This window comes from Ignavibacteria bacterium (assembly GCA_016707005.1).
Taxonomy (GTDB): Bacteria; Bacteroidota; Ignavibacteria; order Kapaibacteriales; family Kapaibacteriaceae; genus UBA10438.
The window spans coordinates 57,672-115,342 of sequence record JADJIQ010000002.1 but is presented as its reverse complement, the minus strand read 5'-3'; the positions used below and the strand labels follow the sequence as shown (position 1 = coordinate 115,342).

The window sequence follows — 57,671 nt, the reverse complement described above, 5'->3', positions numbered from 1 at the left end:
ACGGAAGCCCCCGTATATTCGTTGCATGACAGAGGCAGGTACTTTTTCCCCGGTTTCGGCCCGTTCGGCCCTGCACCTGGCGTCGCTACTCGATCTCTCCACACGAGCGGCCGAATACGACTCTGCGGAGCCGATCCTCAATGCAGCACTTCTGAGTGTGATGGGACGCCTTAAGGTCCTGCGTGCCTGTGTGCTTCGTCCGCACAATGGACAGTACGAATCCGTTATTACAAAGGGAGTTCCGGCGATCTCGCTACCGCTCTTTGAACTTTCTGAGCCTACATTCGCCGAGGATGTGGAGAGTGCGGAGCCCCTTACAGCCGCCGGGATCCATTGGCTCATTCCGCTGAATCACCAGGGGGATGTGACTGCCGTGTTATGTCTTGGAAAAACGCTCGATTCCGTCGAAGGCGACCCTGATGTGCGGACGTATGTGGACCTTATGAGGTCCATCCTCTCCATTGCCGTCCATAACGTTGAAACCATGTTGTCACTGCGACATTCAACGATCGAAGTGGAACGTGGTGCCCTGCTCGTTCGCTCATTGTATGAATTCGCTCGTGATTTCACTGGTACAAAGGACAGTAAGGCCATCCTCCGGCTCTTGTCGTTGCGATTGATGGGTCAGCTCATGACCACCAACTTTGCCATCATCCTTGACGACAACTTTGGGATGGAGCAGGTGATCATCAACCGAAAAGAGTCAATGCCGTTGCAGGATCTGCATCCCGACGTGCTCTCGTTGAAACAACCGCAGCTCACCTCTGCAATGTCCGATGATGATCCGTTAAAGGGGCTCTTTGAACGCCTCGATGTTGGTATGGCTGTTCCGATGGTTCTGCGAGGTAATCCCGTTGGTGTCTTGGCCGTCTGCCGGAAACTCAACGCCAAGGAGTATACACACGAAGAACTGCAGTTTCTTGAAGCCGCGGCTACGATCGTTATCACAGCTCTCGATAATGAGCGATTGGATAAGGATCGTGCGGAACGTCAGCGACTTGAGAACGAGCTCGACATTGCTGCTGACATTCAAGCAGGGTTGTTGCCGTTGCAATTGCCGCCAACACCCGGACTCGATGTAGCTGCAGACACACGTTCAAGCAGGCAGATCGGCGGCGACTATTACGACGTGATCCGGCTCGACGAACAACAGACATTACTGGCCATCGCTGATGTAGCTGGCAAGGGCGTTCCCGCGGCCTTGCTCATGGCTAACGTGCAAGCAGCGTTGAATGTGCTGGCAAGACTTCGTCTTCCGCTCACACAGATCGTTGAACACGTTAACAGACTTGTGTATGAGAATACACCTCCGGAAGTCTTCGTCACGTTATTCCTTGCTGTGATCGATACAGCCACGGGCACACTTGAGTACGTCAATGCCGGACACAATCCACCCATCCTGCTGCGCGGTGATGACGTGGTGCTGTTGCAAGACGGCGGAGTACTCACCGGTGTTATCCTCGACCCACCTCCTTACCGCCTCGGCGTTGGTGGTGTACGCTCCGGTGACGTACTTGTGTTATACACTGATGGCGTAACCGAGACATTCAACAAGGTAGGTCTGGAATACGGCATTGAATCGCTTGTTGAATGTATTCGCACAAACCGCGAATCAACGCCGTCTTCGATCCTCCAAGCGATCCAGTTCGCTATCCACGCATTCAGCGATGGAGCCCACCTCACAGATGACACATCACTAGTTGTAGTAAAGGTCCAATGATCTCCCTCGATACCTCCATCCGCGAGGCCGCGCGCCTCAATAATGTGCCAGTAGGGGAGGCCGTAGAACCTTTCGCACGGGTCCCGTATGAAACGGAACTCGCTGTTAAACGTGTTGGCTTAGAAAAGTTCATGACGGGACTAAAGGTCCCTTCTTCGGTCATCGATCCCATCGTGCCCGCACCGATGCCTCGTGGGTATCGCACCACCTCCCGTAGACGTGTAGAGTTTGGTAGGGGGCAGGTACGACTCCTTCATGGCGATGGTAGTGATGCCTATGGCGCAAGCCCCTTAGAACCGATCTCCCATGCAGAGATCTATGTAACGGTGGAGAAGCTGCTTGACGGGCTCACGCCGATGGTCTCCGGCGCAGTGAACCATGTGATCCTTCGCGGGACCTATGAAGAATTCGTTCTGATCATCAACGTTCGCGGACTTGATGCACGCATCGTGCGCTCACTGCGAACGCTTGCTGAACGTGTTGCAAAGGCACACCCAACCGTAAAACACGCGTGGATCTACCACGATCCCAAAGGAAGCCGGTACTACCTCGATCTGGAACGTCCAGCATCCGGTGTTGGTGCGAAGAAACTCTTTGGTGCTTCGGCGTGGATGCAGACCATCGGAGAGATCACGTATCAAGTGGGTGTGTTCTCCTTTACGCAAGTGAACCTCGCAATGACGGAGCGACTCGTTGAGACCGTTCGGCAACATGCCGGCGTAACAGAAAACGACACGCTGTATGACCTCTATTGCGGCTATGGACTCTTTGGTGCGGCCTTTGCGAAGAACGTCAGTCGCGTCATTGCTGTTGACGGTGATGAGAGTACGGTTGACAATGCACGGTATACCATTCGTCGTGCGGGTGGACAAGTGACAGCCATTCGCGAGGTCCTGCGAAGCGGTGAGGATATCGACACCGTTGTGCATGCCATTCAAAAGATGTCGCGCAAGGATCCGGCTGTTGGACCGAACATTGTGATCCTCGACCCGCCTCGTGCCGGCACAGCAGAAGGTGTGATCGCAGCCATCTCAAATGGACTTCAACCGCGTGCCGTTGTAGAGATCTTCTGCGGTCCGGATGAGATCTACCGCAGCAACAGAGAATGGCGTCAAGCCGGCTACGGTGTACAACGCATCACCCCCGTGGATCTCTTCCCGGGAACGATGAACATGGAGTTCGTTGTGTCCTACGGTAAGGGCTTTACCGCCGAGCTTCCTGAGCCCAGCCAAAGACCTCGACGTAGCGTCGAGCGGTGGTCACGATAGAGTTGTCCTGCGCCATGGCATTCCGTCTCATGTGTGACCAATGCGGTTCGCGCTTGTAGAGTCGCAATGCCGTTTCCAACGCCTGCTGCAACGCTTCTCCCGTATACCGGTGGAATCGTATGCCCGTCCCTGTGAAGGTGATCGGGTCATAGTCCTGTACGGTATCTGCCAAGCCCCCTACAGATCGTACGATGGGGACCGTTCCATACGCCAGGGCGAACATCTGCGTCAAGCCACACGGTTCGAACTTCGATGGCATGAGGTAGAAGTCTGAGCCGGCCTGGATCATGTGGGAAAGGGGCTCATTGTATCCCGTGCCCACGCGGACATGATCCGGATAGCGATAGGCGAGGTTCTTGAGGAGGTCTTCGTACTTGGCTTCACCGCTGCCAAGGATGACCAGTCGGAATCGGTCATTGGCAACAAAGGACTCAATGCAGGCTGCCAGGATCGAGACTCCCTTCTGCTCTGTGAGTCGGGTGACCATGCCCACCACGGGCAGATCGCGTTTCATTTCCGATGCCGAGATCCCCACCTCTTTCAGCAGGGCCTTCTTGTTGATGTCCTTCTTCTTGAGAGAGCTGGCATCATACGGCACGGCGATATGTTCATCGTGAAGGGGGCTCCATGTTCCGGCATCGATGCCGTTGAGAACGCCGATCAGATCTGCCCCGCGCGATTGCAATGCCCCCTGCAAACCCATGCCTTCTGGGGTCCAACGGATCTCCTGTGCATAGGTCGGACTCACTGTTGTGATCTTATCGGCGAACAGGATCCCGGCCTTCATGGCATTGAAGATCCCATCCTGCTCGTACCAGCTGCCGGTGTAGAATTCCGAGGCAGGGAAGCCGCAGAACTCCATGGCTCGTTGCGGATCGTACATGCCCTGATAGGCCATGTTGTGAATGGTGAACACGCCGGCTGTGTGACGGAAGAACTCGTCGTTATGGTAGTGCACCTTGAGCATCGGCATGCAGGGTGCCGTGTGGTAGTCGTGTGCATGGACAACATCCGGACGGAAGTCCAGCGCCCGTGCTACCTCAAAGATGGCTCTGCTGAGAAAGATGAAGCGTCGGTCATTGTCCTCAAAGCCCTCATGATATCCATAGATCCCGGGCCGGTCATAGTAGTCACTCGAACGCAGGAAATACACAGGGATGGTCGTACCGGGCAAGGTTCCGTGCCAGACCTCGGCATACTCGGTCCAGGTGCCGAACGGCACGTCCACCAGCATGTCCGTCTTAACGATGCCGAACTTCTCCGTATCGATCGTGCCGTAGAGGGGAAGGATCACAACCACGTTGTGTCCGTCCTCTGCCCAGGCCTTTGGAAGGGCGCCGGCCATGTCTGCCAGCCCGCCAACCTTTGCGAACGGTGTTACTTCTGCAGTGGCTACAAGGATGTTCATGGGCTGAGGAATGGTGCGTAGACAGGATGGCAAATATACGTGTCCATCGTGGGGAAGGCCGTTTGAGCCTGTTCTGCGTTCTCCACAGATGTGTATAACCCGAACATGGTTGATCCACTTCCGCTCATTGATGCGTAGATGGCTTGATTGTCAATGAGAGTGCGCTTGATGTCTGCTAATACTGGGTGTTGGACGAAGACACTTCGCTCAAAGTCATTTACGAAGTGATCTTGCATAAGCTGTTGATTGTTAATAGACATGCGGAGTTTGTCCACTAAATCACTTCCCGGTTTTCCACTCGTAATCCCCAATGTGGAATACGCATGAGCAGTGTTAACATGGAGTCCGGGACAGACCAACAGAACGGTCCATGGAATCGAGAGATCGAGAGGAGTGATGTGTTCGCCCCTTCCCTCGACCAAGGCAACACCGGCATGCAGGAAGAACGGCACATCGGAGCCCAGTTGTTCAGCAAGGGGCTTTAAGCTGTGTCGCAGGGCATCGGTTAGGTCGTGACCGTTGACCAATGCCATGGCGATGAGAGCAGCGGCGGCATCACTAGAGCCCCCTCCCAAACCGCCACCTGTCGGGATGCGTTTGTGGACGGTTATCTTTGCGGCTCGATCTTCATTGGGAAACGCTGTCGAGTAGAGTCGACAAGCGCGACTGACGAGATTTTCGTCGGGCAGATCCGTAACAGGAGGCTCGCAGATCACCTCAAGCGCATCAGAAGCGGTTACCTCAAGCGTATCATGCAGGTCAATGCCGATGAAGATCGATCGAATGTCGTGGAAGCCATCCGGACGCTTGCGGAGGACCTCAAGTCCGAGGTTGATCTTAGCGCAGGCGCGCAGGACAAAGGAATTCATGGGGATGGTTGCGTTGAAGGAACATGCGAAGTTATGACAGGTACATCGTCACAGATCACATATTCGAATGAGCTGGCACGGAAAGGGATCCACCTAGCGTCGATGCTCATTCCCATCATCTACCTACAGGTTGAACACTGGACAGGGATCGGCATCCTTGTGAGTATGACGGCCGTCTCGATTCTGATTGACTCGTTGATGCACTTCCACGAGCCCACAAGAAGAGTGATGCTCGACGCTGTAGGCTCCTTGATGCGTACACATGAGTTGCGTAGAGATCGGTTCCACCTCACCGGCGCGTCGTGGGTGCTCATCGCCGCAACATCATCCTTCTTGGTCTTCCCATCGATCATCGGCGTTACGGCGTTCACCGTACTCATCGTTAGCGACACCTTTGCCGCTCTGATCGGTCGTAGATATGGGGCTCGCCCCTTCATCGACAAGAGTGTAGTTGGCACCATCACCTTCATCATCACCGCGATGATCGTGGTAGTGGTTTACGGGTTGATCTTTTCGCTTCCGTGGACATTCTATGCCGTCGGTCTTGTGTCGAGCATTGCCAGCGGAGTTGCGGAGGCTGCGTCTACTCGTCTGCACCTCGACGATAATATTTCCACGCCCTTCAGCTTTGCCATCACCATGTGGGTACTCGGAGCGATCCTCGTAGCTACCGGCCTTCCAAATTTCATTCACGCCCTTCCCTGATCTGGTCACACGTATGCGGTCCTCCACTAAATGGTTTCTTGCGATCCTCCTTGGTATCTCCGTGGGCATCGCTGCCTTCTTCATCTGGTATCGTACGCAGTCCATGTCCGTAGAAGGATTCTACGTTGAGACCGACGGATTCACCGATTCCCGAGGCGATGAGATCGCTTCAGTCCATTTTGTGAAAGTTGAAGCCTACGATTCATTGAAGATCCTCCGTGTTGCCGAAGAGATCACACGCACAACGATCGAATCGAATACACTCGACGCATCAAAGAAGCGCCGGTTCCTATTCCATTTCTATGTGGGAAGCGATACAACGGCACTCTCGCCCGAAATGATCGACGAACTTGCCTATACCAACCCCTCGATCGAAGACCCAAGCACCACGCTGCATGTTATACCAAGTGGCTATGTGATCTCCGCCACATTCGCCCCCACAATGCTTCAGCCCCAAGCTGTGGAATCACGCCGCACACAGTTCTATATGCCGAAGCCGGGGATACGCGCGCAGAGTGTGAAATAATGAACAGCGAACGGAGAACAGCGAACAGAAAACAGCGAACAGCGAACAGCGAACAGAGAACAGAGAACAGCGAACAGCGAACGCTGAGTCACGTTTTGGCAGTGAGGATGCACGTGATAGTAAGAACTTGTTCTAACTATCAGGAGCGCATCAATGTCAGGAGTAGATCCGCTTAAACAGCGGTCTTTTGATTTGGCCCTTGGCGGGCTTCGGTTTTCGATGGATTTCAAAAGACGCAGCAAGGAATTCGATATCGGGAATCAGATCTGTAGATGTGCCACTGCTCCCGGTGCACTGATAGCTGAGGCAAAGGACTCCGAAAGTCGTGCCGATATGCGGCATAAGTTTGGAATCGCACTCAAGGAGTGCAGGGAACTTCGATATTGGCTTGATCTACTGATAACCTCGGGCCTAGTTATTCAATCAGAAGTCAGCGAGATTGAAGAATCACTTAACGAGGTCACAGCTATCCTCGTCGCCTCGCGAAAGACACTCTCAACTCCATGATAGAGGGTTCTCTGTTCTCTGTTCGCTGTTCGCTGTTCTCTGTTCACTTCCTAAACTGCGAATCCTTCCACTCGGCAAACAGGTGTTTGACCTTGTTGCGTTGGTATTTGCCGGTTGAGGTTACGGGGAGGGCATCGGTGAAGATCACCACCTTTGGTGATTTGTGGAAGGGGAGATTGGCTCTGCAGAAGGCGATGATGGAGGCTGTATCAGCTGTTGGGTCAGAGGCGATGACGAGGGCGCCTACTTCTTCTCCGTACATGTTGTTTTCGAAGCCGACGCAGATGCCGGCCTTCACTCCAGGTGCTCGATTGATCACTTCGTCGATCTCCAAGGGGGCGAGGTTTACGCCGCCACGAATGATGAGTTCCTTGAGTCGACCGGTGATGAAGTAAAACAGGCGCCCCTTCTCATCGGGAAGACAAAAACCTTCATCGCCCGATCGGAACCATCCGTGGGCAAAGGCTTCTGCATTGGCTGTATCATTGGCGTCATAACCGCGCATCACGTTGGTGCCGCGGATAACTATCTCGCCACGCTCACCGCGCGCAATGGAGTTGCCCGATGCGTCGTGAATGTCCATTTCGTTGCAGGGGAGAGCAACACCGATGGAAGGGAATCCGTGATCCTGCATCCATGAGCGATGTTCATGATCGGTGAGGTCAACAGGCAGGAAGCAGGAGTAACACGTTGTTTCCGACAGACCGTAGCCGTGAACGATGCGGATGCCATAGGTGGATTCAAATCTGTCAGCCAGTTCACAGGTTAGGGGGCCGGCACCACAGATGATATGACGGAAACTCGACTGTGGTACGGCACTTCCGTCGGCACCTGCTTCAAGGAGTAAGGCCAGAAGCGTTGGTACCACACTCACAACATTCACGTCTTCGTTCACGATAGAGGAGAAGAAACGATGGGGTGAGAACTTGCGATGGAGTACCACTGATGCTCCGGCAATGAACGGGGCAACATGTGTTACGATGGTTCCATTCACATGATGAATGGGAAGCACACACATCATGCGCTGATCGCTGGTGATGCCATGCCATGATGAGATGTCCGTGCCATCAGCAAAGAGATTCTGCTGCATGAGGACAACACCCTTGGGGTTTCCTGTTGTTCCGCTTGTGTAGACGATGAGACAGTCATCCCACCGCATATCAAGCGTGGCATCTGGCCATGGATAGGGTTCACATGCACGGACCGTAGCATAGAACGCAGGATCCGTTGTATCGGTATCCACATCGATGATCGCGATGTCAGAATCTCCACAAGCAGTTAATACGCGTGATCGATATTCACTTCTGCACAGCACGACCTTGGTGCCGCAGTTTTGTACGATGTAGGAAAGTCGCCCTTCATCTTCGGTCATGTTCAGTGGCACAGCACATGCGCCCATGAGCCAACAAGCGAAATAGGCCAGCACCGTGTCGGGATGATTATGTCCGGCGAGCGCTACCCGATCGCCCCTTCTCACACCATGATCCTGAAGGTGGGTGGCCATCCGTCGTGCGACGTCGATGAAAACGCTGTACGACCACGATGAACGGTTGCCGCGCTCATCCACATAGATCAACCACGTCTTCTCCAAATAGGCGGCATCGTGATGACGCATCAGATCGCCCCAACTCAGGAAGGACTGAGGTACATCGGAAGCCTTGATGCCATGAGCAGAACGGGCGGGATGGTCGGAAGGCATGATCATGCGGAAGGGGCGAGGGTGGAAGAGGGGATCGGACCGTAATTTGTCGGACAGCCCGAAAAATAACCCCGATGATGCACAAAGGCGGAATGATGATCGATCTGAGAAGTGATACGCTAACAGTTCCCGATGACGGAATGCGTCAAGCCATGGCCAGTGCCTCGGTGGGTGACGATGTGTATTCGGAAGATCCCACGGTCCTGGAACTCCAGGATCGCGTAGCGTCGATGTTCGGCAAGGAAGCCGCCTTGTTCGTCCCAAGCGGTACACAGGGCAATCAGATCTGCATCGCTCTCCATGCGACTACCGGTGAAGAAGTGATCGCCGAACGCAATGCCCACATCTTCCATTACGAGAACGCAGCAACAAGCGTTATCGCTCGTGCGCAGATCCATGCACTGGATTCTGATGCCGGTTCGATGGTCTTGGAAGATGTCCTTGGTGCGATCCGACCAGCCGCGTATTACTACCCCCGCACCGCTCTCATCGCCGTGGAGAACACCCACAATCGTCACGGCGGAACTGTCCTATCAATGAGCTACCTCCGCAACCTCCGCCTAGTCGCAAATCGATCTGGATTGCCGGTGCATTGTGACGGAGCCCGCATATGGAATGCCATGACCGCTACAGGAACGTCGGCGGCGGAGTATGGAGAGCTCTTCGACACCATGAGTGTATGTCTCAGTAAGGGGCTTGGTGCTCCCATCGGCTCGCTCATCCTCGGCTCGGGAGAGATGATCGAACGCGCACGTCGGTGGCGCAAGATGTTGGGCGGCGGAATGCGTCAGGTTGGCGTGTTGGCAGCGGCCGGACTCTACGCACTGGACACCAACCTCCCGAAACTTGCGGCAGACCACCAGCGCGCCAAAGCCTTTGCCGAAGAAATCGCCGCTATCGATGGCGTTGATATTGAGCTCGAGAGAGTGCAGACCAACGTGGTGGCCTTCCGGGTGCCGGCATTGACCGATGCGGAGTTTATAGCTGCCTGTTTTGAGAAGGGGCTTCGCATTGCACCCATCAAGCCCGGGACTATGCGTGCCGTGTTCTATCATCAGGTGAGTGATGCCGACCGCGCGGAGGCAGCGGGCATCGTTCGCAGTGTACTCAACAGGAACTGAGACTACCAGCCCCCTTCGCTATCTTTGCAACTACGTCAACCGTGGATCATCATGCCAACCTCAGACAAAGTAGAAGCAACCGTCGATCATGGACCCGTGACCATTGAAGGTCATGGCACGTTCCACCATCGTCTCCATAGCCGCGTCCGCTCATACGATGTGGACCGTCAGGGCATCGTCCATAACGCCATCTACTTGTATTGGCTCGAGGCTGCACGCATCGAGTACTTCCGTGATATCGGTGTACCCATCGATCGTGCATCGTTCGTAACCAAGCATCGTTTTGTAGTTGCAAAGACATCAATCGAATATGCGGCCGCAGCACAATTCGATGATCCGTACACGGTCTTCACCCGAGTATCCTTCGTCAAGAACTCGTCCTTCGGATTCGAACACGTGATCTGTCACGAAAACGGAACCATCCTTGCCGTTGCCAGCAGCGTGCTGGTCCATCTCAACCCGGCCAGCCATAAACCCGATCGCATCCCGGATTCCTACCGGACGCTGATCAGTGAGTTTGAGCTATGAGGGACGTAAGATGGGACTCTAGCACTCTAACAATCTAGCACTCTAACAATCTAGCACTCTAACTAGTATTCCAACGTAAGCAACGCCCTGTACGACTCGTACCCTGCATCATATGGATGTGAAACGAGGATCTGTGCAGAGCCCTTAACGATGCGAGCCCCTTCTACTTCATAGAAGGCTAGGCGTATCTGTCTGCCCTGATCATCGGAGGCCCATTTGTATGGGGACCACGTATTGTTAACGGTGAAGTATTCTCCGGATATCCACGATGCAGGCGTTTGGCACATAGTCCATCCACCATCGCAGATCTTGTTATCCGTGGAGAAGCAGAATGTGCGGACAAACGGTGATTGATCGATGTTCGGACGTATCGTGTCCGGCAAGGAGAATTCTAGACGTGGAATGGTCATGCGATACGGAACAGTGTTGCGTTCGATCCATATCGTGTTCAGAAACGCCGTGTCTGTGACGATAGCCTCGTATGCACTATCACCGAAGTAGTAGTACACGGAGAGCCGTGTTGGATGCACCGCTCCGTCAACATAGGACTTGTTGCGGTCCACGTCGAGTTCTACCGGAGATTTACAGGCGTACGAGAAGAGCGCCGTTGCCATGATCAACACGGCAGCGAGCTGCTTACCGCCACGCGCCGAGATCAATGCTGAGGCCATAGGAGAGTCCCCACTTCGTGGATGTGAACCACGAATTCTGGAAGGTGTAGAAGAGTGCTGAACCGTCGAGACCAACAGTGAATCTCACCGGGCCGATCGGCTGATACGCAAGGCCGATGGTACCGCGTCCGATAGGTCCTTGAGAGAATGCGGCACCTACGGTAGCCATTGCAAATGGTTGAAGGCCGGGTAGGATCTCAAAGTTGATCGAAGAGAATTGATAGGTGGCTCCCATCCAGAAGAGGACAGGTGTCTGTGTCCATTCTGCTTGACGGTATCCATCGAATCCGTTGAATGTTTGCACGAATGACTCCGTGCCCATTTCAACACCAATTCGATGTTGTTCGCTCAACGGAATGGTCAAGGAGAAGGCTGTGTTCGGCAGAAGGGTTGACGTAACACTTTCCGGTGTTGGTTCCGAAGCATCGAGTCCGCTCGCAAGTGTTCTGAACCCAAATGACAATGGCAGCGTGCTTGTACGCGGTGAGACACGATCGGAACTAAGCAGTCCCTGTGATGCAGCCGAGCCATATGGAGCTTCTGTATAGATATCCCGTGCAACGATCGACCGTGATGCAGAGAGCGGATCCACAGACGGTGATGAACCGATCATCATCGCAGGGTCGGCGGCCGTTGTCTGAGCGGCTTCATCGATTTGAACCTCCGGAGCCGCAGTTGCCAGAACCGGTGCAGCAGGTTGCTCAACGGGGACGATGACGCGACGGATGTAGACGGTGTCCACGCGTGCGATGACAGGCTCCGGTTGTTGTTGTGGCGCACCCGTGATGACCGGTTGTTGTAGTGATGGAGGAACAGCTCCGCCCCCTGAGGCAAGATTGGAACCCTTATCTGCAGGCGTGGTGGACATCACCGAGAACATCACCAAGGCGCCGGCTACGAGTCCGCCAGCTGTGTACACCAGTGATTGCAAACCTTCCCACCACGGAGCAGAGGCACTGACAGCGGCTGCCCCTGCACCGCCGATGACGGCACCGGCAGGAGTAAGACCGGCTGCGGCTAAGATGCCTGTCTCAACCGATGGAGAAGGGAAGAGTTGATCGCGATGGACCGCGCCCCTGATCGAAAGGATGTCCTTCATCTCCGTACGGAGTTCAGGGTTTCCGGCAAGAGCGTCAAAGAGCCTCTGCTCGTCCGGAAGCTCCAGCTCTCCATCCATAAAGGCATAGAGTGCTTCGTCGGGTGTCAGTGGATTCATGGTTCCGTCAGTCATAAGTGTCACGCTTTTGAATTCAAGTCTGCCAGATAGGGGGCTAACACGTCTCGAAGTTTCTTCTTGGCTCTGAAGATCCGCACCTTCACAACATCGAGGGATTCGCCGATGATCTCGGAGATCTCGTTGTAGGAAAGACCGTTGTATTCGCGGAGTACGAATGCTTCACGGTAATCTTCGGGCAAGAGTTCGAGCGACGTTTGAATGAGTTGCAAGAGCTCTTTCTGTTCATATGGTACATCGTGATACGTCAGGTGGAAGTCTTCGACTTCTACATACTGGCGTTTCGACCGAGCACGGTGGGACAGACAGAGATTGCGGGCGATCGTCATCAGGTAGGCAGGGAAGTTCTCAAGCTCCCGTCCTTGACGTCCTGATTCAAAAAGCTTCACAAACGTCTCCTGAAGAAGATCTTCGGCGGTCTGGTTGTCGCCAAGGATCTTTCTGCAGTACGTGTAGATACGTTGGGAATACCGACGGTACAGCAACGACAACGCCGCCTGGGCCGCAGAATCATCCTGCGCCAGCCGTGCATACAGCTCAAGATCCGGTGTTTCGTCCACCGGAGCCCTCCGCTGATGATGCGATGTCCCCGTCGCCATGTGTCAGCCTTCTCAACGTGCTACAGATGCATTGACGCCCCACTGCCGGACCTGTTACAGCTGGTAGGGTGTTATTTGACCGTAATTTAGCCCCATGGCATCACCTGAACGACGCGCTGCCGGACTTTTCATGATCCGAGCAGATGCAGCCCACTGGGCAGACCACGACTATCGTGAACGGATCTATCGTCTCATCGACCGCGGAGTAGGGGGCGTTGGGGTCTTCCTCGGCGGACTGGAAGAAACGGCTTCGATGATCGAAGATCTGCAACGTAGAGGCGGCCGCCGCCTCATTATCGCCGCCGATTACGAACACGGACTGCCGATGCGTCTCGACGGCGGGATCGCCTTTCCACGAGCAATGGCTCTGGGGCGGACGCTTCCGGGTATCACCGAACACGTTGCCGCTTGTATCGCCATTGAGGCCTCGGCCATCGGGGTGCATTGGAATTGGGCTCCGGTTGCCGACATAAACTCGGATCCAAACAACCCGATCATCAACACTCGCTCCTTTGGTGAAACGGCAGAGGTCGTGGCTGCCCATGCGGCCGCATATGTTCGCGGTACACAGTCGCGGGGCGTGATGGCCTGTGCGAAACATGCACCCGGACACGGAGACACCCGCGTGGATTCACACGTAGCGATGCCTACCATCGACGTATCGGTGGACGTTGCGCGGTTGCGTGAGTTCATCCCGTTTCGGGCCTGCATTGATGCTGGTGTTCGTTCTGTGATGGTTGCTCACATCGTTGTACCATTTCTCGACGGAACACTTCCGGCATCGTTGTCTCATGAAGTGGTCACCGGACTCATCCGAAATGAATGGGGTTTTACGGGGCTCATCACAACGGACGCCATGGATATGAAGGCCATCGACGATACGTGGTCGAGCGCGGAAGCGTCGCTTCTTGCGATCAAGGCCGGTGTAGACGTAGTACTCATGCCATCGAATCCCAATGCGGCTATCGATGCCGTTCTCGAAGCCATAACAACCGGCGCTATCTCCGAAGAACAACTTTCTGCCTCCGAAGCACGCTGGGATGATGCCCGCGCCTACGTAGGGCTGCGCTCACGCACGGCCGGTTCCTATGCGTCACGTGAACGAGTTGTGGTTGACCAGTCAACACATGCCATGATCGCACTCAAGGCAGCAGACGCTGCACTGCGTCTGGAGGGGAATCTAGACCTCTTGCCGATCACGCAATACACCCAGGCAGCGGTCTTTGCCGTGATCGATGAGGCCGAAGCCGATGCGGCAACCACGTGGTTCCAATCCCTTGCGCAGGCAACGGAGTTGAACGTGGATTTCGGATATATCGACGGGTCCATCTCCGATCAGGATCTTGAAGCACTGCAGTCAGGGATCACCGAAGCAGAATGTGTGGTGTTTGCCTTTTTCGGGAAAGCAGTGGCGTTTCGCGGACGGCTTGCTGGTATGGAGCGCATACCCGATGTGATGAAGCGTCTGGCAGGGGAACGTCCTATCGTGGTTGTTGCCTGCGGAAGCCCGTACGGTATTGAGGAACTCCCCGCAGATCTTCAACTCTACACGTATTCCGATACGCTGCCGTCTCTGGCAGCCAGTGTGATGCGACTCATCGGCCGAGTGGTCAGTGAGAATTAGCGTATTTTTGACCAGCTTTTTTGATCGCAATTCGAATTGCGACCACTTCGTTCGGAATCTGTCTTGACCACGATCCTTCTTACCGGCGGTGCCGGATTCATCGGTAGTAACCTCGTGCGAATGATCGCGAAAAGCGGTCGATATCGCGTTGTGGTCCTTGACGCGTTGACGTATGCCGGCAACCTTGAGAATCTCGAAGGGGTGATCGACGATTCGTCTGTGAGCTTTGTGCATGGCTCGATCAATGATGCTGAGCTTGTACACTCAACGATGGAACAGTACGAAGTTGACGCGGTGATGCATCTGGCGGCCGAGTCCCATGTGGACCGATCGATCGTCTCGGCAGCCCCCTTCATCGAAACAAATGTGACGGGTACGCTCATCCTGCTCGAAGCAGCTCGTACATTCGGAGTGAGACGCTTTCTGCATGTCTCCACGGATGAAGTCTACGGAACACTGGGTCCGGATGACGCCCCCTTCACAGAACACTCACCCCTCGATCCTACATCGCCGTATGCGGCATCGAAGGCCTCCAGCGATCTGCTTGTGATGTCCTTTGTACGCACGCATGGTTTGGATGCTGTTATCACGCGGTGTTCGAACAACTACGGCCCATATCAGTTCCCTGAGAAGTTCATACCCTTGATGACGCTCAATGCCATGGAGCAACGTCCACTTCCGGTCTACGGGGACGGACGCCAGGTACGAGACTGGCTCCACGTTGATGACCATTGTACGGGGCTCCTTCTTGCCCTTGAACGTGGACGTCAGGGAGAGGTCTACAACTTCGGCGGCTTTGGAGAGCGAGCGAACATCGATGTGGTGCACGAGATCCTGCGTCATACCAAGAGCGATCATGCATTGATCGAACACGTCACGGACCGCAAGGCCCATGACAGACGGTATGCTATCGATGCAACAAAGGCGCAGATGGAATTGGGTTGGAAGCCGGAGTGGACATTTGACGACGGACTCGAAGCAACTGTAGCATGGTACATGCAGCATCAAACATGGTGCGACCATGTTCGGAGCGGCGAGTACCGCACCTACTACCAAGAGCATTATCACCGAACACTGTAAGGAATTTCCATGGCGCTCCGCCGTGCAGGTAATCCGAGTACAACCATCAACCTTCCTGAGGAACACCTCATGGCTAGCATCCTCAGCGGTTCCATGACCGTTGGTGTTGTTGGTCTTGGGTACGTTGGTCTGCCCCTTGCCCTTGAATTCGCCAAGAGCGGTATCAAGACCATAGGCATCGATACCAGCGAAGAGAAGATCAAGCTCTTGCGTTCTGGCAAGAACTACATTCAAGACCTCGATGATGATGCGATCCGTGATGTGGTGAAGAAGTCCAAGAAGCTCTCGGCCACCACGGACTTTGCAATGGCCAAGGACTGTGATGTGATCTACATCTGTGTTCCTACGCCATTCACGCCGAACAAGGATCCGGACATTTCTCATATCGTACATGCAACGAAGGGTGTAGCGGAACATCTTCGCCCGGGTCAGCTTGTGATCCTCAAAAGCACCACGTTCCCCGGCACAACAGACAACTACGTCAAACCGATCCTCGATGCAACGAAGCTCGAATGCGGTCGCGACTACTTCCTGGCCTTCTCTCCCGAACGTATCGACCCAGGGAATACAACCTGGACAACAAAGAATACGCCTGTAGTGGTAGGGGGCGTCACCAGCGCCTGTACAGAACTTGCCGTTGCTGTGAACCAACGCATCATCAATGAAGTGGTTCCAGTGAGCTCGCCGGCCGTTGCCGAGATGGAGAAGCTGCTGGAGAACATCTTCCGCAGTGTGAACATCGCCCTGGTCAATGAACTTGCACAGCTGTGTGACCGACTGGGTATCAACATCTGGGAAGTTGTTGATGCCGCTAAGACAAAGCCGTTTGGCTTCATGCCGTTCTATCCCGGACCGGGAATTGGCGGACACTGCATTTTGATCGACCCGTATTATCTGTCGTGGGCAGCACGTGAGGTGGACTTCGTTACCAACTTCATCACGCTTGCAGCGGAAGTGAACGAGTCGATGCCGTTCTATGTGCGCGCCATGATCGAACGTGAGATCGCCAAACAACCGGTGACGTTGAAGAGTGCAAAGGTTCTGCTGCTGGGTATGGCCTTTAAGAAAGACGTAGACGATCTGCGTCACTCACCGGCGCTGAAGGTTGCTGAACTCTGCATCGAAGACGGCATCCAAAACATCAGTTACTTCGATCCCTTCATCCCGTCAGTTGACGTGCATGGAAAACGCCTCACGAGCCTCAAGTCACTCACTCCGGCCTACATCAAGAAACACGATGTGGTTGTGATCACAACAGATCACAGTTCGTTCGATATCAACATGATCGTGAAGAACGCCAAGGTTGTGATCGATACACGCAATGCAACCAAGGACGTGCGCGGATCGAAGAAGAACGTGGTTCTTCTCGGGGATGGCAAGTGAAGAAGATCCTCTCCGTTGTTGGGGCTCGACCTAACTTCATGAAGGTAGCGCCGATCCATCGAGCGTTTGGGGCGTATTCGGAAACGTGGGAGCATCATATCGTCCATACTGGACAACATTATGATGCTGCGATGTCCGATGCCTTTTTCCGTGACCTCGATATGCCGCACCCGTCATGGTTTCTCGGCGTTGGAAGCGGATCACATGCAGAGCAGACAGCGCGTGTGATGACGGGATTTGAGCAGGTATGTGCAGAGGCCAAGCCCGACTACGTGATCGTTGTGGGCGATGTCAACAGTACCATCGCCTGTGCATTGGTAAGTGTAAAACTTGGCATCCGAACAGCACACGTTGAGGCTGGGTTGCGATCGTTCGATCGGATGATGCCAGAGGAGATCAATCGAATTGCCACGGACGCCATCGTTGACGATCTATTCGTTACCGAAGCGAGTGGTATGGCACATCTTCAGCACGACGGAGTGGATCCCTCACGTATTCACTTCGTTGGGAATACGATGATCGACTCCTTGTTGTACGCACTACCGAAATCTGAGAAGAGCACTATTCATGTTGATCTCGGTCTTCAACCGGGCAACTATGCCTTGGTCACCATGCACCGTCCGAGCAACGTGGACGATCCCGTACAGCTGCGAATGATCGTAGACGTCCTGTCAACCGTGGCATCGGATATGCCAATGGTCTTCCCTGTGCACCCGCGCACACGGAAGAATCTGCAGAACCTCGGTATCGAGGTGCCGGCGAATGTCCACATGATCGATCCAGTAGGATATGTGGACTTCTTGGCGCTGATGCGCCTGGCAGCCTTTGTTCTCACGGACTCCGGCGGCATCCAAGAAGAAACCACCGCTCTTGGGGTTCCCTGTATCACGTCGAGGACAACCACAGAACGTCCCGTGACTGTTGAAATAGGTACCAACGTCCTCGTGGAACCCACCCGCAGCGGAATTCTCCAGGCCGTTGCCATGATCCGCTCCGGCGGTATGAGAGCCGGTCAGGTACCGCCGTTATGGGACGGTCATGCTGCAGATCGCATTGCAGCCGTCATCACGGCACACTATTCGTAACTTTGCGGCGTCGGAAAGCCCCTTACCCCCACTGACCAGAGTTTGGATGCGCCTGTCTGCCAGCCTATTGCGCGGTGCCTTTGTGTGCCTCATCGTGCTTCTCGTGCCTGCCCTTGCATTTTCACAAGGGGGCGGAAGCTCGTTCGATATGGACAGAATGGGAGCTTCATCCCGTAGTCAGACCAGTCTTTCGTCGCTTCTCACAGCCGATCAACTGCCCACCGATGATGTGGTGGACCCTTCCGTGTATTATCTGGGACCGGGGGATATTCTCTCGTATCAGACAACGGGGCTGGACTTTGCAGAAAAGATGACGATGGTCACCCCTGAGAACACGATCATGATGGAGCGCACTGGCGTCTTCAGTGTGGCCGGAATGACGCTCAAGGGGCTTCGGGATACCCTCCAAAATCTGATGAAGAGCAGGTCTGCCAATGTGGAGATCTTCATCACGCTACGCAGGGCACGTCTTGTCTATGTGGCACTCCGCGGAAACGTGACCTATCCCGGCACCTACGCCGTACCGGCCTCTATGCGTGTGTCCACCTTCCTTACCCTCATGCGTCAGCCATGGCTGATGAGCAAGGATGGGGGAATGGCAGAGATGGCAAAAAGCGGTGGTGTGAACGCTATTCCGACCAAGGCGCAGGAACTCACGCGGAGCTCCGGATATATGCTCGGGCCGTATGCCATGCGTAATGTGTCGGTGAGACATAAGACCGGATCAAGCACGGCCGATCTTCCAAAGGCACGAGTGGAAGGATTCTCATACCTCGACCCGCATGTTCGGGAAGGCGACGAGATCACGGTGCCGTTCGAAGACCGCAATGTTCACACGATCTCGATCTCCGGTTCCGTTGCTACGCCAACAACACTTGCGTATAAGACCGGTGACCGAGTGTCCTTGCTACTTGCTGCTGCCGGCGGTCCAACAGACGATGCAGATCTCAACCGAGTGATCCTTGTGCAATCAGCTGGTGGCGGAAAGCAGATGCTGAACGTGGATGCCAACTTCCACATCGTAGGTGAGGACATTGAGCTTCAACCCGGAAGCACGATCATCGTGGAGCGCAAGGCAGAGACCGGTGCTGCACAAGCGCAAGGTGTGATCCAAGTCTATGGTGAGGTGAATTCACCAGGAGCTGTGGTGATCATCCCGGGTGTAACGCGCCTGAGTGAGGCCGTTGCAAGTGTTGGCGGGCTTACAGCCGGTGCCTCGCTTGCATTGTCCTACGTGGTGCGTCCGGATCGCGGTCCGGTGACCATGACGCAGCAGCGTGATGATGCCTATCGCAACTTCCAATACTCCGACCTTACACTTGAGGATACCACTCGGTATCATATCGATCAGAAGTATCGACTTCCATATGTGTCGTGTGATATGGTGCGGGCCATCAAGGACACAGCATCATCGGAGAACATCGCATTGTTCCCGGGCGACATCGTTGTGATCCAGCCAACACCCGATCGTGTCTACGTCTATGGTCAGGTCCTCCGTCCGGGATATGTCCCGTTCAGCCCAAAGAAACGTCTCTCCTGGTACGTAGAACATGCCGGCGGATATGCCACAGGTGCAGAAGAAGATCGTGCCCGTATCGTCAAGGGAAGATCAAAGGTGTGGGTAGAGGACGACGACGAGGTCTTCGTAGAACCCGGTGACGAGATCTATGTGCCACGTCCACCAGACATTCCTGTAGGAACACAGATCCAGACCTATGCCATTATCGCAAGCATCATCACGAGTGTTGTTGCGCTTACGGCAACGATGATCTCCATCCTCCGCTAACGGTTCCGGTAACCGCTCCGTGGCGTCAACTCCAACCAACGAGCGATCGTTATCAGCTCGGGTACTCTCGGGCAGCGCCTGGATCATCGCATCGCAGGGGGCTATCCTGCTCCTGGTCTTTCTTGCGCAACGGATGATCCTATCAACGCTCACCAAGGAAGAGAACGGCACACTCTTCTTCGAGCGAAGAATGACGGATCTCATTGTTGGGGTCCTTGTTGATTTTGGAATGAATGGGATCCTCATTCGACGAGTGGTCCAAGAACGAGAGCGTGCACCGCAGATCATCTCGTCGGCCATAGCATTGCGACTTGGAATGTGGGTTGTTGCTACGGCGGTGAGTGCTGTCTATGCATACGTCTCGGGGTATGCCGTTCTCGACGTGGTGATCTGGTCCTTGTACCTGCTCATCGCCGCACGCACTACAATGTTGAGGTATGCGGTTGAAGCCCCTTACAGAACCACCTCTCGATTCCATGTGATCTCTCTTCTTGGTATTGCCGATGCGATGTTGTTCACCGCGATGATCTGGTGGTGGCGTACGTCGCTCGATCCATTCACTGTTATCATAGCCTACACGATCTCCGCGCTGCCGGGGTTTGTGATCCTGGTGATGCTCGACCGCGGTGAGTTCATCCGTCCGTCCTTCGTCCGCATCAAAGAAATGAAGGCCCTTGTAGTGGAGTCCATACCGGTGATCTCCTCCGTAGCGCTGATAGGAGTACATGCCTCGCTGGATACTATCCTACTTGAATGGTTCGGTACGCCGCGTGATGTGGGTGTGCTAGGTGCCATCTATGCGTCCATGGGACCGTTCCTTGTTGTGCTCCCTCAGGCTGTTTCATTGGCCGTTATGCCCGAGATCGCGCGTACGGGCAAGGATGACTCGCAGAGACGCACCGATGTATCCCTCACGGTGATACGAATGTTGGTGGTTGCAACGGTGTTATTGGTCTGCGTTGCCGGACCGTTGATCCCGCTCTTCATCGACCTCGTGAGCGGCGGAAGGTATGCGGCAGAAAGTATCCAGTTCTACTGGTTCTTGTGGACAGCGCCGCTTGTGGCGATACTCGTCTTCAGTCAGGAATTCACGGTAACGGTAGGGAAGCAACGGAACAACATCTGGATCGCTGGCGGGCTGTTGATCTTCTCTGCAGCCTTTGGACTTGCCTTTATACCGTCCTTGAGTTCCCTTGGAGCCGTTTACTCACGGCTTGCAACAGTGATCGCAGGTGCCGCCATCTGTTTCGTTGTGTTGCGACGCATCCTCGGCGAACAGCTAGATTTGTTGTTTGTGCTCCGATGCTGCACGGTGATTGCCTCAGGTATGGTGGCCACTACATGGCTTTCATCCTCTGTCCCAGTGCTTTCGGCCATCGCCGGCTCGTGTGCAGTGGCGATCGTTTCGGCACTTGCATCCGGACTCATTCACAGATCTGACGTAGTTCTCTTGACAAAAATCCTACGACGTTCACGCTGAAGATCATGTCTGCTACCATCGAACATCCATCTCGCCCCGTTTCTGCCCAAGTGCACCTTGCACCCGGGAGCAGACTCGGCATCCTGCTGCGTCCGCGCATGATGCAGATGTATTTCGATCTCATCGCCTTTACGCTGAGTTTTGCCGTCTATCAACTGATACGCCCCTTGGTGCTTTCCGATATTCGGAGTTTCACCATGGAAGGCTACATGGTGATCGCCCTGATGTCTTGTGCGTATTGGAGCGTTGTATTCTGGTTAGGGGGCTTGTACCGCGACTTCTATGTCCGCTCACCGTTCGATGAGTTCTTCACGGTTCTGCGACATACCTTCCTCGGCTCGGCGGTGGTCTTCTTGGCCATCTTCGCAACGAGTTCTCCAGAGTATCAAAGCAACCCTCGTTTTGTGTTTGTGATGTATTGGCTTGTTCTGTTCACGCTTGTTTGCATCGGCAGACTGTCTGCGCGACAACTGCAGCGTCGACTTCGTGAACACGGCGTGATCAAGATTCCAACAGTTCTTGTGGGTTCGGTTGCTCGACTCCGCGAGTTGTTTGTTGATCTTCATGATGAGCCGGCATGGGGCTACGATGTGCGGGGTATCATCATCGTGGATGCAACATCTACGTTGCCGCATGGACTTCCAGGACCGATCCTTGGCGGTATCAATGACGTGCAGCGCGTGATGGCTGCCCTTCGTCCGCGCGAGGTGCTGGTGACGATGGATCACACGGACCATGATGCATTGCTGAAGGTCACCGCTGAAGCTGCAGACGAAGGATGTCTTGTGAAGATCGTCCCGGATCTCTACGAGATCTTCTCCGGCCAGGCTCGTACCCAACAGATCTATGGCTCGCCCCTTATCGAAGTGAGTCCGGAGCTGATGCAGCCATGGGAAGAATTCGCCAAACGCACGCTCGACATTCTCTTCAGTGTGATCGTCCTTGTGGTGGGAATGCCCGTGTGGCTGCTCACAGCGCTTGCCGTTCGAGTGACGTCCAAGGGGCCGATGTTCTTTGTACAAGACCGTGTGGGCAGATTAGGTCACGTCTTCCGCATGGCCAAGTTCCGATCGATGTATGTGGACGACCGCCGTGGTCCAACGTGGACGGACCAAAATGATCCGCGCGTGACGCCGGTTGGGCGGTTCATCAGAAAAACGCACCTCGACGAGATACCGCAGTTGTGGAATGTGCTCAAGGGTGAGATGTCGCTGGTTGGGCCACGTCCGGAACAGCCCTTCTATGTTGACAAGTTCACCGAGATGTTGCCGTATTATCGACGCAGGCTCAAGGTTCGTCCGGGTGTAACAGGATGGTGGCAGGTTAAGGCGAAGTCCAATCCTGAATCATTGGAAGAGATCCAACAGCGGCTTCGCTATGACTTCTTCTACATCGAGAACATGTCCTTTAAGCTCGATCTCGAGATCATGGTGCGTACAGTTTTTGTCATGCTCAGAGGACATGGCCAAGCGTGAAAAGTATCGTCTGCATACCTACCTACAACGAAAGCGACAACATCATTCGCATGATCGATGCTGTGCACAGCGTTGTACCTGAAACACACATCCTTGTGATCGATGATGGTTCGCCCGATGGCACAGCCAAACTCGTCCGCGAGCGGATGCTCACAGACCTACGTGTCCACATCGTTGAACGAACGGGCAAACTTGGTCTCGGTACTGCCTACTGCGCCGGGTTTGCCAAGGCCCTCGACTTGGGGTACGACATCATCATGCAGATGGATGCCGACTTCTCGCACGACCCTAAGGACCTACTACGATTCCTTGATGCGATCAAGGTCCATGATCTGGTCATTGGATCCCGCTATGTACAGGGTGTGAACGTCATCAACTGGCCTATGAGCAGGTTGCTCCTGAGTTGGTTCGCCAACATCTATACGCGTGTGATCACCGGCATGCCCATCGCCGATGCCACAGGGGGCTTCAAGTGTTTCCGTGCAGAGGTGCTTCGTAAGATCGACCTCGGGAAGATCAAGTCAAACGGCTATGCTTTCCAGATAGAAATGAACTACAAGGCGTGGAGACTCAAGGCTCGGATGTTCGAACTACCGATCATCTTCACCGACCGTGTCAGTGGCGTTTCAAAGATGTCGAAGAACATCGTGTATGAAGCTGCTTTCCTCGTCTGGAAACTCAAACTCGCAACCATCTTCTCCTTTGGGAAGCGGTAACGTGAAGCCGGACATCTCCGTCCTCATCGTTAACTACAATGTGAAGGACTATCTCCTTCAGTGTTTGAGATCGTTACAGGCGGTATTGCCCGGCGTAACGAAGGAAGTGATCGTTGTCGATAACAACTCGCAAGACAATTCCGTTGCCGATCTCCAGCCGCTCTTTCCCGATGTAACGTGGATAGCGCTTCCGGAGAACATTGGCTTTGGAAAGGCCAACAACCGCGGACTCGAAGAATGCAACGGACGGTATGTGCTCTTCCTGAATCCCGATACCATCGTTGGTCATGATACGCTGAACGTCATGGTCCGCTACATGGACAACGAGCCCTCGGCGGGTATCGCAGGGTGTAAGGTACTCAACCCCGACGGATCGTTCCAGGTAGCATGCAGGAGGGGGCTTCCCACGCCGTGGGCATCGTTCTGCAAACTCTTTGGTCTACAATCGTTGTTTCCTGCATCGCCCCTTTTTGCACGGTATAATCTCACCTACAAACCCATTGATGCCACGTATGAAGTGGATGCACTCATCGGTGCCTTCATGGTTGTACGAACCGACCTCGTGAAGCAGCAGGGGGGATTCGATCCCGCGTTCTTCATGTATGGCGAAGACATCGATCTCTGTTATCGCATTCAGAAATCTGGGTCGAAGGTGATGTACGTGCACACAACCAGCATCGTGCACTACAAAGGTGAAAGCACCAAGCGCAGTTCCATCAACGAAGTGCGTGTCTTCTACGATGCGATGGAGATCTTTGCACGCAAGCACTTTGGGGGCTCGCGAGTCTTCTTGGCGTTGTTGCGACTCGGCATTGTTCTGCGTGCGCTGATGGCGCGTGCCATGCGCAAGCGTGTGGAGGTGGTAACGTGGGTGCTCGACATGATCAGCATCAACGTTGCACTTCTGGCCGCCACGGCTGTTCGATTTGACGGACCGTTTGGGTTTCCGTCCTATGCCTATCCCATCGTCCAGATCGTTGTTTCGCTTTCTGCAACGCTGTCACTCATGGCCGTTGGCGAATACGTAGAGTACCGTCCAACCGTTCGCAGGAGCATCGTTGGACTGCTCGTAACGTTCTTCTTTCTTTCTTCGCTCACGTACTTCTTTAAAGAGTACGCCTTCAGTAGGGGCGTGGTCCTCATGACCATCGGCTTCAGCGCTGTGTTGTTCTCGCTCACGCGGGGATTGATCGCCTTCATGGACTCATCGCGAGGTCCGCGTACACGCCGGATCTTGCTTGTAGGCCTGAATGAACACACCATGCGTATCGCCGAGGAGCTGCAGCGCGCCGAGCACCGTCACGCAGAGATCGTTGGCGTGGTTGCAACAAGCCCCTTTACCGTAGATCATTATGCCGGAATCCCTGTGGTTGGAGACATCGGGTACCTCACGCGTATTCTTGAGGTGACGAATGCCCAGGAAGTGGTGCTCACAGACCCAGATGTGAGCCGGGAGACCGCCATGGAATTGATGATCGCCTCATCTGCGTTCAGGGCACGGTTCCATATGGCAGCAGAATACGATGATATCGTTACGGCGCGGATCATCAATGACGTAGCCGGCGTTGAGCCAACGGTTGCGATCCCGCCGTTGATGCGTTTTAGGAACAGAGTTGCAAAGAGAACCCTTGACATTGTCGTTTCTGCCCTTGTTTTGACGCTGGGGCTGCCTGTTCTAATTTTGCGACGCACGGACAATGACTTTGGCAACTGGCTTGAGGTCCTGTCCGGCAAACGGAGTGTTGTTGGTCTCTTCTCGGACGGGAAACACAGAACGTCCGGAAAGGAAGGCATCACGGGACTTGTGAAGGTGAGTGACCCGCGGAAACTTTCGAAGCAGACCATTGAACACCTCAACGACTACTACGTTGACTCGTACTCCATCGCCCTTGACGTGGAGATCTTTCTGAAACACCTCTTACGGCGCAACCGTGGCTAGTACCGCTACTCTCGAATTTGAAAAGCCGATCGTTGAACTCGAGAAAAAGATCGAGGAGATGAAGGCTCTCACGGATACGCTGGATATTCAGCCTCAGATCAGCGATCTCGAACAGCAGATCGAGACCCTCCGCTCAGACATCTACCGAAACCTCACACGTTGGCAGCGTGTGCAGATCGCACGCCATCCGGACCGTCCGTATACGCTTGATTACATCTCCCATTGCTTCAATGACTTCGTGGAGTTGCATGGAGACAGGGCGTACAAGGATGATCCGGCCATTGTTGGCGGACTTGCCACGCTCAACGGCCGTCACGTTATGGTGATCGGTCACCAAAAGGGGAGAGACACAAAGTCCAACCTCTACCGCAACTTCGGCATGCCCAATCCCGAAGGATACCGCAAGGCCTACCGTCTGTTCCAACAGGCAGAGAAGTTCGGACTTCCCGTGATCTGCTTCCTTGATACACCAGGCGCATTCCCCGGACTCGAGGCTGAAGAGCGCGGTCAGGCAGAAGCCATCGCCCGCAACCTTCTCTTGATGTCGCAACTCAAGACCCCGATCATCATCATGGTGATCGGAGAAGGAGCTTCAGGAGGCGCACTTGGAATCGGTATCGGCAATCGCATCCTCATGCTCGAAAATGCATGGTATTCCGTGATCGCTCCGGAGAGTTGCTCATCCATTCTCTGGCGGTCGTGGGATTACAAGGAACAAGCTGCTGAAGCACTGCGCCTTGGTGCAACGGATCTCATCCAGGTAAAGGTCATCGACCGCATCGTCCCGGAACCCATCGGCGGCGCCCATCGAGACCCAGAAACCATGTTCCAAACCGTTATCGACACCCTCACCGAAGAACTCGACGCTCTGTCATCAAAATCCAAGCAATCGCTTGTGAACGAGCGTCGCCAGAAGTTCTATGAGATGGGCGTTTGGACGGAGTGAGGTAAAACGTCACCCCGAGCGAAGTCGAGGGGCCGTCCGTCATGCCGAGCGTAGTCGAGGGGCGAGGCACGTCCGTCATGCCGAGCGTAGTCGAGGCACCGCCCGTCATGCCGAGCGTAGTCGAGGCACCGCCCGTCATGCCGAGCGTAGTCGAGGCACGTCCCCTCGACTTCGCTCGGGGTGACCTCGCATCACGCAAACTGCAGCGCATGCAGCTTTGCATAAAGACCGCCATGAGCGAGCAGCTCTTGGTGCGTGCCTACTTCTGCCACTTCACCATGATGCAAGACAACAATGCGGTCGGCGCGTTGGATCGTTGAGAGTCGGTGCGCGATAACAATAGATGTGCGACCCTGCAACATCGTGGTTATCGAGCGTTCGATGAGTTGCTCGGTCTCTGTATCGATGTTCGAGGTGGCTTCGTCGAGAATGAGGATATCAGGATCGGTGACCATTGCTCGGCAGAACGAGATGAGCTGCTTTTGTCCGACACTGAGTACAGCGCCACGCTCTCGCACATTGGTCTGATAGCCGTTTGGAAGTCTTCGTATGAACGGGTCCGCACCGAGCGATACGGCGGCGTTCACCACATCGTCGAGTGTGATCTCTTCGCGTCCCAAGGTGATGTTCTCCTCTACTGATCGTGAGAACAAGAACACATCTTGTAAGACCACGGCGATGCGTGCACGCAGATCGTGTTGGCGAACATCGCGGATGCTCTTGCCATCCACGAGAATATCGCCCCCTTGAAACTCATAGAACCTGCTGAGGAGATTGATGATCGAACTCTTCCCGGCTCCGGTGGCTCCAACGAGTGCAACGGTCTCGCCCTTGTTGACAGTGAACGATACTCCCTTGAGGACCGGCGTTGTGCCGTCGTAGCTGAAGTGAACGTCACGGAATTCAATAGCACCTTCAAGCTCGGTGAAGGGGGCGGCATTGGGCGCATCAGGCACGGTCATGTCGGTATCGAGCAAGGAGAAGATGCGCTCCGAGGCAACAACGCTCGACTGAAGGGTGTTGTACTTTTCTGTGAGGTCGCGCACCGGACGGAAGAACATTTCCGTGAACTGCGTAAAGGCAATGAGCATCCCGATGGTCATCGCGCCGGACAGGATATTGCCTGCTGCATACCAGACGATGATCGAGAGTGCAACGGCACTGAGGAACTCCACAACCGGGAAGAACGTGGCGTGATAGAAGACTGAACGGTCCTGAAGTTCGCGGTGTTCTTTGTTGATCTCGGCGAACTGACGTTCCATGCGCTCTTCTTGTCGGAAGAGTTGCACCACTCCGATGCCTGTTACGAACTCGTTCATAAAGGAGTTCATGCGCGCTACCTGACGTCGGATCAGATTGTAGACCTTGCGCACCTTTCCCCTGAAGATGAATGACGCAATGAGCAAGAACGGCAGAATGATGATCGTCATCATCGTCAACTGTGGCGATGTGCTCCACATGAAATAGAGGATCCACACGATGACCATCACATCCGAGATCATCAGCACCACGCCCGACGAAAAGAGCTCGTTGAGCACTTCAACATCACTCGTTACACGGGTAACGATACGTCCAACCGGTGTGGTATCGTAGAACCGCAATGCCAAACGTTCTACGTGTCTGAACAACGTGTTGCGGATATCCAGCAACACACGCTGTCCAACCCACGTCATCAAGAGCGATAGGCCGTACTGCAAAGCCCCCTGCAAGAACAACAACCCCACGATGATGCCAACGAACATCAACAGTCCGGGGAAATCCCCTTTAACGATGTGGTCGTCAACTGCGATGCGCGTTAGGTATGGTCGCAACGGACCAAGCGCCGAGGACACCAACGTCAACACAACAGCCCCTCCGATATGGGGCTTATAGGGCTTGAGGAATCCGATCAACCGCCTCAGTAAGCGGTAATCAACCTTCTTTGTTTCCGACGATTCTTGTTGCACAGGGCAAAGTTACGCAAGAGGTCCCTCGTCGCTTCGGGCGAGGCAGGGCCTCGCCCCTACGCTCCTCGGGATGACGCTCATTCGGTTTTTCATGTCGAGGTCCCTCGTCACTTCGTTCCTCGGGATGACGCCCGTTCGGTTTTTTCATGTCGAGGTCCCTCGTCGCTTCGCGACTCGGGATGACGCTCATTCGGCTTTTTCATGTCGAGGTCCCTCGTCACTTCGTTCCTCGGGATGACGCCCGTTCGGTTTTTTCATATCGAGGTCCCTCGTCGCTTCGTTCCTCGGGATGACGCCCATTCGGCTTTTTCATGTCGAGGTCCCTCGTCACTTCGTTCCTCGGGATGACGCCCGTTCGGTTTTAAACTATGGCGGCGTTGTCACGTTCCGTGGACGGGAACGCACGAGGAATGTATGGCAACAAATTGTGTATACATCATGACAAACAAACGACGCACGGTGTTCTACACAGGCGTAACGAGTCACATAGGCAATCGTCGGCTTGAGCACTTGCATGAAGACGACTCGCACTTCTGTGGCAAGTATCGTGTTACTGATGTAGTGTACATCGAGTGGTTTGACAACATCCTAGACGCGATCGCACGAGAAAAGAAGATCAAGGGATTTCGACGCGAGAAGAAGCTAGCATTGATACATGCAGTCAACCCAGAACTGCACACACTTCTTCCTCCTTACTTCATACTCTCAACTCCTGAGGAGCGAAGCGACGAAGGCCTTCTTATAAGAGCGACGCCAGCGTCATCCCGAGCGAAGCGAGGGACCTCGTCATCCCGAGCGAAGCGAGGGACCTCGTCATCCCGAGGAGCAAAGTGACGAGGGACCTCTACATAAAATCGACACCAGCGTCGTCCCGAGGAACGAAGTGACGAGGGACCCTTATTACAAAGTGACACCAGCGTCATCCCGAGGAGCAAAGCGACGAGGGACCTCGTCATCCCGAGAATCGTAGGGGTACGGCATGCCGTGCCTGGAGCGACGAGGGACCTCGTCATCCCGAGCGAAGCGGCATGACGGCGCATCGCGTAACTTTGTCCATGATTACAATCACACCATATGGCGCGGCGGGTGAGGTCACCGGCTCTGCCTATCTCGTAGAGACCGAGAGTTCGACGATTTTGGTCGACTTTGGAATGTTCCAGGGGGATAAGGACGATGATGCGAGGAATGTGATCCCGGGTCGGATCCACCGCATGGATATCGCCTCGGTGGTGCTTACCCATGGTCACCTGGATCATTGCGGACGACTGCCGCTGCTGGTTCGCGAGGGCTACCGTGGACCGATCTTCTGCACGGAAGCAACACGGGATCTCTCGGAGATCATCATGGCCGATGCGGCGCACATCCAAGAGTCGGACTTTGAACGACGCAAACGTAGAGCAGAACGCAAGGGGCATAAGGTCAACCGCAATGATGAGCCCCTTTACGATGCTGATGACGTAGAGCAGTGCGTGTCTCAGATGGTTGATGTGTTCTATGATCAACCGGTTGAAGTAGCTCCGGGCATCACAGCGGTTTACCACGATGCCGGACATATGCTTGGTTCAGCAAGTGTAGAACTGCGTATCAAGGATCAAGGGACTGAAAAGATCGTGGTGTTCTCGGGAGACGTTGGTCCTCCAAACCTGCCGTACCTACGCGATCCGGAGCCCCCTCTCAAGGCCGATGTGCTGGTGATGGAGTCCACCTACGGTGACCGTAATCACAAGTCACTCAGCGATACTCTCGAAGAGTTTGAACGCATCATCATTGAAGCGGTTGAGCAAAAGGGAAAGATCTTCATTCCGTCGTTTGCCATCGGACGTGCACAGCAGATCCTCTTCCATCTGTCTGATCTCATTCGAAAGAAACGTATCCCTGCGCTTCCGATCTACCTTGATAGTCCAATGGCAATCAAGGCAAGTGCTGTCTACCGCAAACACGAAGAACTCTTTGATACTGAAGCAACGAAGATCACGGACGATGGTACACTCTACCACAATCTTCGTTCCCTGCGTACCTGTGTAACAGCCGATGAGTCAAAGGCCATCAATGATGAGCATGGACCGTTCATCGTGATCGCCGGCTCGGGCATGGTAACGGCCGGACGGATCATGCACCACCTCAACAACAATATCAATGATCCGAAAAGCCACTTCGTTATCTCCGGATATCAGGGAAGGGGCACCTTGGGTCGTAGACTTGTTGACGGTGCAGACCACATCATGATCATGGGCGAGTACAAAGAGGTGCGCGCCAAGATCCATACACTCGGCGGCTTCAGTGCCCATGCCGGACAAGTAGATCTGGTGAAGTGGTACGAAGCTGTTGCACGCGGCGGAAAGCCTACGTTGTTCCTAACCCACGGCGAAGATGATGCAAGAACCGTGCTTCGCAATACGCTCATCGAGTTGTTCGATGCCCCTGCCTATATGCCCGTCTATTCTGAACACCTGGAGGTTTGACCATGCGTACGGAACATGATTTTCTCGGTGAACGCCAACTGCCGGATAATGCCTACTACGGTGTTCAAACACTTCGTGGAAGTGAGAACTTCCACATCACCGGTATCCCGATCAGTCACGCAACGTCCTTCATCGCCGCCTTTGGCTATGTGAAGAAGGCAGCTGCCCTTGCCAACAAGGACCTCGGAGTTGTTGAGCCCGAGATCGCCGATGCGATCTGCAAGGCCTGTGATGCGATCATTGCCGGTGAGCTGCACGATCAGTTTATTGTTGATGTGATCCAAGGCGGAGCGGGCACATCAACGAACATGAATGCGAACGAGGTGATCGCCAATAAGGCGCTTGAGATCCTTGGCAGACCAAAGGGCGACTATGATGTGGTGCACCCAAATAATCACGTCAACTTCTCACAGAGCACCAACGATGCCTATCCAACGGCATTTCGGTTGAGTCTGTATATAGAGATCGGCAAGCTCATTGAAGAGCTGGGCCGACTCCAAGAGTCGTTTGCGAAAAAGGGAAGAGAGTTCAAGGACGTGATCAAGATGGGTCGCACACAGTTGCAAGACGCTGTCCCGATGACGCTTGGTCAAGAGTTTGAATCGTTCTCTGTGAATATCGGCGAAGATCTCCGCAGACTCGAAGAAGCCCGTGCGCTGATCACCGAGGTTAACCTCGGAGCAACAGCCATCGGCACAAGCATCAACGCTCCGGAAGGGTATCCTGCGCTATCGGTGAAATACCTTGCCGAAGTCTCTGGTGTACCTGTTATTCTCTCACACAATCTCATTGAAGCAACGTGGGACAACGGGGCATACGTGCAGGTGAGCGGCGTGCTCAAGCGTGTTGCTGTGAAGCTTTCCAAGATCTGTAATGACCTGCGATTGTTGTCGTCCGGACCGCGGTGCGGGTTCAATGAGATCAATCTTCCCCGACTCCAACCAGGCTCGAGCATCATGCCCGGCAAGGTCAATCCGGTGATCCCCGAGGTGGTGAATCAGGTCTGCTTCCTCGTGATCGGCAATGATGTTACCGTGACCTTTGCCGCCGAGGCCGGTCAGCTCCAGCTCAACGTGATGGAACCCGTGCTGGCCTATTGCCTGTTCCAGTCCATCGAAACGCTAACAAACGCCTGCAGTACTCTGCGGGAGCGTTGTATTGACGGTATCACAGCAAATGCCGAGCATGCCCGTAGCATGGTGATGAACTCCATCGGCATCGTTACGGCTCTCAATCCGATCCTTGGATATGAGGTGAGTGCCGCAATAGCCAAGGAAGCATATGAGACCGGCGGGTCCGTGATCGACATTGTCCGTGCAAAGGGGCTCCTAGACGATGCGAAGATCGATGAGATCTTCTCACTCGAGAACCTCATGCATCCAAAGTTCATTCGTTAATTTACGCGCCTTACACTGGGAGATGTTTATGATTCGGTGGACCGTTGGCATTGCGCTGTTGATCGGTATAACTGTTCTTACAGGATGCCACAAGGAAGAAGCTGGTCCGCCCCCTCCCATGCCCGTGAAAGTGGCTACAGTGGAAGTGCGAGACGTACCCATCTACAATGAATGGGTGGGGCAGACGCGTGGTGGGGAAGAAGTGGAGATCCGCGCGCGGGTTGAGGGATACCTCGATCGTGTTGTTTACAAGGAAGGCACGTTTGTCAAGCGCGGTCAGGTCATGTATATCATCGACCCGTTGCAGTATTCAGCAAATGTCAGTGTTGCACGAGGCGAACTCGCTGAATCTGAAGCCAATCTTGCGAGATCTCAACAGGATGTGGTCCGGTACAAGCCTCTCGTAGAACAGAACGCCATCTCCCGTCAAGAGTACGAAACAGCTGTCCAACTCGAGAAGGCCAGCCTTGCCTCGGTCCAAGCCCGCAAGGGCAGTGTGCAAAAGGCACAACTTGAACTGGGCTATTGCAGTGTGACGTCTCCGATCGATGGTCTTGCCGGGAAGACGCAGGTTGAGGCAGGTGACCTTGTCTCCCGGATGCACGGCAACCTTCTCACAACGGTGTCCAAGCTCGATCCTATCAAGGTGCAATTCAGCATCTCCGAACTTGAGTGGATCAACTTTGTGAAGTCGAGAGCATCTCGCAAGGCATCGGGCGATACAGGGCAGATCGAATTTCAAATGATCCTTGCCGACAAGATCGCCCATCCGTATCCCGGACGTGCCGTGGTGATCGACAATGCCGTTGATCCTGAGACAGGTACCATTCTCATCGAAGCACTCTTCCCGAATCCCGATGGTGAAGTTCGTCCCGGACAGTTCGCCAAGGTTCGTGCCGTAGTGGAACGCAGGCCCGGTGCCGTGGTCGTTCCACAACGAGCCATTTCTGAATTGCAAGGGGCTTATCGGGTAGCAGTTGTTGGATCGGACAATGTTGTGAAGATGCGCCCCGTTGTTGTTCGAAACCGCGTTGGTGGTGCCTACGTTATTGAAGCCGGACTCAAGGCCGGCGAACGTATCGTTATTGAAGGACTCCAAAAGGTCCGTGATGGTGTGAAGGTAGCCCCGCAGCAGGTAACGGTTCCGATCGATAGTCTCCTTAACCGTCCATAAGGAGCACTACGATGTTCTCAGCCTTCTTCGTGCGACGTCCTATCGTTGCTATCGTGATCTCCATTGTTACGGTGATCGCCGGACTTGTGTCGATGCTCAGTCTTCCGATCGAGCAGTACCCGCCACTCTCGCCCCCTCTCGTACGTGTAACAGGGACCTACCCCGGCGCCGGTGCAGAGGCCGTGGAGCAATCCGTTGCCACTCCGATCGAACAACAGGTGAACGGCGTAGACAACATGATCTACATGATGTCTCGCAATACCTCTGATGGTGTTGGCGTGATCGAAGTAACGTTTGATGTGGGCGTTGATCTCGACAATGCGAACATGCTCACGCAGAACCGCGTGTCACAAGCAAACTCACGTCTTCCGCAAGAGGTGTTGCAACAGGGTGTTACTGTTGCAAAACTCAACCCGTCGATCCTGATGCTTGTTAGCATCGCCTCACCAAAGGGAACGTATAGTGGCGAGTTCCTCAACAACTATGCGATGATCAATGTTCGAGATCAGATCCTGCGGGTAAAGGGTGTGTCGCAGGTGGATCTCATGGGCGGGTCGGAATACTCCATGCGTATCTGGCTCAAACCCGATATGATGGCAAAGCTCGGACTGACAAGTTCCGATGTGATGACGGCCGTCAAGGATCAGAACATTCAGGCTCCTGCCGGTAAGGTTGGCGCACCGCCTTCAGCACCGGGACAGGAGAATACGTTTACGGTCAGTGCTCCCGGACGTCTCACCACGCCCGAAGAATTTGCCAACATCATCCTGCGCGAAACCGCTGACGGACGTATCGTGCGTCTCGGAGATGTAGCACGTGTTGAACTCGGTTCAGAAAACTACAAGTCGTTTGGTCGATTAGGGGGCAAACCATCCGCCCTTTTGGCAATCTATCTTCTTCCCGGTGCCAATCAGTTGGAGTCGGCAGAAGGCATCTATGAAACGCTCGAGACGTTGAAGTCTACGTTCCCGGACGACATCACCGCAGTTGTTGGGTATGATACAACACCTGCTGTTGAAGCATCCATTGAGGAGATCGTTCACACACTTCTTGAGGCCGTCCTCCTTGTGATCCTTGTGGTCTTCATCTTCTTGCAGAACGGAAGAGCCACACTCATTCCCTTGCTTACGGTTCCGGTGTCCCTCATCGGTACCTTCGCTCTCTTCCCATTGCTCGGATTCTCCATCAACACGGTGTCGCTCTTCGGACTCGTGTTGGCCATCGGTATCGTTGTGGATGATGCCATTGTGGTGGTAGAGGCCGTGATGCATCACATGGAACAGGGGATGAACTCACGAGAGGCAACACTCAAGGCCATGAGCGAGGTGTCGGGTCCGGTTGTTGCCATTGCCTTGATCCTCGCTGCTGTGTTCGTCCCTGTTGCGTTCTTGGGCGGGATCACAGGCCGACTCTATCAGCAGTTCGCCATGACCATCGCCTTCTCGGTGATCCTCTCGGCCTTCAACGCCCTTACGCTGAGTCCGGCCCTAGCAGCCATGCTGCTTAAGCCAACAGATCTCAACGGCAAGGGGCCCCTTAAAGCATTCTATCGGTGGTTCAACAAGATCTTTGGTCGAACAACGGACGGATACATCAGTATTGTTCGACTCGTTGTTCGTAAGTCGGTCCTTGCCCTTGTGGCCGTGGTTGGCTTTGCGGTCTTGGCAGTGCTCACAATGGGCCGTGTACCAAGCGGCTTTGTTCCGGATGAAGACCAGGGCATCTTCCTTGCCAACGTGATGTTGCCGAATGCTTCATCGCTTGAGCGCACGGATGCACTGTGTGCGCAGATCGAGAAGATCCTTGCGGCACAGCCAGGTATTGAGTCGTATAACACGGTGGGTGGACTTTCCTTCCTCACCAACGCGTACACACCAAACGTTGCATCGTTCTTGGTGCGACTCAAACCATGGTCGGAGCGTGATTCTCCCGAGCTTCATGCAAAGAGCATCATGAAGACCTTGAACCGCAAGTTCATGGCATTGCCCGAGGCCATCGTCTTCTGTTTTGCTCCGCCAACCATCCCTGGTTTTGGTGCGGCAGGGGGCTTCTCGGCCTATCTCCAAGACAGGTCGGGATCGATGACCGTAAAGGACATGCAGGAACAGACCATGAAGTTCATGGCTGCGGCATCGAAGCGTCCGGAACTCATCAATCTCTTCACGCAGTTCGATGCCGGCGTTCCTCAGATCGGTGTTGATCTCGATCGAGAGAAGGCGCGCAAGCTTGGTGTGAATATTCAAGATGTCTTCACAACGTTGCAGGCAGCGTTGGGTGGGGCGTATATCAACGACTTCAACAGGTTCGGCAGGCTCTACCGTGTGTACATGCAGTCGGAGTCGCAATACCGTCAGACCGTCTCCGACATCGGCGGATTCTACGTTCGTAGCCGAACAACGGATGAAATGATCCCGCTCTCAACACTCGTTACAACGAGCAACACCACGGGTGCTGAAGTGATGTATCGCTTCAATCTGTTCCGCAGTGTTGCCATCAGCGGTGCAGCCGGACAAGGCTATTCATCGGGTCAAGCACTTACGGCACTTGAAGAAGTTGCCGCTTCGGAACTACCCAACACCATGAGTATTGCCTTTGCCGGATTGTCGTTTGAAGAGAAACGTGCACCAAGCCCCGTACCAACCTTCATCTTGGCCATTGTGCTGGTGTTCTTGTTGTTGGCCTCGCAATACGACTCGTGGAAACTTCCATGGAGTGTGTTGTTGGGAACACCGATCGCTGCATTCGGCGCATTCTTTGGTGTGTGGATCATGGGGCTGGATAACAACGTGTATACGCAGATCGGTTTGATCCTGCTCATCGGACTTGCAGCGAAAAACTCTATCCTCATCGTAGAGTTTGCGAAAGAGACCGTGGAGAAGGAGAAGGCATCGTATGCGGAGGCGGCCGTGAAGTCTGCTCGATTGCGTTTCCGTCCGATCCTCATGACTGCCTTTGCCTTTATTCTCGGCGTTGTGCCGTTGATGACCGCTTCCGGATCCGGGGCCGGCTCGCGCGTGGCCATGGGAACAGCTGTGTTCTATGGGATGCTTATCGCCACGGCATTTGGTGTTGTGTTGGTGCCTGGACTTTTTGCCTTTATCGAAGGATTCTCTCTGAAGAAGAAGGCCAAGGCAGAGCAGGCAGCCAACGTTCCTACGGAGAGTGCACAATGAGACACCTGCAATTCATCGTCGTGTGTTGTGTACTCGTGCTTGTTGCACTTGAAGGTTGCAAGGTGGGGCCGGATTATCAACGTCCCGATATCGTAACGCCCGACGGATGGCGAGAGCGTGTACGCACCGATACATCGTTGGGTCAGGAGCCATATTGGCGGGTGTACGATGATGCCGTGTTGCACGGATATATCAAACGTTCGCTCGACAGTAACCTCGATCTCTTGGCGGTGATGGCACGCATTGAGGCAGCGCGTGCTCAGGTGACCATTGCCAACAGCGGACTCTTCCCAACGTTGGGAGTGAACGGTGATGTGAGCGGTTTCGCCAATTCCGAGAACAGATATCCGGGCGTATCCGGAGATGCCTTCCTTGGACCAACGGGTGTGTTCGGACTCATGGCCACGTTGTCGTGGGAACTTGATGTGTTTGGCCGCATCCGACGCGGAACAGAAGCTCAGCGTGCACAATTGCGTGCAACAGAAGAAGCCTATCGGGCATCGCGAGTTTCGATCGTTTCGGCCGTATCCGAGACCTACATCACGCTTCGTCAGCTCGACATGCTCAAGGAGATCATCGACAGCAACCTTGCATCGCGCAGAGAATATGAACGTCTTGCCAAGACCCTTTTTGAAGGGGGCAAGACATCCGAGCTCGATTGGCGTCAGGCAGAAGGGGAGTTGCGCCGAGTAGAGGCCGAACTTCCTGTTGTAAAGATCTCCATCGCCCAGACAGAGAACGCCCTCAACGTCCTCTTGGGACGTCAGCCCGGACTTGCCGTTGAGCGCGGGAAGAGTTTGTCGCAACAGAACGTGCCCACCGCCCTTCCGTCGGGGCTTCCAAGTCAGCTCATCGAGCGCCGTCCGGACGTCGTAGCCGCCGAACAGCGCCTCATTGCCGCCAACGCCCTTGTTGGACGTGCCATTGCCGAGCAATTCCCTCGTTTTGCCATCAATGCTACAGGGGGCTTACAGTCGCTCGACGGTTCCACCGTCTTCGACGCCAACTCCCTCATGTGGAACGCCGCCGGTAATGTAGCCCAGCCATTGTTCCAGGGCGGCAAGCTCGCAGCCCAGGTGGACGTGGCCGATGCCAACACCAAGGAAGCGGTTGCACTGTATCGTCAGTCAATTCTTGTAGCCTTCAAAGAAGTGAACGACGCCCTCGTGGACGTTGTCCAGCGCAGATCCGAAGTAGACGCCACCGTTGCCGGCGTCAAGTCCAACCGCGACGTTTTGCGTCTCTCCGAGCTCCGCTACCGCTACGGCGCCACGCCCTACCTCCAGGTCTTAGACGCCCAGCGCTCCCTGCTGGACGCCCAACGCAAGGAAGTAACCGCACGTGCAGCGTGGTACGTCGCCTACATTAGGTTGTATAAGGCGTTGGGCGGAGGCTGGCGTTGAATAGCGAATAGCGAATAGCGAATAGCGAATAGCGAATAGCGAATAGCGAATAGCGAATAGCGAATCGAATGGTATTATTGGGGATTACACACACTTTTCAGAAGGAAGAACGATGACAAAGCAGGAACTTTTCGACGAGATGGCCAAGCAATGGCAGGCCTTTGAAGCGGCGCACAACTCCAAGTTCAAGAAGGATGCAGCAGCAGCCCGCAAGGCAGCCAGTTCCCTCAAGAAGCTTGTAACGCCATACAACCAGGCATCCGTAGCCGAGGGTAAGGCCTAAGAAGCCTCTCGGGGCGAAACAAACGGCGGCACCATCACAGATGGTGCCGCCGTTTTACGTTCTTGCGCTCGGCATGACGAATCATCTCGGCTTTCACACAGATTGTCGTCTCACGTCCTATAAATGTACCTATGAGAAGTGTATCGCTGGTTTGTGCTTCAGCTGTGATTTGCCTCTTGTTCTTCTCATGCGCTAACAAGCCCCCTGAGAACAAGGCAAAGAAGCTGTCGATCGTAACGAAACTCAAGGAACATGCGCACCTGCCAGTGAAAGAGCGTCTTGCACTCTACTATCGACTTCGAGAAGAAGAACCAGGTACGTACGACTTCGGAAATGAAAACGAACTTACACTGTACGGATACTCGTATTTGTGGAAGGACAGTCTGGCAGACGCGATAGCCATTTTCGATTTGATTGTAACGGAGTTTCCAAACTCGTCAAACGCCTATGACAGTAGGGGCGAAGCACACCTGCTCGCACAGGACACGAATCGGGCATTATTGGACTATGAAAGATCGCTGCTCCTCAATCCCGACAACTTCCATGCAGAAGATATTATCGAACAGATACACCATCCTGAGAGGAAGCCCCTCACTGTACGAGAAAAGTATGAGAAGGTCTATTCCCGCGAGGAATACGGAGCAGATCTGGATCAGTTGGGGCACAAGTTGTTGTCCATCCATCCACATGCCCTGAAGTTCATAACAAAGGAACAGTACTGGAAGAATGTTAACTATAGAAAGTCATTGATCACTGCCACAACAACCTATGCCGAGTTTGCCTGGCATTGCAACGCCATCATCGCAAGCATTGGGTGTTCACACACGGCATCTTCTACGATGCAAAACGCCTATCATGAGTATGCTCTGTTGCCCCTTGAGAAGATGTTCCCACTGAGGGTTAGACTCGTGGCTGCTAAGCTGTACGTTGTGGACCCAATGAACAACGCAGATAGAGTAGCGGTAAAAGATGAGATTCTTCGCATCAACGGAATCGAAACAACCAAACTCCTGTCCGATGTGTTTGAGCATCTCCCTTCACAAGCCAATATTCAGACCAATAAACGACAGCAATTCAACACCTACTTTGCGGCTCTTCTACCATACGCGTTTGGTTTGCCAACGAGCTTCGAAATTGTCGTTCAAGGTAAGGCAGGTGCAATCAAACTTCATACAGCAAAGAAGGTCGCAACTGAGCTCTATGATCCATCGATACGAAGTTGTGCAAAGGACTTGTGTCTTGAAGAGATCGATAGAAACTCGGCTGTCCTAACGATCGCATCGTTTAACTACTATGAGTGGGGCGAATTCCCTGTATTCAGAGCATTTGTCGACAGCACAATGAAGGTTGTCCGTAGCAAGAAGTATAGAAATCTGATCATCGATCTCCGATATAATCGGGGCGGCTCTCAGTACGCAAGTATCCATCTGCTTCAGTATCTGATTGATAGACCGTTCACGTACTACTCAACGGCGCAATTCGCAGGCAAGACAGACATTCTACACGGTGAAGAAGTCCTGAAACCCAATGAGTATGTCTATGATGGGAACCTCTTCTTCTTGATCGATGGAAATGGCACTTCTACAACGGGGCATTTTATGAGCCTTGTAAATGAGCATGACCTGGGCACGATCATTGGAGAGGAATTAGGTTCGAATCAGTTCTGTACAGCCGGACAGACATTGTTTCGTCTGAGAAATACGAAGCTCGAGGTCTCAGTAGCGAACAACACTCATGTATCAGCAGCCTCGAAGCTGTCAGATCGAGTAGGAGTTCTCCCGGACTACCCAGTGGAGCAGAGCATTGAAGATTATCTGGCTAGAGTGGACGCAGTTAAGAACTTTGCACTGAGTCTGGCCAGACGATAGATTGTACGTGCAATGGTATATTTTGTCGATAAGACGAAACTCATACGTACATATCACGTCGGCAGGGAGGGGTATGAATCGCATTGTGATCCTTTTGGCACTGGTTCTCGCTGCCTGCACTTCCACCTTTGCCCATGATACCCTTCGATGGAGGGGGCCAAGCAGTAGACCGATCGAATATCCCATTGTGACCTCGTGTTGGGGTGAGGATGAAGACTATCGCAACTCAGCTCAGTTGAATAACCGGTTGGTTGTTCAGGTGCACAATGTGAAGGCCTTGCTGGAGCAGGTCGTGCTTCCGTCGAACATTGCCTTGGTGTTGGATAATGTGACGCTTGACGGCATCCGTGCCTATAGCGTTAATCGGTACACAGGTGAAGTGCGATTCATGTTGTCGATGAATGAGTTCAATGAAGCCAACAACAATGCTTGGGCGATGGTTGTCGGCAATCCACGGTCGTTTGAACGCAAAGTATCGGTGACAGTGGCCGACGCAACAACCGGTAGACAGTATGCCACTGCGGTGAGTAAGAATCATGTTATCAAGGATGGCATTATCCAGCGTGACAACAGTGGAAACGGATACTCTCTCAACCTACACGTGATCCGTCCGCTCAGACTCTGTTTCGCCGTCGGACTCACGTTGCTCATCCTCGTGTTGTTCTACATCTCCTGTAACCGCACCGGCATGCTCCGCGCCTCAACTGCTAAGTTCTCCGATGGCAGGGTCAATGTGAATGCCCCCTTCAGTCTAGCGTATGTGCAGATGGCATTCTGGTACGTGATCGTTGTTGCATCATCGATCTTCTTATGGCTTGTGACCGACGTCCTTGTGCCGTTCCCGCCATCGGTCCTTGGTGTTCTTGGTGTTGCTACGATTACGGGGCTCACTGCAGCCGCCTATGATGCAAAGGTTGATAGGAAGCTCTTAAGCATTGACAGGGACTCTCCGGATGTGTACAAGCAGAGTCAGGGTTTTATTAAGGACATCGTCCGCGACAACACCGGAACCGCCTCACTCGCCCGCGTGCAGATGCTTGTATGGACCATTCTTTTTGGTCTGTATTATCTCACCAAGGTCTATCAATCCATCACCATCCCCGACATCGACGATTCCATGCTCGTCCTGATGGGTCTTACCTCAAGCGCATACGTTGGAAGTAAACTCGCAGATCCGGGGGCAGTGAAGGTGTAAAGGGCGAAAAGGCGAAGGGGCGAAGAGGCGAAGAGGCGTGCCTCGTCTGTGCTCGGCATGACGAACTCTCGTGTCATCCCGAGCGGTGCCTGTCCTGCCGAAGGGAGGATCGATGGGCGGTGCCTCGTCTGCGCTCGGCATGACGAGTTGTCTCAGTCTCTAGAGTCATTCATCCGTTGGCTCGTAACGTAATCAATGATCGACGATCGTGTGAAGAAGTATCGGTTTTCGAAGTTAGGTGGTAGTGCCTCGCCGATACAATAGAGGAGCGAAGGATCGAAGGTTATGAATTGAAGCTCTCCATACCAAATCGAGAGAGGGTAAAGCGTATAGGGGAATTTGTTCGTTACGACAATTGTCAGCGTGTCGTCTTCAGTGTTTACCAGCGTTGCAATAGTCGCGTTATCGTTAATACTGAACCTAAGCTCTCGTCTGTCGACGTCCACAACGAACGGGACGGCGGAGTCCACGGAAAAAAACTCACGAGATCTTGTCGAGATCAAATCAAACCGCGAACGTTGCCCAGGGTCATTGTCGTAATCTTTGGGTTTACGATCAGCAAGAAAGGAATCGACGTCTGCTTTGGTGATGCCAAGATCGTGTGTAGATACCTGTCTATACGGATCCTCATTAAAGCGAACGAGACCAGCCCGGAGCTCGGCAATAGGTAACGTATCGGCGAAGTAGATCTTCCGCTTACTGTTCGTCCACCCTTTGCAAACGAGATCTCCCGATGCGAAACGGTGATATGTAATCTTTGAATCAGCACTCGGTCCAAAACATGAAGAATAGCGAACCTGCACGGTGAGAGTCTTGATATCGTGATTTAGAAACGACGTGATGGGCAGTCGATGTGTATATGCAGATACCTGCCATGTTCGCAGATTGATCTGTTGATGCCCGATCCATGAATTCATGACGATAGTGCTATCGTTGACCAACCGTGGCTTCCACATGTCTTCTTGCAGTGTCACTATTCGTTGCCATGTTGAATCGGAACCACTATGGCTGAAGTACACGCAGTCATAGCCGAACCCAACGTATCCACCTTGCACCTTCATGACTTGACGAGGGGTCGCTGCCTTATTCTCGGCACTCAACATAACAACCTTCGTCAAATGCCCGTTTGCTACATGCCATAGTGTGTTGTCGATGAGAACGGCAACGTCTTGACCGTCGATGATGACCGGGTCCAAGACGCGTATGAAGTTATGCGTAGCCAATGTGTCATACTCACGAGGCGAATGGAGGGCAAGGATCGCCCCTTCTTCAGTAATCCCAATGGCACGCCGATTAGCTCGGTCGAATGACAACTGAAAAATCGTTGGCGTCAATCTGTGCCAGACCGTGTCTGATGCACTACAGTAGCATATCTGGTCAGGTCTCGTGACGTAGACAACATCGTTGAGAAGTAGAACCTCTGGGATGTGGAATGTGTTCAACCGGGTATAATAAACACTTGGAATGTATGCTTTCGGGGCAGGCATCAACCGACTCGTCTTCCAATTGTCCGCTGTGATCGCCACCATGTTGTGTGTTGTGAGTGCTACACCCTTTAGTGAGTCAAGCATCATGATCGACGACATAAGCCCGGAATCGGGAGGTGAAGATCTCAGCACGGTCCAGCTCCAACCCATGTCCGAGGAATGGATCAGATCTCCATTTGTGCAGGCGACCCATATGCGTCCCTTCGTATCCGAAGTGACACTAACTGCGATGGTGTCGTGCGGAAGGCGGATCTTCTCCCAAGTTCTTCCACGGTCCCTTGAGCGAAGGAGTGTCATTCGCATGGCTTCCAGCTCATCATAACCTTCGCGTTGTAAAACAACAAGAAGGGAGTCTGTCACTGCCACAAACTCAATGGCACCTTTCCTAGATCTAGAACCAAGAATATCGCTGTACCACGGCACCTGAACACGGGACACAAATGTCCATTCATCTCGCATTGAAGGGGCAGTATAGAGCGCGCCCCGATCCGTCAACATCCAAACCACGTTAGTATCACTCTCAGAGCCGGAGAAACTGGTTGGGTAAACGAACAGCTCTCCGCGCATGTCTTGGCTCCTTACGGACATCGTAAGGATCAGAAGGGTGAAGATCAGACTCACATACAATGATCGATTCGAAGGCATTAAGTATAGTAACGGAGGGGACAGGATGACCGCAGATGGCAATATGCGGTTCTTGAGGATTCGATGGTTAATCTATCAGCTCGGTCCTGTTGTTTTGGCATCCCCGATATGCTATGCTCAACCTTAGATTGCACATCCTGCTACAGCGAAAACTCTCTTCCATGCCCCAATTCACCACGATTGTCGTTTTCCTGCTGATCTCTCTGTCTGCCGCCCATGCGCAGACGGAGTATGCTACGTGGGTGTTCGGTACGAATGCGGGGCTGACGTTCAACAATGGGAGCGGTGGGATCCTTGATACTCCGCGGGTGATCCTGAATCTGCCGATCGATACGCGGGAAGGGAGTTCGACCTATTCGCATCCGTGTGTTGGGTCGCTCACGCTTTATGCGATGGGGGAGACGGCCTTCGACGGAACGGGGAGGGTGCTCGATAACGGCACTGTTCTCAGCGGTGGTTCAAGTTCTTCTCAAGGGGCTCTGTGGGTGCGGGATGTGTCTCGCCCCCTGTCCGTGTATCTGTTCATACCGCCGGACATGACGGATGTAAGCGCAACGGGAACACAACACTACACGCTCAATAGGGCGGAGCTGGGTGCTGCGGGACGGTGGACGATGGTGGAGCGTGATATCGTTCTCGATCCTCGACCGGGTTCGGAGCGTATCGCTGCAGCGCACGATGCGGCAGGGACGGGATATTGGGTTGTTACGCAATACACCGATAGTGCTGTTCGGAACATTGAGTTCGTTGCCTACCATGTAACGATGTCAGGTATCGATCCGGTGAAGGTAACGTCACGCTTCATATCGTCAACTCTGCCTCAACAAGCGGGGATCATGAAGTTCTCGAGTGATGGTAGACGGCTTGCCATGACCAGTGTTGATGATGTTGTGATCGGACTGTATGACTTCGACCCGTCGACGGGAGTTGTGTCTCGACAACGTCAGATCACTCTCTCTACCTTGCCCGAGTGGCAACGTGCATCATTCTGTTACGGTCTGTCCTTCACATCCTCGGGCAACTACCTCTATACATCTGTACGAGCTTTGGGGACAGATGGCATCACGAGATCGTCCATCGTTCGGTTATCAGTTCCGTTATTGAACTTCGATCAGACTGTAGCGCCTGAACTGATCTTTGCCACCACGCTTACCAATCCCTATCCTGCAGCATTGCAGCTTGGACCCAACAGAAAGATCTACTTCACCTTCAACGACAACGTGGGTGAGATGGCATACACCGATGACTTTGGCGTAGTTGTTACCTCCATGGCCCACAGATTCCCCGGCATCTCACAGCCGCGACTCGGCCTTCCAACGTGCATCGAGAGTACCTTTCCGCGTCCAACACCCGTGTTGACGTGTGATCTTCCGTCAGGAACTATCTCCGCTTCTGATGTCTGTGAAGGGGGCTGCACTGTTATCACCCAAAACATCCAAGGCAGTCCAACACAGTGGTTGTGGTCGTTCCCCGGCGGACGTCCAGCCGTTTCTACAGATTCTATCCCTCCTCGCGTCTGCTACGATACGGCTGGCACGTACATCATCACGCTCACTGTCCGCAACAATGCAGGTGCAGTGCAGATCGCCGATACCATTACCGTACGTTCTGCGCCCGACGTCGATGCCGGACCCAATGTTTCGATCTGTGTTGGTGGGCAGCTCGATCTGTCAGCGAGCGGAGCCGTCACCTACCGCTGGTCACCCGCATCACTTGTTGACGATCCCACCTCTGCCACACCTCGCACCGTCCCCCTAACGCAGCGCACCGTCTTTGTTGTTGAAGGAACCGGTAGTGATGGATGTGTGGGTGTTGATAGTGTGGAGGTCAGTGTATTGCCCCCTCACACGATCACCGTGCAGGTGGAGAACGCCAATGTGCAGGTAGGGGACTATGCCGTTGTCCCTGTTACCGTGACATCTGCCCAAGTAGGGGGCTCCGTTCGCCTCACACTCTCTGAGCATGAGGGTCTAGTTTGGCAAGCCCCGTGGAACACTTCAGTAGACATTGATCTCGACTCTACTGTGAAGGTGCTCAGTCCGGTGGCTCTGGTTCTGCTGAACGGAGACACGAGCAGAACAGTGAATGCCAACGCAGAGATTCTCGATACTTGTGCAACAACTGCGGTACGTTCCGGTGAAGTACATGTAGAGGGCTGTGCGCTATCCGCACGGAGGATAGTACTCACGCAACCACTGACGGTAAACATTGTTGACGGACAGCTCGTTGTAACAGGAGATGGGTCCATTGATGTCACTGTGTATGACCACGTAGGTCGGTCGATCACGCAAGCTACAGGTCACCACCAAGTACGCATCACCATCGAGACAGAAAACCTACGACAACTCTTCGTTGTTGCGAGATCGGGTGGTCATGTTCTCGTGAAATACGCGATAAATGGTTTACAAGCGAGTGGAATGTCAAGCAGAAAATTATGACCTTTGTGTAGATTCTCTCGAGTGATTGTCCATCCATTAACATGATCCAATGAAGTACTGTCTATTGATTGCGTCGTTCCTTTGCTTTTCGCTCTCTGTTATTGCACAGAAAGTCGCGATCACTGAGCACGGAGAAGAGGTGTTATTGTATGACGATGGGACGTGGAAACTAAAGGAAGGTCCGTACAAAGAGACGGAGATATCCTTGAATGACACGTTGTTTGTGAAGGATCCAACAGCAACATTTCTTGTACGGAGCAAGCATATTGATGTTGGTGTATGGATCAATCCAAAGAAGTGGACGTTCTCTACGAAGGGAGACAACGATGACGTTGAGTACTTCTTCAGGAAGAAGCAGAGTGATCTGTATGGTATGTTGATCACGGAGAAGATTGAAGCGCCGGTATTGACATTGAAGGAGCTGGCTGTTAGTAACGCTCAAGAAGTATCACCCGATCTGAGAGTTGTCAAGGAGGAGTTCAGAACGGTAAACGGCAAACAAGTATTGATGATGCAGATGTCCGGAACAATCCAAGGCATCCGTATTTCGTACTTCGGCTACTACTATTCAAGCAAGAAGGGGTCAGTTCAATTCGTGATCTATACAGGTCAGAGTCTTTTTGATGAAAACAGAGCAGATATCGAAGTTCTGTTAAACGGTCTCGTAGAATTGCAATAGTCGCTTTAGCTACTCGCACTGTCCGTCTCATGTCACCCGTACCTGATCACCGATCCTTATTGGATGCAGAAGACAACGACGGCAAGAGTAAGAGGCAATTCCACGAGGTCGCTCGTCGCTCCACCCCTTGGCATCACGCGTTTCTCTTGTATAGCAATTGCCGGTTGTAGCGTTGTAAAGAGTTAAGCGTGAGAAAGGGGCTAGGGAGTGAGCTAAGCTCAATGACGGACCTGAAGGGTCGCCTGAAAGGTCGCCTGCTAAGGTCGCATGCAAGGCAGTGATCCCGTTGGGACTCGGAAGAAAACCCGCAATCACCTACTGTAAAGCCCCTTCCATTTACTGACGGTCGTTTACTGACGCCGATACTGACGGTATTTGACCCTATTCGGGGCTTCGAACCCAGAGACAATTGTGGGAGAAATCTGTATAGAAAACTGCACACGTAGATTGGAGATTCTGCTCGCGTTGACAACTGCTTTCCGCCTGTGATTGACTGACCTGCTCCCCCAAAACACTACCAGCGATAATTATGGTCTGTTAAGCAAGGGAGGGACTGGCATGGGACAGAACAATCACGCGAAATAGCGTGTCATTCTGATCTTCCCCCGCTTTCATAGACAGGTGGGTTGATCTCGTTGATGTGTAATCAGCACTTCTTCGCCAAGCGTCAGGCAGCAAAGCGCTAACCCACGATTGGATCGTGTTCGCGATCTCTTTCTTACGAATGGAAATATGCGTTCCTAAATGGGAGTTCCTATCAAGTCACGTCGCTCGCAAGACCTTTGTCTCCAACTCTCTTGAAAGGGGCATGCGCCACGAGGTCGTGATGAGCTACACTGGACACGAGAGCTACAAGACCATGAAGAAGTATACTGCCCTTACTGAAAAGAGTCGCATGGAAGATATTGAGAAGGTGCGGGGGTAAATCCAGGGTTGTATACCCCTCTTTTAACAATCATTCCGTCTAATGAATATTAGCCATATGTTGTCATCAAATAGTCATCTTGCTAGCACGCGTTCAGTGGGTGCGTCAGTTAAGGTTTTGTAAAGGTTGAAAGTTGCCAATGCATCGCGAGATTGCGTTCAACACATGGCATGATGTTTCTGTCTACCTGTTTTGCAAGTGTGTTTCATTTAATTCGTGAGGATCATATGCGCTTCTTCCTTCAAAGACTTTTACCGAATCCATCAAACGGGAAAATCATTGCACTTTCAATGATGGTCATAGTTTGTCTATTTGCTCTGTGTTTAACAAACGTGCGGGCACAGGAGAGCGTACCACCGATTGTAAGTGACACGATGTGGACATTTACTCGTTTCAACCCAAATGAAGGACCTGCTCTAGGTGGTCCATTCTTAGCCCTCGCTGAAAAAGCAGACATCCTCTTCTATACTCCAAATAATTACTTTCTCATCGTCTTCGACGCAACTACGGGCTTCCGTATTGACTCAATCGATCTCCGTCCGATTGTGGGCAAACCAAACCTACGCCCACAACGGATCTATTCGAGTTCAGATGGGTCTCGTCTCTGTGTTATGTGGCTTAGCTCCGGTTCCCTTCACATTTCTGTTATCTCATACCCGGAAAACAAGCTCATCAAGGAGCTACCGTTTGAGATCCCGAATCCATGGGAGCAATACGTCTGCAGTATTTCTCCGAACGGTCGGTTCGTTGTCGCTCCCAGGCTCATTGAGAATTCTACACGCTTTGCTTTATATGACCTAGAACGTGATACCATGTTCGCGTTGCCATTAGTCAATACAGATTCGTATTCAAATTCAATGTATGATTTTGATGATGCAAGCGCGCAACTAGTGTATACATCATCTTCAGTGGCAGGCTCCCAACTGACCATCATGGAGCTTACGAGCGGCGAGTATCGTCGGAGTTACATTCCCGGAAGATTTACCTCACCAACGTTTTCCGGTGACGGCAAGTTCATCATCACATCTGCCGATATCACAACAAATCTTGGCCTGAGTTGGTACCCGCGCGTACATGTTTACGATGTGGCTACGGGCGAAAAACGGTGGGGACTGTCAGGAAAACTAGAAACAGGAGATGAGAGACGATATGACATGCATAGCTATGCATTGTCAACAGACGGTCAAACGGCATTTGTCTTTCGCAACGACACATCAATGGCCGAAGAACTTCGTACAGGAATGTTCTACCGGCTCACTGACACAATTCCCTTCGCGCGATGCGAAACCAAGACATTTACGAATCACGACGATTTCACGGGTTTTTCGTTGTTCTCCTCAGACCTTACTCGAGGTTATATGTCTGCTGATATATTATTGTCTAGCACATCACGGTATAAATGCGACATACTTGCCGGGCGGTTCAACCTTGCACTTTCATCCATTAGCGATGGGCAGGACGTCAAACAATTCCCTCTTTTATACCCCAATCCTGCAAGCGGAACTGTGAATGCCCGTTGGGTGGGTGAAAACGCTAAAGTTCGTTGGTCTATTGTTTCAATTGGTGGTCAAGAACTAGCCGTTGGGCCCGCGGAGGCAATAGAACATCTCGTTACCATTGAACTTCCTACCAACCTCCCTCGTGGTTCTCACTTGTTGCGAATTGCGTCTACGGTAAGTGCCCAGTCTTTGTCATATACACTTGTTATTCAATAGGGGGTTGGCATGAAACTGCAATCAATAAACATCGTCTTATACCTCGCAATCGTCGCCTTGACAACTCCTTCACTGCAAGGACAGATTCGTCAACCAGAAAGACTTCCAAACTTATTATGGGTGCGCGACGCCAACGGAAACATGCCTGTTGGTGGAGAGATGATGTTTGAGCTTCCTCAAGCAAACGCTCAGAACCCGACACCGATCATCCAAGATTTCGTGGTAGGCTGGAACTGGACGAGTCTTTTCAGACCAGCGCAAGAGATTCTACGAACTAGAAGATTACATGTGCCAGACTATCGTGACGAGGCGGAGAACGCTCCTTTTCGGCATTTGCGGATAATGCAAGATGTACTTCTGCGGGAGGGTGTGCCGAACCTGCAACTGATCCCAGCGGTTAAGGGCATCTCTCAGGCAGAAGAAGACATCGACCAGCTTGATACAGATGTGAATTGGTCAGAGGAAAGACCAGGGACTAATCCAAGTGAAGCTGTTGCTATGGAGTTTTCTCCATGGTTAAACCATATTGTTAATACAAACCGATTCGAACTTCGCACAGACGACGTTTCAGGTGGAGTTTTTGGTTGGGCTTCGCGGCAGGGTGGTACGGTTCAAAATGAAAATGGTACGTACCGGATGCGATACACGCGCGGTGTTGCCGGCGACAACACTGACCCCATAGTTTTACAAGATGCGCGTCCCAATGACATGCTACGTGGATGGGCTCCGCCGCGAACGCCATATGGTTTTGACCGTTTTGACGTGCAGAATACTTTCATAATGGAGTTGTCGATTACCATTCGACGAACTGAAGATGATCCGGCAGCAGGGAATCCAACCGATCCGGTGTTGACTATAACACTTCCTTACGGGTTAGGGGTAGAAGGTGTAAATACCCATCTCATCAGATTTAACGCAATCCCTCAACTGCCAATTACCTGGCAAAACTGGAATGATCTGAACAATAATTTGATTGCTAGAATACCGGAATTTTTTGTCGATGTGAACGTTGAAGAGTTCGTAATAACAAAGGAAATGCTACCTCCGATGACGGACCCTAACCGAGAAGTGACACTCATTGCACGATTTGAATGCAGACCAAATCCAAACAACGATGCATGGATCAATCCTCTGCTTCGACGTAACGATGGCAACACAGCCGATGCAGACCGTATTGGCAGGATGAGCATATCTGTTAGGCATCATGATGATGGAGATTTAGGTCTAGGAGTTGACATTCGCAACATTCGATTGCAAACACCTTTAGCAGGTCGACTCTTTACTGGCCAGGAAGATGAGCGCATTCAACATTCGGCAAACCGTTACCTGCAGGATTTGCGCACGATGCAGAATAATCTCGGTGGCACCAATAATCCTCCGACATACCAAGTATGGCAATTTTATGGAAGGGATGAAGGACCGCGCAGGTACTGGAAGAGTTACCGGTACATTAATGCACTGCTTGGGGGCCGACTTATGACCGAGGTAGGCATGGAGGATCCCGAAGACTTCAGGCACTGTACCCAACCGCTTGTTTTGTGGCAAGGTGCAACCTTTACCACCCCACCTCAACTTGCATCATATTCGGTTAGACGTGGTTATAATGTGGCCTGGCAAACACTACCACCGCTACCAACGACTCCGCCTCCTACTGATGTAGAACGCGCTGCACATGACGCTGCGATTGTGGGTATAATACACCGATTTGCGGGTATCAGATATGGACTCTTTGATATGCGGAGTCAAACCATGGGTGGCGGGTTATTGTTGTTACATGATGATCCCGACACGTATCTCGATTGGAGGCCGATGGCAGACATTAATGGTGTGTTGCGTCCGGACACACTTCCAATTCGTCCTACTGAAGACATTGACCTTTACTTACAAGCTAATCCGGGCGGAATTTTAGCAAACTTAGAGCGGGTTTTACGTCTTGACTACGCAGCGCACCCGCATATGCTCTTCGGGACTACTCCGTGGTTAGGGCAGGTTTGGCTGAATTTTCACATGCAGGTTCGTGGTCATGCAGCACATTTTGCGAGCTTTTTAAACAACCGACCAAGATCGATGACTGAAGCACGAGTGGCGCTTTGGCTTCCAGTCATGCTTGGTGCCAAAGGCCTTATGCTCTATAGAGGTCAAACAAGCAGAGAAGGAGACGGCGCACCGTTTCCGGTATTTCCAGTTGACTTTCACGACATTATAGACGACACTGATCCAGGTTCTGACAACCTTGAAAATGGATTGATGGGGTGGTTTGATCCGAATGGAGCGCCACCACCATTCCCTGTCGACATGCAGGCGCGGCGCGCGTGGTTCTTAAGTGATCAAGCCGGCGTAGACTGGTTGGAGGACAATGATCCTACGAATGTAGCGGCATATTTCCGTCCTGATATTCAGACAGTAAGAACGTCGCTTAATGACAATGACCCCAACAATGCTCGTCTTTGGATTGGCACAAGGTCACTTACCAATGTAAGTGTTGAAGTCCTAGACAGGCTACACGCTATGCGAACGGTTCTCGGGCGAGCAACAAATGGACGGACCGATGCAGATCCTCACATCCTAACTCAATTGAGGCTTGAAGGTTGGTATGGGCATGGTTTTACGGAAATAAATGTGGCGCGTGTCAGTCCAAGTCCACTAGGTTCCTTTGTTGATCTTGGCAACGTAGCGGGCAGGTTGCGAACCCGGCATCCAAATCGGAAGAGGGACGTGTTCATAGCTAGCGGCATCCCTGGGCACTTTGACTACGAGGTATTTGATTCAACGTTCATTGACGTAACGGCTTTTTCGCTTCCGAACGACCGAACGATGACAAGCTCTGCAGTCATTGGATTAATGAACAGGCGCACTGACCCTCGAATGCTCCCGCCTGGTGCGGCATTCCAAAACAGCAACTCTTCAAACTGGAATAATGTGTCGTATGACGAGTGGCAGGCTCGTGGGCCAGCAGAGCGATATGGCCAGCGTGGCGCAAGAGAAGTTACGCTCCCATTCAATTACAGTCATGCCGATGGGCGATATCGGCTGTTGCGGATTCGTGAGATGGGAGGAGGCATCGACACTGTCATCGGCCAGGACAGAGAGCTTGCCATGCTACTCCTTCCGGGAGAAGGCAAGATGTTTCAGGTAGATGTCTTAATGGCCGATGATGCAGTCCGCACAAATAGCCAGGATATCTCCCGAGGTTTTCTAGACCACAACACTCAACGCAAGCTTGTGCACTTTCCACAGATCACAGGTTGGCAAATGCACACAGAACCGAAACCACAGTGTGGTAGTAATAGTGCTGAATGCCAGCCCCGCACGTATATGCGAACGACGAATGGCGCAACCATGCGATATCATTTAGTATACCACCGTCGTTCAAATCCCAACCTACCTTTTAGTGCAGGAAATCCACTGGACGTTTTCTATCAGCGAAGCACGGCTATGCCCATACGTTGTGCTGGAGAAGACGATTGTGTCGATCTCGGCGCAATTCAATGGGAGAACCCAATAACGATCAATAGTTACATCGTTGATACCATTATCGGCACTGACACTACGATGATCAATCCATTGAATAGGCCGTCGTGTGGATATCCCAGCGTTGTTGTACGTTACGACAGGTCCATCACCCCAGCGAGGTCTCGCGTTTACGTAGTTTACTCGTGTGAGGAAGACAACCCTGCTCTTCGAGACGTAGTCATCTACGAAGCGCAGCTTGACGCTGACATACCTTGGGAGTTGCAGGCAAACAACTACACGCGCAACGAGGGGCGTTCACGAAGGCTTGGAAGAGCGCAATCTGGTGGATCCTGTGCTGCCTTTGAAAGACTGCGATATTGGGGAACACCGGTTGTCAACGCATCGAATAGTGGCAATTTCTACGCATGGAGTTGTCATGCCGATGGCATTGTTTACGGATACAAGTTGCCTCCACAGAGAACATTTATTCCCATCAACTTCAAGAAGATGAAGGTTACGAATGGTGCAGGAACCAAGGTGGATAGAACGGGTAAACTGACCCCCTAAAAACGGAGCAAAGTGACAGTCTGATTATCTGCCAGAGAGCTTAGACATGATCTGCCAGCTGGTGAAAAAAAGATAGTTAGTTGAGTTGTTTTTCGGCGGCTACTTGAGAACGCTTTCTGAGTGACTCACCTTTAAGCTCAAGACGATGGGCAGCGTAGACGAGACGATCTAAGATAGCATCTGCGACGGTAGGTTCGCCGATGACGTCATGCCAAGCGCCCACGGGGATCTGTGATGTGATGATGGTGGATGACTTACCATGTCGGTCTTCGATGATCTCCATGAGCGCGGCTCGGCTTTGAGCATCAAAGGGCTGCAAACCGAAGTCATCGAGGATGAGTAGATGTTGCTTCTCAAGCTTGGATATCTCCTTGAGATACGACCCGTCGGCCTTGGCCATTTTCAACCTTGCAAAGAGCTTGGCGGTGTTGTGATAGGCGACGCGATAACCGGCCGCGCAGGCCTGGTGGCCGAGTGCCGAAGCGATGTAGCTTTTGCCGATGCCGGTACTTCCGGTGATGAGGATGTTCTCACACTTATCGATGAAGGTGCACTCGGCAAGTCGTAAGATGGCGTGCTTCTCAACATTGCGGTCAATGCCGAACTCCAGAGCTTCGATCGAAGCTTTATAGCGGAAGCGAGCGTTTTTGAGTCCTCGTTCAATGGTGCGGTTGTGGCGGTCGTCCCATTCGTTATCGACCAAGGCCCCGACGAGCTCATCGGGTGTGAGCTCGTCGGGGAGAGTGCCTTCGGCAATGGTCTTGAAAAGCCGGTGCATGCCATGCAGGCGCATCTTGCGCATCTTCTCTAAGGTGTCTTGGATCATGGTTGTTCCTCGGGGTTAATGGTGTTGTCAGGGTTCTGGTCATCAGGGTGTTGGTCATCATAGTGTGCGCCACCACGGATATTGTCATGGTCCGGAATGCTGCCCGGGGCTGACTCATCGGCGCCTGCCAAGTCGAGTCCTCGCTCGATGATATTGCGTATAGCGCCGTAGCCGAAGCTGCCATAGTCGCTGGCCCGTTGGCAGGCCATGTTCAGTCTGTCGCTGCCGATCTTGCGGGCAAAGCCGAGGATCCCCATGCAGCCTCGATAGGCCTGTTCCGGGTGCGGTGCCAGCTCGAAAATGCGCTTGAGATAGTCGTGGACATCGGGGCCGATGCCACCTGCCCAGGCGAGGAATCTCTCGGTACTCCATTCGGTCATGAACCGGTGGGTGGAGGCCAAGTGATCGGCATCGGTTGAATAGCCATACGGACGCGTAGATCGTGCATGGGAAGCGATACACTCGTGGTGGTGGTAGATGTCGACCGTTGCGCGAGTGTAGAGCAGCTTGACTTTGTGGCCGATGTGAATGTGCGGTACGCTGTAGTAGTGTTTGTCAGCGCTCAATGGCACATGCCCGTTGCGCATGACCGTAGCTCGCAGCTCATTGCGCAGTTCGTAGCGGATCTTGGGAAGTGGCGCCAGCGCACCCTGCTCGATCTCTTCGAAGAGTTGCCTGCGGCTGTAGGTGCGGTCTTTGAAAGCCGATGCATTGAGGGCTTCTAGTTCGCGATAAATCGCCACGTTGAGTTCTGTCAGCGACGTGAACACATGATCACGCAACGGGGCGAAGATCCGCCGGTAGACGATCTTGACCGCGCCTTCGACGAGTGCCTTGTCACGAGGCCGGTAGGCTCTGGCCGGTAGCACCGTCATCCCGTAGTGCGAAGCAAAGTCCTGAAAACTGCTGTTGATCACCGGCTCGAACTTGCTGCTCTTGGTCACCGCTGCGCGCAGGTTGTCGGGCACGATAGCTTCCGGCGCGCCGCCGTAGTATTCCAGTGCGTGCCGGCAGGCATAGATGAAGTCTTCCTTGCCCTGACTGGCCACAGCCTCGACGTAGATCAGCTGACTGGCACCCAAGATCGCGACGAAGACCTCCGCGCAGTGGACCTCGCCCGTAGCGGTGTCGGCAATGTCCAATGTCGCACCGGCATAGTCGATATACATCTTGTCGCCGGCCTTGTGTTCGATGTGCATCACGGGCTGCGCCTGTTTCAACCACACATTTATGTAGCGATTGAACTGCGTGTGACCGAAGCCGTCGGGGTGGGCTGCGCGGTACTCTTTCCAGAGAAGACGTCTGGTCACGCCGCGGCGCTTGAGCTCGCGTTCATACCGTGGCATCAATGTGAAGAGATCTTGTATTCGGCGATTCGGCTGCGGCTCTGGCGAACGCAAGAATAGATCGTGCAGCTCCTTATCGCTGAGGTTTAGCAGCTGGTCGATGCCGATGCCGCTTCTGTCAAACCGCGCTTGATACTTGCGCAGTGTATTGCGAGAGACTCCCGTCATCTCGATGATGGCCTGCATGCTCTTCTTGCGGGCCAATAGGCGAAGAATTTGTCGTACTGTACCCATACAGATCGGTGTATTGGACATGAGTCCAAGAGAATGGTGGAACATCCTCCGAGATACTCATGTCGCCGGCAGTGTATGAGCTCAAGGCCGATAACGCGCTGTCGATATGACGAGGTCGTGGGGGGGCACTTTGCTCCGATCCAACCCGTCACCGTTGACCGAACAAGACTGTCACTTTGGTCCGTTCAACGCCTGTCACTTTAGTCCGATCAGAGGGGGTATTTTAGAGCGTTCCATCCACCGGTATCGCTGGAAGTTTTCAGTGCCTTCGGTGAGCACGTAGCAACACTGATCTCTGAGGACCTTTCCGCCGGTACCCATCAGACCGAATGGGATGCACACAGCCTTCCCGGAGGAGTGTATTTCTATCGCTTACAGTCGGGCGCTTCCGTTGAAACTCGATCGTCGATTCTGATCAAGTGAATAGGGAGGGCCTATGTCAAACCATAAGTATTGTCTGATAGCAAATGCCTTCGTGTTCCTTTTTGTGACTACAGCTATAGAAGCTGTATCCCAACAAATCGTTGGATCTGGTAGGCATGCCTCTATTCTATGTGTGGATGGAGCTGTCTTTTCTTGGGGTGAGAATTATGACGGGCTTCTTGGTGACGGGACAATGACTCCGTCTCAGGAAGCCGTTCGTTCGAAAGTGCCCCCATCTGCTCGGTTGATCGGTAGACATAATGGTGTTACGGCTATTGACATTGATGGCCGCGTCTACACCTGGGGAGGAATAACCGGAAATCAGTTCGGCATGCCTTCTTGGGAGTGGAGGGAAGCAATGCCGCAGGAACTACCGTTCGTGAACGGTGTTCGAACTGCCATTACCAATTATGCGAATGCCTACTACCATTTGAAGAACGGTAGTGTAATGGTCAGTGGTGCTAACTCGCAAGGGCAATATGGAAATGGCACAACAACACGTCTTGATTCCGGGTGCACGCTGGTGCCACTGGACAGTATACTTGATGTCTTTTGTGACATTGCAACGGCATACGCAGTACGTCAAGATGGATCGATATGGGCTTGGGGTTCAAATCAAGAGAATCAAATCGATAGCTCAGCGAATCGGTACTATGACAAGCCTAGAAAGATGTTTCAAACACCAGGTGTTGCCTTGACTTTAGGAACATCGAGTGGGTTCATGAATGTCTTCGGATCTATGCGAGTTGTCACAGTTGATGGTGAAGTGTGGGTATGGGGACAGAACGACAAGAACCAGCTGGGTGTACCGAACACGAAGAGAGTGAAGGTGCCGACGAAGATCGCCATGCCTGGCAAGGTTGTTGCCATCACTGGTGGTCTATACCATACCGTGGTCCTGCTTGAGAATGGTACGGTGTGGACATGGGGCGATAACGGCTTTGGTCAACTTGGAAATCCGTACTACAACAACACTGTTGAACCTGTGAAAGCAATAGGACTTGCCAACGTAGTTGCGATCGGCTCCGGTTCGTTCTCATCGTATGCTATCATGCGCGACGGATCTCTTCACGGGTGGGGAGATAACACCTATCGTCAACTCAACCGCGACGATGCACCACGTCAGTACACAGCCGTACCTCTTCCCGTGCCATGTGGACTTGTATCAGGAGTGGCTCTAGATGATGAGAAGTCCACGACCCAAAGCTCACCTAGCCCCGTGATCGATATCCTGACAGTTCCGATTGCTGAGGGTACCACGCGCGTTGAGATCTTCTCGATAGAGGGAAGAACAGTTAACATTGTACAACCCACACTCACCGATTCAATGGTCAGATTCGATCTGTCTTCTGAGTCTCCTGGGCTTTATACAATTGTCCGCACGCGCGGAAATGTTGTAACGACCGAGGTGGTGATCAAGTACTGATGGCATCGGCAACCTTGCCTCTTTCAGTCGAACCGTAGTCTGTTGAAGATTCCGCTCGTGTTGACCGCATCATTCCGCATGTAACTGACCGCGGCATCTAATGGCATGCTAGGTTGCTAAACCCTTTGCTAGATTGACGTTGTCCTGTTGCACAGGGAAGATCACCAGTGCTTACAGTACAGAGGTTGTTTGCGGTCAGGGCAGGTGGAATTACGAGCAGTGCAACAGGATCGCATC

The 57,671-nt window shown here is 53.1% G+C and carries 40 protein-coding genes and 1 pseudogene; 31 read left to right on the top strand and 10 right to left on the bottom strand.

Features of this window, described 5'->3' with window-relative positions:
* The first annotated feature begins 25 nt into the window (after positions 1 to 25).
* On the top strand, positions 26 to 1,720 hold the full coding sequence (locus IPI29_03475) for a SpoIIE family protein phosphatase (GenBank protein MBK7411596.1): 1,695 nt from the start codon (positions 26 to 28) through the stop codon (positions 1,718 to 1,720).
* Positions 1,717 to 2,988, top strand: a complete 1,272-nt coding sequence (locus IPI29_03470) for a class I SAM-dependent RNA methyltransferase (GenBank protein MBK7411595.1) — start codon at positions 1,717 to 1,719, stop codon at positions 2,986 to 2,988. Before IPI29_03475 ends, IPI29_03470 begins: the two co-directional genes overlap by 4 nt.
* Here IPI29_03470 and IPI29_03465 read toward each other — a convergent pair.
* Together IPI29_03465 and ispE are read right to left on the bottom strand one after the other, a co-directional pair.
* On the bottom strand, positions 2,924 to 4,396 hold the full coding sequence (locus IPI29_03465) for a glycogen synthase (GenBank protein ID MBK7411594.1): 1,473 nt from the start codon (positions 4,394 to 4,396) through the stop codon (positions 2,924 to 2,926). The genes IPI29_03470 and IPI29_03465 overlap by 65 nt on opposite strands.
* A complete protein-coding gene (gene ispE, locus IPI29_03460; protein MBK7411593.1) occupies positions 4,393 to 5,265 on the bottom strand; it encodes a 4-(cytidine 5'-diphospho)-2-C-methyl-D-erythritol kinase in 873 nt (290 codons plus the stop codon). Before ispE ends, IPI29_03465 begins: the two co-directional genes overlap by 4 nt.
* A 33-nt stretch (positions 5,266 to 5,298) precedes the next feature.
* Between ispE and IPI29_03455 the strand changes: the two genes are divergently transcribed.
* The 3 genes from IPI29_03455 to IPI29_03445 all read left to right on the top strand — a co-directional run bounded on the left by IPI29_03455 (position 5,299) and on the right by IPI29_03445 (position 7,003).
* On the top strand, positions 5,299 to 5,970 hold the full coding sequence (locus IPI29_03455; protein ID MBK7411592.1) for a hypothetical protein: 672 nt from the start codon (positions 5,299 to 5,301) through the stop codon (positions 5,968 to 5,970).
* Positions 5,971 to 5,983: 13 nt separating this feature from the next.
* Entirely contained in the window at positions 5,984 to 6,496 is a 513-nt protein-coding gene (locus IPI29_03450; GenBank protein MBK7411591.1) for a hypothetical protein, read from the top strand.
* A gap of 153 nt (positions 6,497 to 6,649) precedes the next feature.
* The gene (locus tag IPI29_03445) at positions 6,650 to 7,003 is read left to right on the top strand and encodes a four helix bundle protein (GenBank protein ID MBK7411590.1); all 354 of its coding nucleotides are present in this window, start codon (positions 6,650 to 6,652) and stop codon (positions 7,001 to 7,003) included.
* A 43-nt stretch (positions 7,004 to 7,046) separates the two neighbouring features.
* Here the strand turns inward: IPI29_03445 and IPI29_03440 are convergent, their stop codons facing one another.
* Positions 7,047 to 8,702 (bottom strand): acyl--CoA ligase, encoded by a 1,656-nt coding sequence (locus tag IPI29_03440; GenBank protein ID MBK7411589.1) that lies wholly within the window; start codon positions 8,700 to 8,702, stop codon positions 7,047 to 7,049.
* A gap of 92 nt (positions 8,703 to 8,794) precedes the next feature.
* Here IPI29_03440 and IPI29_03435 point away from each other — a divergent pair, with 92 nt between their 5' ends.
* Together IPI29_03435 and IPI29_03430 are read left to right on the top strand one after the other, a co-directional pair.
* Positions 8,795 to 9,823 (top strand): aminotransferase class I/II-fold pyridoxal phosphate-dependent enzyme, encoded by a 1,029-nt coding sequence (locus tag IPI29_03435; GenBank protein MBK7411588.1) that lies wholly within the window; start codon positions 8,795 to 8,797, stop codon positions 9,821 to 9,823.
* A 51-nt stretch (positions 9,824 to 9,874) separates the two neighbouring features.
* Positions 9,875 to 10,351: an acyl-CoA thioesterase gene (locus IPI29_03430; protein MBK7411587.1), complete on the top strand. Its 477-nt coding sequence runs from the start codon at positions 9,875 to 9,877 to the stop codon at positions 10,349 to 10,351.
* 62 nt (positions 10,352 to 10,413) lie between these two features.
* Here IPI29_03430 and IPI29_03425 read toward each other — a convergent pair whose 3' ends face one another.
* From IPI29_03425 to IPI29_03415, 3 genes are read right to left on the bottom strand one after another with little or no spacing between them, the layout of a single operon-like run.
* Positions 10,414 to 11,022 carry a hypothetical protein gene (locus tag IPI29_03425; protein ID MBK7411586.1) on the bottom strand — a complete coding sequence of 203 codons (609 nt, stop codon included), beginning with the start codon at positions 11,020 to 11,022 and terminating at the stop codon, positions 10,414 to 10,416.
* Positions 10,988 to 12,238, bottom strand: coding sequence for a hypothetical protein (locus IPI29_03420; GenBank protein MBK7411585.1), 1,251 nt, complete (start codon positions 12,236 to 12,238; stop codon positions 10,988 to 10,990). The genes IPI29_03425 and IPI29_03420 overlap by 35 nt, the downstream gene beginning before the upstream one ends.
* Positions 12,239 to 12,258: 20 nt before the next feature.
* The gene (locus IPI29_03415; GenBank protein MBK7411584.1) at positions 12,259 to 12,816 is read right to left on the bottom strand and encodes an RNA polymerase sigma factor; all 558 of its coding nucleotides are present in this window, start codon (positions 12,814 to 12,816) and stop codon (positions 12,259 to 12,261) included.
* A gap of 133 nt (positions 12,817 to 12,949) precedes the next feature.
* Between IPI29_03415 and IPI29_03410 the strand changes: the two genes are divergently transcribed.
* The 10 genes from IPI29_03410 to IPI29_03365 all read left to right on the top strand — a co-directional run bounded on the left by IPI29_03410 (position 12,950) and on the right by IPI29_03365 (position 26,369).
* Entirely contained in the window at positions 12,950 to 14,479 is a 1,530-nt protein-coding gene (locus IPI29_03410) for a hypothetical protein (GenBank protein ID MBK7411583.1), read from the top strand.
* A 72-nt stretch (positions 14,480 to 14,551) separates the two neighbouring features.
* Positions 14,552 to 15,559, top strand: coding sequence for a dTDP-glucose 4,6-dehydratase (gene rfbB, locus IPI29_03405; protein ID MBK7411582.1), 1,008 nt, complete (start codon positions 14,552 to 14,554; stop codon positions 15,557 to 15,559).
* A gap of 69 nt (positions 15,560 to 15,628) precedes the next feature.
* Positions 15,629 to 16,942, top strand: coding sequence for a nucleotide sugar dehydrogenase (locus IPI29_03400; protein ID MBK7411581.1), 1,314 nt, complete (start codon positions 15,629 to 15,631; stop codon positions 16,940 to 16,942).
* On the top strand, positions 16,939 to 18,027 hold the full coding sequence (gene wecB, locus IPI29_03395; GenBank protein ID MBK7411580.1) for a UDP-N-acetylglucosamine 2-epimerase (non-hydrolyzing): 1,089 nt from the start codon (positions 16,939 to 16,941) through the stop codon (positions 18,025 to 18,027). The genes IPI29_03400 and wecB overlap by 4 nt, the downstream gene beginning before the upstream one ends.
* Before the next feature lie 46 nt (positions 18,028 to 18,073).
* Positions 18,074 to 19,813 carry an SLBB domain-containing protein gene (locus IPI29_03390; GenBank protein ID MBK7411579.1) on the top strand — a complete coding sequence of 580 codons (1,740 nt, stop codon included), beginning with the start codon at positions 18,074 to 18,076 and terminating at the stop codon, positions 19,811 to 19,813.
* Between the two features lie 19 nt (positions 19,814 to 19,832).
* Positions 19,833 to 21,293, top strand: coding sequence for an oligosaccharide flippase family protein (locus IPI29_03385; GenBank protein MBK7411578.1), 1,461 nt, complete (start codon positions 19,833 to 19,835; stop codon positions 21,291 to 21,293).
* A gap of 5 nt (positions 21,294 to 21,298) precedes the next feature.
* Positions 21,299 to 22,768, top strand: a complete 1,470-nt coding sequence (locus tag IPI29_03380) for a sugar transferase (protein MBK7411577.1) — start codon at positions 21,299 to 21,301, stop codon at positions 22,766 to 22,768.
* A complete protein-coding gene (locus tag IPI29_03375) occupies positions 22,765 to 23,484 on the top strand; it encodes a polyprenol monophosphomannose synthase (protein ID MBK7411576.1) in 720 nt (239 codons plus the stop codon). The genes IPI29_03380 and IPI29_03375 overlap by 4 nt, the downstream gene beginning before the upstream one ends.
* A 1-nt stretch (position 23,485) precedes the next feature.
* A complete protein-coding gene (locus IPI29_03370) occupies positions 23,486 to 25,423 on the top strand; it encodes a glycosyltransferase (protein MBK7411575.1) in 1,938 nt (645 codons plus the stop codon).
* Positions 25,416 to 26,369 (top strand): acetyl-CoA carboxylase carboxyltransferase subunit alpha, encoded by a 954-nt coding sequence (locus IPI29_03365; protein MBK7411574.1) that lies wholly within the window; start codon positions 25,416 to 25,418, stop codon positions 26,367 to 26,369. Before IPI29_03370 ends, IPI29_03365 begins: the two co-directional genes overlap by 8 nt.
* Positions 26,370 to 26,560: 191 nt before the next feature.
* Here the strand turns inward: IPI29_03365 and IPI29_03360 are convergent, their stop codons facing one another.
* Positions 26,561 to 28,315, bottom strand: coding sequence for an ABC transporter ATP-binding protein (locus tag IPI29_03360; protein ID MBK7411573.1), 1,755 nt, complete (start codon positions 28,313 to 28,315; stop codon positions 26,561 to 26,563).
* A 414-nt stretch (positions 28,316 to 28,729) separates the two neighbouring features.
* Here IPI29_03360 and IPI29_03355 point away from each other — a divergent pair, with 414 nt between their 5' ends.
* From IPI29_03355 to IPI29_03315, 9 genes are all read left to right on the top strand, one after another.
* Positions 28,730 to 29,149, top strand: a complete 420-nt coding sequence (locus tag IPI29_03355; GenBank protein ID MBK7411572.1) for a GIY-YIG nuclease family protein — start codon at positions 28,730 to 28,732, stop codon at positions 29,147 to 29,149.
* A 221-nt stretch (positions 29,150 to 29,370) separates the two neighbouring features.
* Positions 29,371 to 30,777, top strand: a complete 1,407-nt coding sequence (locus IPI29_03350; GenBank protein ID MBK7411571.1) for an MBL fold metallo-hydrolase — start codon at positions 29,371 to 29,373, stop codon at positions 30,775 to 30,777.
* 2 nt (positions 30,778 to 30,779) lie between these two features.
* The gene (gene aspA / locus IPI29_03345; GenBank protein ID MBK7411570.1) at positions 30,780 to 32,174 is read left to right on the top strand and encodes an aspartate ammonia-lyase; all 1,395 of its coding nucleotides are present in this window, start codon (positions 30,780 to 30,782) and stop codon (positions 32,172 to 32,174) included.
* 28 nt (positions 32,175 to 32,202) lie between these two features.
* Entirely contained in the window at positions 32,203 to 33,348 is a 1,146-nt protein-coding gene (locus IPI29_03340) for an efflux RND transporter periplasmic adaptor subunit (protein ID MBK7411569.1), read from the top strand.
* 11 nt (positions 33,349 to 33,359) lie between these two features.
* Positions 33,360 to 36,521: a multidrug efflux RND transporter permease subunit gene (locus IPI29_03335; protein MBK7411568.1), complete on the top strand. Its 3,162-nt coding sequence runs from the start codon at positions 33,360 to 33,362 to the stop codon at positions 36,519 to 36,521.
* Positions 36,518 to 37,924, top strand: coding sequence for an efflux transporter outer membrane subunit (locus IPI29_03330; protein ID MBK7411567.1), 1,407 nt, complete (start codon positions 36,518 to 36,520; stop codon positions 37,922 to 37,924). The genes IPI29_03335 and IPI29_03330 overlap by 4 nt, the downstream gene beginning before the upstream one ends.
* Positions 37,925 to 38,036: 112 nt before the next feature.
* On the top strand, positions 38,037 to 38,207 hold the full coding sequence (locus IPI29_03325) for a hypothetical protein (GenBank protein ID MBK7411566.1): 171 nt from the start codon (positions 38,037 to 38,039) through the stop codon (positions 38,205 to 38,207).
* A 131-nt stretch (positions 38,208 to 38,338) separates the two neighbouring features.
* A complete protein-coding gene (locus IPI29_03320; protein ID MBK7411565.1) occupies positions 38,339 to 40,075 on the top strand; it encodes a peptidase S41 in 1,737 nt (578 codons plus the stop codon).
* A gap of 73 nt (positions 40,076 to 40,148) precedes the next feature.
* Positions 40,149 to 41,270, top strand: coding sequence for a hypothetical protein (locus IPI29_03315; protein MBK7411564.1), 1,122 nt, complete (start codon positions 40,149 to 40,151; stop codon positions 41,268 to 41,270).
* A 152-nt stretch (positions 41,271 to 41,422) separates the two neighbouring features.
* Here IPI29_03315 and IPI29_03310 read toward each other — a convergent pair whose 3' ends face one another.
* On the bottom strand, positions 41,423 to 43,378 hold the full coding sequence (locus tag IPI29_03310; protein MBK7411563.1) for a hypothetical protein: 1,956 nt from the start codon (positions 43,376 to 43,378) through the stop codon (positions 41,423 to 41,425).
* Positions 43,379 to 43,515: 137 nt separating this feature from the next.
* Between IPI29_03310 and IPI29_03305 the strand changes: the two genes are divergently transcribed.
* The 4 genes from IPI29_03305 to IPI29_03290 all read left to right on the top strand — a co-directional run bounded on the left by IPI29_03305 (position 43,516) and on the right by IPI29_03290 (position 53,179).
* Positions 43,516 to 45,840: a PKD domain-containing protein gene (locus IPI29_03305; GenBank protein ID MBK7411562.1), complete on the top strand. Its 2,325-nt coding sequence runs from the start codon at positions 43,516 to 43,518 to the stop codon at positions 45,838 to 45,840.
* Positions 45,841 to 45,889: 49 nt separating this feature from the next.
* The gene (locus IPI29_03300; GenBank protein ID MBK7411561.1) at positions 45,890 to 46,519 is read left to right on the top strand and encodes a hypothetical protein; all 630 of its coding nucleotides are present in this window, start codon (positions 45,890 to 45,892) and stop codon (positions 46,517 to 46,519) included.
* 1,299 nt (positions 46,520 to 47,818) lie between these two features.
* A complete protein-coding gene (locus tag IPI29_03295; protein ID MBK7411560.1) occupies positions 47,819 to 49,159 on the top strand; it encodes a T9SS type A sorting domain-containing protein in 1,341 nt (446 codons plus the stop codon).
* Positions 49,160 to 49,168: 9 nt separating this feature from the next.
* The gene (locus IPI29_03290) at positions 49,169 to 53,179 is read left to right on the top strand and encodes a hypothetical protein (protein ID MBK7411559.1); all 4,011 of its coding nucleotides are present in this window, start codon (positions 49,169 to 49,171) and stop codon (positions 53,177 to 53,179) included.
* A 76-nt stretch (positions 53,180 to 53,255) separates the two neighbouring features.
* Here IPI29_03290 and IPI29_03285 read toward each other — a convergent pair whose 3' ends face one another.
* Both IPI29_03285 and IPI29_03280 read right to left on the bottom strand, forming a co-directional pair.
* Complete coding sequence (locus IPI29_03285; GenBank protein ID MBK7411558.1) at positions 53,256 to 54,005, bottom strand: ATP-binding protein; 750 nt, start codon at positions 54,003 to 54,005, stop codon at positions 53,256 to 53,258.
* Positions 54,006 to 54,064: 59 nt separating this feature from the next.
* Positions 54,065 to 55,537 (bottom strand): annotated as a pseudogene (locus IPI29_03280) (IS21 family transposase).
* Positions 55,538 to 56,021: 484 nt separating this feature from the next.
* Here IPI29_03280 and IPI29_03275 point away from each other — a divergent pair.
* Positions 56,022 to 57,434 (top strand): hypothetical protein, encoded by a 1,413-nt coding sequence (locus tag IPI29_03275; GenBank protein MBK7411557.1) that lies wholly within the window; start codon positions 56,022 to 56,024, stop codon positions 57,432 to 57,434.
* The last annotated feature ends 237 nt before the right edge of the window (positions 57,435 to 57,671 follow it).

Coding starts and splice junctions, on each gene's coding strand:
- IPI29_03475 (MBK7411596.1), top strand. CDS start 26: ATGACAGAGGCAGGTACTTTTTCCCCGGTTTCGGCCCGTTCGGCCCTG.
- IPI29_03470 (MBK7411595.1), top strand. CDS start 1,717: ATGATCTCCCTCGATACCTCCATCCGCGAGGCCGCGCGCCTCAATAAT.
- IPI29_03465 (MBK7411594.1), bottom strand. CDS start 4,396: ATGAACATCCTTGTAGCCACTGCAGAAGTAACACCGTTCGCAAAGGTT.
- ispE (MBK7411593.1), bottom strand. CDS start 5,265: ATGAATTCCTTTGTCCTGCGCGCCTGCGCTAAGATCAACCTCGGACTT.
- IPI29_03455 (MBK7411592.1), top strand. CDS start 5,299: ATGACAGGTACATCGTCACAGATCACATATTCGAATGAGCTGGCACGG.
- IPI29_03450 (MBK7411591.1), top strand. CDS start 5,984: ATGCGGTCCTCCACTAAATGGTTTCTTGCGATCCTCCTTGGTATCTCC.
- IPI29_03445 (MBK7411590.1), top strand. CDS start 6,650: ATGTCAGGAGTAGATCCGCTTAAACAGCGGTCTTTTGATTTGGCCCTT.
- IPI29_03440 (MBK7411589.1), bottom strand. CDS start 8,702: ATGCCTTCCGACCATCCCGCCCGTTCTGCTCATGGCATCAAGGCTTCC.
- IPI29_03435 (MBK7411588.1), top strand. CDS start 8,795: ATGATGATCGATCTGAGAAGTGATACGCTAACAGTTCCCGATGACGGA.
- IPI29_03430 (MBK7411587.1), top strand. CDS start 9,875: ATGCCAACCTCAGACAAAGTAGAAGCAACCGTCGATCATGGACCCGTG.
- IPI29_03425 (MBK7411586.1), bottom strand. CDS start 11,022: ATGGCCTCAGCATTGATCTCGGCGCGTGGCGGTAAGCAGCTCGCTGCC.
- IPI29_03420 (MBK7411585.1), bottom strand. CDS start 12,238: ATGAATCCACTGACACCCGACGAAGCACTCTATGCCTTTATGGATGGA.
- IPI29_03410 (MBK7411583.1), top strand. CDS start 12,950: ATGGCATCACCTGAACGACGCGCTGCCGGACTTTTCATGATCCGAGCA.
- IPI29_03400 (MBK7411581.1), top strand. CDS start 15,629: ATGGCTAGCATCCTCAGCGGTTCCATGACCGTTGGTGTTGTTGGTCTT.
- IPI29_03390 (MBK7411579.1), top strand. CDS start 18,074: ATGCGCCTGTCTGCCAGCCTATTGCGCGGTGCCTTTGTGTGCCTCATC.
- IPI29_03380 (MBK7411577.1), top strand. CDS start 21,299: ATGTCTGCTACCATCGAACATCCATCTCGCCCCGTTTCTGCCCAAGTG.
- IPI29_03355 (MBK7411572.1), top strand. CDS start 28,730: ATGGCAACAAATTGTGTATACATCATGACAAACAAACGACGCACGGTG.
- IPI29_03350 (MBK7411571.1), top strand. CDS start 29,371: ATGATTACAATCACACCATATGGCGCGGCGGGTGAGGTCACCGGCTCT.
- aspA (MBK7411570.1), top strand. CDS start 30,780: ATGCGTACGGAACATGATTTTCTCGGTGAACGCCAACTGCCGGATAAT.
- IPI29_03340 (MBK7411569.1), top strand. CDS start 32,203: ATGATTCGGTGGACCGTTGGCATTGCGCTGTTGATCGGTATAACTGTT.
- IPI29_03335 (MBK7411568.1), top strand. CDS start 33,360: ATGTTCTCAGCCTTCTTCGTGCGACGTCCTATCGTTGCTATCGTGATC.
- IPI29_03330 (MBK7411567.1), top strand. CDS start 36,518: ATGAGACACCTGCAATTCATCGTCGTGTGTTGTGTACTCGTGCTTGTT.
- IPI29_03325 (MBK7411566.1), top strand. CDS start 38,037: ATGACAAAGCAGGAACTTTTCGACGAGATGGCCAAGCAATGGCAGGCC.
- IPI29_03320 (MBK7411565.1), top strand. CDS start 38,339: ATGAGAAGTGTATCGCTGGTTTGTGCTTCAGCTGTGATTTGCCTCTTG.
- IPI29_03315 (MBK7411564.1), top strand. CDS start 40,149: ATGAATCGCATTGTGATCCTTTTGGCACTGGTTCTCGCTGCCTGCACT.
- IPI29_03305 (MBK7411562.1), top strand. CDS start 43,516: ATGCTCAACCTTAGATTGCACATCCTGCTACAGCGAAAACTCTCTTCC.
- IPI29_03300 (MBK7411561.1), top strand. CDS start 45,890: ATGAAGTACTGTCTATTGATTGCGTCGTTCCTTTGCTTTTCGCTCTCT.
- IPI29_03295 (MBK7411560.1), top strand. CDS start 47,819: ATGTGGACATTTACTCGTTTCAACCCAAATGAAGGACCTGCTCTAGGT.
- IPI29_03290 (MBK7411559.1), top strand. CDS start 49,169: ATGAAACTGCAATCAATAAACATCGTCTTATACCTCGCAATCGTCGCC.
- IPI29_03285 (MBK7411558.1), bottom strand. CDS start 54,005: ATGATCCAAGACACCTTAGAGAAGATGCGCAAGATGCGCCTGCATGGC.
- IPI29_03275 (MBK7411557.1), top strand. CDS start 56,022: ATGTCAAACCATAAGTATTGTCTGATAGCAAATGCCTTCGTGTTCCTT.